Consider the following 55,411-nt stretch of genomic DNA (forward strand, 5'->3'; position numbering starts at 1 on the left):
CGCAGGTATGGACTTCAAGCCCCAATTTCCTGGAAAAGAGGTTCTTTCTATGGACATCCGGCATCAGAGATTGAGTAGCGGAATGTCTGAGCTGAAATCATGTCCATGGCTGTTCTTCTTTCCTTTACATTGATGAGGCGTTTGCTGACCTATCGGGTATTCCTGGGCTGGATGTTTTGGGTCGTCAAATCAGGGAGCGGGTGCTGCGCTGCACTGGCATTCCAGTGGGGGTTGGAATAGCAAGCACCAAGACCTTGGCCAAGCTGGCCAACCACACGGCAAAGCGATTGCAAGCTCAAACCGGTGGTGTAGTGAACATCACCGATCCGGTCAAGCGCGATTGGGTCCTGCGTAATACTGACGTCTGCGAAGTGTGGGGCGTGGGCCGCAAAATGAAACTCCACCTCGACGCCATGGGCATAAAGTCAGCGATGGACCTTGCCAAAGCAGATCCTTGGACGCTCCGTAAGAAATTCAGCGTAGTGATCGAGAAAACGGCGCGTGAACTGGCCGGCACGTCGTGCTTGGAGCTGGACGAGCCCGACCCGCCGAAGCAGGAAATCTGCTGCAGTCGGATGTTCGGCAAGCGGCTGACTGAGCTGCCGCCGATCAAGGAGGCGGTGGCCACCTACATGATGCGAGCCTCGGAAAAGCTGCGTGCGCAGAACTCGCTTTGCAAAAAGGTCCGCGTCTGCATCCGCACAGGCATGTTCAATCCGGAGGAAGCCAAGTACGCCAACGGGGTGGTGGTAGATATGCCATACCCTACCGATGACGTGCGCCTGCTCACGAAGGCGGCGGTAGACGCGCTCGATCGGATCTTCCGGCCGGGTTTCAAATACAGCAAGGCCGAGGTAATGCTGCTCAACCTGTGCCAGCCAGGCGAATACACCGATGATCTTTTTGCAATATCGCAGCCGACCGAGGCAACCCAGGTCATGACTGTCCTTGATCAGATCAATGAACGTTGGGGAAAGGGAACGCTTCGATCTGCCAGCGTACCTACCAACCCTGACTGGGGTATGCGTCGAGAGATGATGAGCCAGAGCTATACCACTAAGCTGGACCAACTCTGGACGGTGGCCTGCAAGTAATGCTCATTCCTCTGTCATAAGGACAGCCAGCGACATTTTGATGAATTCTTCATTGTGGCCGATTGTGAAAAGGGCGCCTCGCACATTGTCTGCCACCTCGGCGGAGCCACGTTGCTCAACCCAATTTGACAGCTCCAGGATTGACGCTTCGAGGGCAAGTTGGTTTTCGTAGAGTTTGGAAAGCAGGGAAGGGATTAGGTCTGAGTTCGGCATCGTTGTTCCTCCGTGGAGCGAACAGCGTAGCAGGCAAATTATTGAGTGGGGAGATCGTTCGGCAGGACGCCGGAGGAGGGGGAAATCATTTCCGCAACCCAATGCACGCCCCTTGATATATGCGGGCTGTAGGCTTGGTAAAAACTCTGAGTTGCGGAAACGATAAATAGCTAAGGTGTTGATTATTATAGTTAACTCGGCAGTCTTGAAAACCGGCGGACGTTAATAGCGTCTCCAGGGTTCGAATCCCTGGTTTCCCGCCAAGATTCATACAAAAGCCTCGCGAATGCGGGGCTTTTGTGTTTTTGGGGTTTGGGTAGATAACGCCGGTTTTGGATAGGCGTTCCGAAACTTTCGGGCAGGGGTTCCGAAACTTTGTCTATTTTGATGGCTTAGCAGTTGCGCCAATCCTCCTGTAAACCCGTTTGGTGATCTCCTGTTTGCTATGTCCCAGCAGTAGGCTTGCGTCGCCAATATCGATGATTTCCGATGCCGCCTTGGGTCGGATGTCACGAAACTGAAACCCTCCAATCTTTGCTGCGAGCATAGGGTCGCCCTGATCCAGCGCTTTCTGCTGCGCCTTCTCTCTTGCCTTGTCCCAGCGCAGGCGCAACATGCCTTTCGTCATCCTTTTTCCATACTGGTTGATTAGTAGGTACTTGGAGGGGTGATGCGCATTTCTTTCGGTTATCTCTCTAACCAATTTCCCGAGACTGTTTTCTCCGGATTCTGTCCGCATTAGAATTCTGAGTTTGTGCCCGGTTTTACCCTGGGTGACCAGGAAATAATCGCCCTCAGTATCGTCGCTACGCATGATGATCACATCGGCAGGTCTCTGGCCGGTCAGGTAGGCCAGGTCCATGGCTTCCTTGAGTTCCGGGCCCGCCATACCGTAGACGGCGTCCCAAACCACCGCATTGGCGTAGTAGTCGCGTGGCACCTCCTTATTCTTCCTGACGCCTTGGCAAGGATTCTCCCGCTCAGTGAGGCCCCACTCGCGTGCCATATTGAACACGTGAGACAGAAGGGCAATTTCCCGGTTGGCCCTAACCTTGGCCGTGCGTGCATCGCGATACCCGGCGATATTTGCCGGCGTGATTGAATCGATGGGAGCCCCATCGAATGTGGGGCGTAGCTGTTTTAGTTCGGCCAGATTGTCTTTTTGGGTACGCTCTCCTTTTTTCGGAATGACGTCGCGGGCGTACCGATCAAAGATCCCCTTCATCATCGTCAGGTCTGCGGGTTTTTCCTTGGCCTCAAGCTCTGCCCACTTCAACCTCGCTTTACTCAGATCTCCACCTAGCGGGATCTCCTTTCCTGTCGAGTCTTTGTAGTAGTAGCCGACCCACACTTTGCCATTCTTGCGAGGGCGTTTGCGCCGCACCATTCCAGGCGGCAAGTCCCTGTTTTCTGTGTTTCTAGGTCGCATCTCAGTTCACCCTGGAGAAGTCAGGCGTCCAAACGGGTCGCGCCGGCGGCGGGCTTTGTTCAATGAGTGCTGTATTGGTCATGCCAAGCTTCATGCGAGCGTACATGCGCCCAACCAGCGGACGCCCCCCACGACTCTCGACGAATACCCAATTGCGGTCAGTTAGCCACTTCCGTTGATGGGCTCGCTGCTTATAGCCAGTAAGGTCGGCCAGTTCATCGTCCGAGAAGATTTCAGCCTCTATGGCTTTGGGCTGTGAACGGTGCGTATACCCCACGACAGGCTGCGCGAGCGGGCGTTCCTGAGCGTTTAGCGTTGCATCAGCGAGCGCTGCCTCGCGCAGCTTTTCGTGGGGTATAAGTGCCTCGGCGGTGGCGCTGGGAGGAGCAATAATGCCTGCTGCTGCGCAGCAGAGACTGTTTGTTTCTAGCGTGTCGCCACTATTTGCAGCACGGAGCAAAGCGGACAAGGCGCTGGTGTTGTTCTGTTGGTTCTTCATGCCGCTTTCCTCCGGTGTTCGATAGCGAGTTGGTCCATCAGGCGCTGGTGGTAGGTGTTGCGGGCTTCTGCGACAGACCATGGGCGGATGGTTTCAACCATGGGTTCGATGCCGACCAAACAATCCCAGATAGCCGGATCGGGTGGCATGAGATCGCGGCGTTCGGTAGCTAGCGCTATCAGGTTGGCCTTGTGGACGCAGGCGGGGAGTTCTGGTGCTATGCCGAACCGATCACAGATGCGCCACCAGATACAGTCCTCGAAGTGCTCATAGACGCTGATCCATTGCTTGAGTGGCCTCGTCATGTCGCCCAGGTACGCCTCGGGTGCGTTATGAAGTAAGGCCGCGAGTTTGTATTCTTCTGGCACCAGCTCGGCGACGATGCAGCTGTGCTGGGCCACGCTGTAGAACTCGCGGGTGTGACCGTTGAATCGGCACAGATGGGCCAGTGCGTGCGAGATGTCCCGTGGGTCAATCATGTCGGCGTCGGGTTCGAGTAGGTCGAAGTGTTTGCCTGAATGGGTCAGGATCCGGTTCATGCTGCGTCTCCCAACTCGAATGGGTCCAGCAGGGCAGCCATGCTTAGTGCCTTGTCACGTAAGGCAAGTGCTTGAGTTGCCTGGCTATCAGATCTCACCGCTCGGAAGGTGTCGGCCGCTAGCTTGAGCTTTTCGGCGATGGATAGCAGGGTGAGGCGATCCAGTGGCTGATGGTCCAATATCAACTGCAGGCGCCGACAACGCTCGGAGATCTGCTCCAGTGCGGTAGAGCCCGCTGACTCTCCCTCGTCCATGCCTTCAATGAATCCTTGTGCGTGTCCTTCGTTGTAGCCCTGAGCCAGACCATCCGTTAAGCCGCCTCTGTAGCCGATCCAATAAAGGATCGCGAGCGCGATAACGATGGTGATCAGTGCGCAGATTTGAATTACGGTCATGTGGTGTGCTCCTGGTGGTTTGTTGGCTGGTGGTGGCAGCCGTTGGTGTTACTGCTCTGGCTCGGTTGAATCAGTTTGTGGTCGCGGCATGTCCTCATCCGCCCTGTAAGCGCGGATATCAATCAGTGCCGCGACATGCTTGATGTGGGCATACCTCAACGCCTTGACGCTGTGATCCAGGGTGGTCACCGGCAGCTGAATACGGCCGCTGTTGATCGCCTCAGTAAAAGTCTTTTCGTTGAGGTTCTTGAAGTAATGCACGCGCAGCTTTTCCAGGGGGATAAGCACGTCGCCGAAGAGTCGGTGCAGCATCTCGACGGTTGCGCTATCCGGCGCGGGTTGCAGTCGTAGCGGTGTTTGATTGTTGTTACTCATGGATGGCGGCCTCCTTGCGTTTGAGTCGTGATGGGTGGTTCCAGGCATTCAGGCAGTGGCGTTTGGTCAGCTCCCGCAGATGCTCCGGCACTTCGAGGAGCGCGGCATTGCGCTCCTCGCGTGTGTGCATGGCGACGATCTGGCGGGCGTACTCCCTAGGCCACGTCACGGTTGTCTGCCGGAATGGCTGGCAGTTCGAGGCCCAGCTGACTTGCCAGCCAGGGCATGCCGGCTTGCCGGACCTTCGTCGACTGGCTGTATTGCATTCCGGCCGTCTCGTGGTACCAGTTGCCGTTCTTGATCCGCAGATATTCCCGATCACGTACAGGAAACGCCGGGAGGTTGCGGTCAGAGAGCAAGCCCTTGTCACGCATCAGCGCGATCAGTTTGGGGCGGGTGAGGCCGAAGTACTTGGCGGCCTTTTCCAGGCTACGTTCCATCGCGACCTCCTAGGCTGCATGCGCGGCGGGAGTTGCCACGGCTGCCAGGTGAGTGATGGATTCGGCCACCATGGAGTAGATCTCCACGTCACTGCCGCACACCGTGAAGCACTTGCTGAATGGCTTCTTGACGCCGATGCTCATGATGGTGGTGACGCCCGTTCGGGTTTTGTTGCGATGGATTGCCAGGTTGATAGGTTGCTCAAAACCCATATCGAGGCTCAGCGCGCCGCCGGTTTGCACCAGGTCGAACACACGCTGCTTGTGTTCAATTTCGAAGACGCCGTAGCGGCGGTCAGCGTGCGGCACTGACGACGGATCGCTTGGACTGGCTGGCCCGTTGACGATCTCCTCGATGAAGTCCGCAAGCTTAAGGTGCATCTTTTTGCTGTTGGTCAGGGTCAGCGTGTGGCGTTCGCTTCCCAGCTCAACAGTGAAGTGTGTGTCGGCTTTGCGGTGCTCAACTTTCAGGCGGAAGGCTAGGGCCTCCCGGTGAACTTCGGCACGCAGTAGGTGGTTGAAGGTTTCGGTTAGGTGTACCTGGGCCTTGAGCAGGGTCAGGGTGCGATTGTCGATTTTGTACTTGCTCATGCCGCGTGCCCTCCGCCGTTCGGATCGAACGGGTAGGGCGCGTTGCGTTCTTTCGGCTTAGGTTTGGACATGATGAATTTGCAGCCGAGGTCTTGCGCCAGGCGGCGGATTTCAAAGATGCGGGAGGGGTTAGCAGCGGCCGGGTGGACGTGCAGGGTAGCTGTGGTGTGCATGGTATTGCCTCGCTCTGTGGTGGAAGAGTGAGACAAATATCAACCATTGGTTGATTTAATGTCAACCATAGGTTGCTAATATTTTGGTTAGGGGTCGTTTCATCTACTTAGTGGTAGCATAATGATACTATGCTGGGCCTCTGCTTTTTCACTGGGATTTTCAGTAGAGTTTTGATAGGGACGTGCATATAAATATGGGAGGTTATTTGGACTTCAAAGAACGATGCCACAATAAAGAATTGGATGCTTATGGGACGTCTAGAATTTTTAAAAGACGTTCGGATAAAATATCCTTCTATAGAAACATTATTACGTACCTTGGTTTCGTTGTGCCACTTGTCGTAGGTGCCGGAGCTTTAGCGTTTAGCGTTGGGTTTTTAGCGTATGTTTTTATCCCGGCGGGGATATTGATGACTATTCAGTTAGCTCTGTCTCTCTGGACGTTGGTTGCACAGTGGGATAGCAAATATGCGTATGCTATTGGCTCCATGCAAAATAATCTGAAAATGTCTGGAGCTTGGAAAACATTGGGGGAAATGCCACCTCAAAACGCTGAAGAAAGATTTAGCGAGTTGTTAGCGGAAGAGCTACGACAAGAGCAGGCTGATCTGACGCAGTCAGTCACTGACGCGGACATTCGCTACGGAATGCGCATGTCTCTCTATCAGCATAGGGAAACGTGTGTGGTTTGCGGGATCAAACCGTTGACAATGAAACCCGGTAACTGCGATACGTGTGGGAATTTCTAGGAGTTTAATTATGTACCCTAAAGTTGTGTCAGCTAAAAATGCTTATTTGCAAATGACTTCCAAAGAAAAGATGGCATTTATTAAAGAGATTTTGGAATATCATAGCGAAAGTAATAATGAAACGATTTCATTAGAAGCATTGGGCAGTGCTATCAACGAGACTATGATTAATCTAGGGCCACGCGATAGTCGTTGCGTTTTGTGTGGACGATCGTAACTAGCTGTGGTGAGTGTAGGATCATTCAGGGATGAATGATCCTACCACTTTTCCGCATATATGCGTTTCTTCAGTGATATCGATTATTGGGTATTGAGGATTGATAGGTCTTAAAAACTGACGCCCCGCGTCTTCTACAAACACCTTAAAGGTGGCCTCGTTGGTTCGAGGTACGCGTGCGATAACCCGATCACCGGTTTTTGTTTCAGCCTCAGGATCTACGAAAATTATACAACCAGTAGGGTAGCTACGACCTGGCCCAGGATTCGTCATTGAGTCCCCAAGCACTCTCAGCGCATAACCACTTTCACTTATAGGCACGGGGCAAGATAGCCACGATTCGCCGTCATGTTGCTCAAAGTTCGACTCGCACCACGCTCCTGCCTGCACCCAAGAAATCAGCGGGACCTTTCCAAACTGCCGAGTTACCTCACGGACATTACTTTCGCCCGCAGCGCCGAGCTGACGGACATTACTGTCGCCGGTTTGCTGTTTTGGCAGCACCCCATACTCCAGCCACTCCCTTCGCACCTTCAGCCATGAACACAGCACAACCATGCTGTCTGCCTCGGGAATGGATTCACCATTGAGCCACTTACTGATGGCTTGAGTGCTTTTTTCAGCCCCAACCTTCACCAAATGCTTATGAATATCCACCCCACGCCCACGGGTGCGTACACCGGCATCGTCGAGTGCTTCGTGTAGGCGCGCCGTGAAAGCTGCCCTTAACTCATTCTTATCAACCATGAGTTGATACTCTCACAGGGCTTGCGCAATAGTCAGTTGATGTTAATATCAACCGCGAGTTGATAAATGGAGGTTGCCATGTTGGACCCCGCAGATTTTCCGAACGCCATCGCGTTCGCATTTGAAGCAGTAGGCGGCATCGGAGCCGCCGCCAAGGTATGTGACAGGAGTTACCAGGCACTCAATAAATGGCGCTTGGCTGCCAGCCTTCCCCGCACCGATTACACCGGTGAAACCCGCTACGCAAAACTCTTAGCGGCCGCCGCTGAGCAAAAGGGCAACGCGTTTGATGCTGCCTGGTTGCTCAACGCATCGGCCCCGCAAAAAGCTGCAGCGTAGATAGAAAAAAGGCGACCCAAGGGCCGCCCAGTTCCTCCCGGCACACACCACCACAGTGCTGTCGGGTCGCGACGAAGGTAGGAGGGCACACCACATGCAAACCACCTCCCTTTATCGCGCTGCCAAGACACGGATGTCTTGGGTTGCTGCCTTTTCCACCACAGATTAGGCAGCTGTTGCGCCAGAGGTGAGCAACGGATTGTTCGCCTCGGCACGGTGCCGGTTTCGATCCCTAGATCTAGCCGGCGTTTGGGCCCTTTCAAGCCACGCGGCAAATGTATCACCACTACACGTCGCGGGGCACTGGCAACTTAGTAGGATTAATGCCATGAGCCGAGTAGCTTTAAGCTGTGTTGATCGAGCGCAAAAGGAAGTACTGACGCTCGAATTAGCCCTGTACCACGCCGCACGGGACTATCCCGGCGGTGCCGCAGCAATTGCCGCCACCACCGGCCGCAATGCCACCACGCTGCAACACAAGTTGTCTCCCACCCATCCCTCGCACACCGTCAACATCCAGGAGTTCGGCGAGATCCTCGAACTGACCAAGGACCGCCGCATTCTCGATGCAGTGCACGCCCTTGTTGGCGACACGATCTGGCAGGAACTGGCTGAGGCGTACACCAACGACATGCCAGAGACCCTGACTACGGGTATCGCCATGTTTTTCCGGCAGGTCGCCGATTTGTCCGAAACCTGGGCCAAGCACATTGGCGACGGCAAGGTCGATGACCGTGAGCTGGCTGAGATACGCCAGTTGGTGTTTCGTGGCATTCAGGGGTTATTGGGCATGTACAACCGCGCCCGCTACGTCAACCAGACGACTTGTGGGGTGGAACGTGGCTGATATCGCTGACTTCGCAAACGACCTGGTGCAAGAGCGCATTGATCAGGCCGTCGCTGCACGCCTGGCGCTGATGTCCAACACGGCTCAGCATTCGCTGATGTTCTGTGATGAATGTGATGGCCCCATCCCCGAGGCCCGTCGCTTGGCACAGCCCGGCTGCACGCTCTGCATTGAGTGCAAGACAGTCGATGATCAGAAGGCTGCCCGTTATGCTCGATGATGTGATCAATCAGTTCGCGGACTATGGTCTTGAGCCCGCTCAACCCTTGGTATTCGGCAAGCTCACCCGCTGCAAAACCACCCAGGACAAAGGCAAAGAAAAAAACGGCTGGTACGTCATCCACGAACACCGCACCGAAAAAAACGAAACGCTGATCTTCGGCAGCTTCGGCGACTGGCGTTCTGGCGATACCCAAAAGATCAAGGTGAAGCCCGGACGCATGAGCCCCGAGGAGCGCGAAGTCATGCGCGCTCGCCAGGAAGATGCCAAGCGTAAAGCCGCCGAGATCGCGGCCAACGCATCACGCCGAGCGGCCAACCGTGCTGCCGGCCTGTTCAAGCGCATGCCCGAAAAGGGTAAGAGCGCCTATCTGGATCGAAAGCAGATCGTTGGCTTCAAGGTTCGCTATGCGCCACGTACTGGCGCATTTTTGGTGCCCATGTGCAACGTCCGTGACCAGATCGTCGGCCTGCAGGTGATCTTCCCAGCCAAGCAAGAGGACACTGGGCGGGATAAGCAGTACTGGCCGCCCGGTATGTCAAAAGAGGGCGCTTTCCACCTGATCGGCCCCCATCCAGAGCCAGGCGAACCGGTGCTGGTGTGTGAGGGCTACGCCACGGGCGCAAGCCTGCACATGGCGACTTCGCTCACTGTTGCTATCGCCTTCGACGCGGGCAACTTACTGCCAGTCTCCAAGGCCATGCGCGAGCGCTTCCCCGGCTGCCCTCTGATCATCTGTCGCGATGACGACTGGAAAACTAAGCGTCCCAATGGCGACCCTTGGAACCCAGGCGAAGAGAAAGCGAACAACGCCGCGCTGGTTGTCGGCGGTCAAGTAGTCGCCCCGGTGTTTTCCGGTGACCGCGAGATCAAGTGGACCGACTTCAACGACCTGCACGTCGCCGAAGGGTTGGAGGCCGTCCGCCGCCAGGTGCTTGCGGTGGTCAAGCCTCCTGCAGCAGGTGGTTGGAAAGACCAACTGGCCCGCACCGAAAACGGCTCCCTGATTGCGCACATGCAAAACGTCGAGCTGATCCTGGGCAATGACGAACGCTGGGCCGGTGTCATCGGCTACAGCGTGTTCAGTTCCAAGATCGTTAAGCTGCGGTCTGCGCCCTTTGGCGGCGGTGCCGGCGACTGGGCAGACATCGACGACATGCGAGTGATGAAGTGGCTCGCGCAGCAGTACAACCTGCGGGTCAAAGCGTCCCATGTGATCGAGGCGGTCAGCGTGGTTGCCCACGACCATGCGTTTCACCCGGTGCGTGAGTACCTGGAGAAGCTGGAATGGGATCGCGTGCCACGCATTGAAACCTGGCTAACCGACGTATTGGGTGTCCAGGCCAGCGAGTACTCGGCCAAGGTCGGTAAGCGCTGGCTCATCTCGGCGGTCGCCCGTGTGATGCGCCCAGGCTGCAAGGCAGACTCGGTGATGATCCTCGAAGGCGGGCAAGGCGCCGGTAAGTCCACGGCCATGGGCGTGCTCGGTGGCGAGTGGTTCATGGATACCCCCTTTGCCCTCGGTGACAAGGACAGCTTCCAGGCGATTCGCGGCAAGTGGATCGTCGAGCTGGGCGAGCTGGACAGTTTCAACAAGGCTGAAAGCACCAAGGCCAAGCAGTTCTTCTCTGCGTCCACCGACACCTACCGAGAGAGCTACGGCCGCAGAACGAATGACGTGCCACGCCAGTGTGTTTTCGTGGGCACCACCAACCAAGAGGAGTACCTCAAGGACGCCACGGGCAACCGCCGCTACTGGCCGGTGTTCTGCAACAAGGTCGATCTGGAGCAATTACGCGAGATCCGCGATCAGCTATGGGCTGAGGCGCTGTTCTGCTTTGAAGCGGGCGATATCTGGTGGGTGAACAAGGACGAATCCAAGATGTTCGCCGAGGCTCAAGACGAGCGCTTTGTGGTGGATGAATGGGAAGGGCCGATCCTGGCCTGGATGGAAGAGTCGCAGATCGGCGAAACCGCCACCGGCAACGAGATCCTGACCCAGGCGCTGAAGCTGGACTTCGGACATTGGGGCAAGCCCGAGCAGATGCGGGTCGGGGCGATCATGCACCGGTTGGGTTGGCGCAAGCGGCGTATGCCCGCGCTGCCAAAAAGCGGCGTGCGGCCATGGGCCTATGAAAAGCCTGCGGGCTGGGGGCGTGCGTCTGCGTTGCAGCAGGCGGTGATCGAGGAGCCTTGCTTTGATTAAGCGAATCGATGAGATGCTCAAACTGTGGGCGCAGGATCTGCATTCGCCTGTGCCGGACGGTGCTGGCGGGCCGAGTGGCGGCAACATGATCGCCATGCTGATGGAGTGCAAAGGTGAGTTGATACGCGGCACGCGGGGTAGTCGGGTGCTGCTGGATGAATCGGCCGACATAGAGCTGATCGTCAGGAAACACCTGCCGCCTCGTCTTGCCCTGGTCGTGTGGGAGCACTACTGCAACCACGAAAGCTTCCTCTCGCAGAAGCTGTTGCACTGCGCCTGTAGTTCGAGGACCTATTACATGCGGTTGCATGACGCGCATGTGTTCATCCAGGGGATGCTGATGGGGAAAGCTGCATGACCCTCTGCGCCACTCCTTGTGCCACTGTCCTACTGTCCCACCTTGTCCGACTCGCATTTCGCGCAGTTGGACAGGTGCAGGCCGCGCCGTTACTGGGCTGTCCTACCGTCCAACCTTCACCCGCCCCACGCACACATGAGCATAGCGGGGACGTAGTCGCGCCCATGGCGCGCACGCGTGCTTTTAGCTTTCTCTCTATACACAAGAGAAAAGTAAAAAAGGTAGGACAGTAGGGCAGAGCCCCGAAGTCAGGGACCTGTAGCTGTCCTACTTCGATCCAAAATAGTGGGACAGGCAAGACAGTGCACCAGAAGCGATAGCCGATTGAGTGCGTTGTACCTGCGTTACACCTGCGTCATACCTGTATTGCACCCGTATTGCGCTATGGCATTAAAACCCGCTTGCTGCCAGTAAAATCCACCTGTAAAAAGTACCCATCTTCGATAGGTGCGACCGCAAGCAGCGGGACACACCACCACACTGAACCCGGCCATTGCGCCGGGTTTTTGCGTTTATGGGGTAAGGCAATGACGAACGAACAGCAAGCGCTGGCAGAGATGCCCATCTGGTTAGTGATTGTCCTGGCCCTGGTGGGCGGTGTATCTGGCGAAATGTGGCGTGCTGACAAGGAGGGGGCACGGGGCTGGGCCTTGATCCGGCGGTTGGCCCTGCGATCCGGTGCCTGTGTTGTGTGCGGGGTGTCCGCGATAATGCTGTTGTACGCGGCAGGCATGTCGATTTGGACATCTGGCGCCCTTGGGTGTCTTACCGCCATGGCGGGCGCAGACGTTGCCATCGGGCTATATGAGCGATGGACGGCTAAGCGATTGGGGCTGAGCGAGTCAGCAGCAGTCAACGGAGATGTAGGGCGGTAATCATTCGGGAGCCAATGCAATGATGCGGCTTGAGATGCGCGACAACATCGATCAGATCGTCAAAGAAATGCGCGGCATCAGCCGGTCCAAGGTGCCCACGGCAGCAGCCAAAGCGCTTACATTCACGGCTGAGCGCGTCCAGGCTGCCGAGAAAGCCGAACTGGCGCGGGTATTTGATCGCCCCACACGCTGGACACTTAACTCCATCTTCAAGCGCAGTGCCACTGTGACACGGCTGTATGCCCGTGTGTGGGTCAAGGACGAAGCCAGCTCAGGTGTGCCAGCGTCCAAGTACTTGCCTGTGCACATGGAAGGTGGCAACCGTCCGCACAAGCGCTTTGAGAAGGCGCTGATTCATTATGGTCTGATGCCAGCAGACATGTATGCAGTACCAGGTCGGCGCGCCCGAATGGATGGCAACGGGAACATCAGTCGCGGCCAGATCGTGCAGATCCTATCCGCCCTCGGTGCAGCAGAGCGGGTGTCGGGCTTCATGGCTAACCGCACGAAACGAAGCCAGCGGCGCAACCGAAATGCACCGGACTACTTCGTGGGTCGGCCTGGTAACGGCACCGGCCCTCGTGGCATTTGGCAGCGGGTAGGCAGTGGTGCCAGGCCCATCCTGATCTTCGTCAAGCGCCCGACGTATCGACGGCGCTTTGACTTCTACGGGGTCGCCAATCGCGTGGCCCAGGCCGAGTTCGAACCGCTGTTCCGGCGTGCCCTGGCTCGGGAGATGGAAAGGAGCTGACCTCCTGTTGGTTTCGTGCTTTTTTTTCAAAAAAGTGGCGATATTCCAATGACTTGGAAGGTTTTAGGCTTGACAGGGGCATGTGTGCCCCGAAATCAATGGGTCCTTCCGGGCACCGGGGCCAACGGGGTAATTCGAACCCCGACTTTTTCACAGATTCAACCTGACATAGGGGGTTCCGCTTCCATGTCGGCAATAGGACAAGACAATGCAAACCCAACGTGAAGTCGCTGATCACCTGGACATGAGCGAGCGAAATGCCCGCGATGTGCTCAAGGCGTTGGACCTGGACTGGCAGACCGCAAGCCTGGATGAGATCCGGACGGCCTACATCCGCGACCTGCGCGGAAAAGCCGCTGGGCGCGGGGGCAGCCAGCTTGAACAACTCAACAGAGCGCGGATCGATGACCTGCAGCAGAAGTCGGCCAATGGACGGTTGGCGTATCACGAAAAACTGAGATCACTGATCCCGGCAAGTGAGGCTGAGCGGGTGCTGTCCGACTGGGCCAGCTTCGCAAACCGGGAATACCTGGGCGGCCTTGAACGAATCATTCAGGAAATCGAGAACGTGCAGAAACTCACGGTAGATCGAACAGTGGTGGCCAAAGTTGCTGGACCTACAACCGAGCGAATTGCAGGCTACGCGCGAAAACTTGGCGCGGAGCTTGTCGGCAGCAGCGGGGAAATTCAATCCGCCCCGTGATATCCCGACCGCGCATTACATGAGCACCGAGTTTTACCTGCCCGCTGAGAGCGGTGTGCTGCACGGGCTTTACGACTTCCAATACACGCCATACTTTCTCGGCGTTGCCGCTGCCCTGGATGACCCTCGGGTGAGCGAAGTTGACCTGATGAAAGCGGCGCAGATCGGCTGGACGTGGTTCCTGATCGGCTACCTGTTCAAGTTCATCCACAACCTGCCGCGTCCGATCATGATCCTGTTTGCCAAGGAAAAGGACGGCAAGAACTTCCACGACGAAAAGCTGAAGTTCGGCGTCACCGCGAACACCGAGGTGGCAAAACTCATGCCGGTGGATGTCAGCCGCACATCGGGCAACCGGTGGGACCATAAGACCTTTCCAGGCGGGTTCCTCAAACTGGTCGCGTCCAACTCCCCGGGCAACGTCAAATCCACGTCTTCCGTGGGTTTATCGGTGGTAGAGGAACCGGACGATACCAGCGACGATGTGAAGGGGCAGGGCGATGCGATCGCCCTGCTGGAAGAGCGTGGCAAGCGTTATCCCGGCTCCAAGATGCTGGTAGGCGGGACGCCGGCGATCAAGGGCGCGAGCAAGACCGAGGCGCGCCTTGCACAGACCGATTGCCGGGTGCTGCCGGTTATCTGCCATTCCTGCGGCCAGGCGCATGTGCTGGACTTCGCTCATATCAAGTGGCTCGACATTGAGGAAGAAGCAACCCCTCATGAGATCTACGGCCGCGCAGATCCTGAGACTGCCGGCTACGGTTGCCCTCACTGCGGCGAGATCTGGGACGACTATCAGCGTAAAGAGAACATCCGCAACACGGTGTTCAACGCGGTAGAAGCCGGCGACCCATACTGCGGTTGGGTGCCGACCAAACCTTTTGCCGGGCGCGCTGGGTTCATTGAGTTGAATGAGCTGTACGCCTGCTTACCGGGTACCAGCCTAGCCGACATCGTGCGCGAGAAGCTCAACGCCGAACACCAGGCGTCCATGGGCAACCTGTCGCTGCTGATCAAGTTCGTCAACCAGAAACAAGGCCGTGCCTACGAGTACAAATCCGATCTGCCCGAAGCCGACAAACTGGCCGAACGCGCAGAGGACTACCCGGAGATGTACGTGCCCATGGGCGGAATCGTGGTCACTGCCGGCGTCGATGTTCAACACGATCGCCTGGCGGTGGTTATGCGGGCCTGGGGCCGGGGTGAGGAATCCTGGTTGCTTTACTGGGGCGAAATCTACGGCGAAGTGGTGCTGCCAGACCAGGGCGTCTGGTTGGATCTGGAGAAGCTGCTGTTTGCGGCGATTCCTCACGCCTGCGGCGCCAAGTTGAAAGTGTTGGCGACTTCGCTCGACACCTCCGACGGCACCATCACCCAGGACGCGGCTTATGCGTTCTGTCGTAAGCACCAACGTAGTGGTGTGATGGCGATCAAAGGCGCGAGCGAGCGTGGCAACACCCGCGACGACGAGCGCCGGGAGATCTTCAGCGCTCCTCGGCAGGGCGTCGATACCGACAAAGAGCAGAAGGCATCCAAGTATGGCCTTCGCCCCTACATCGTCGGCACGTCGCGGGCCAAGGACCTGTGGATTGAGGGCCGGTTGCCGCTGACGGGTGATGGCCCTGGTCGGATGCACTTTTACAAGACGGTGCGCCCGGACTACTTCCGGCAAATCACCGCCGAAGTGAAGGCTCCCAGCCGTCGACACCACTACCGCAAGGTGTGGCAGAAGAAGGCCGGCGAGCCGAACGAAGGCACCGACTGTGAAACCTACGCGCTGCACGCAGCCCGCTCCCTGAAAACGCATCTGCTGCAGGAGCAGGACTGGGCGGCGCTCGATGCCCAGATCCGCCAGGGCGGTTTGTTTGACCAGCCCGAACCAGTTAGGCCTGAGGCCGAGGCCAATCCCGAAACCCAAGGGGCGACCCCTGAATCACCTCCACCCGTTGAACCCCCCGATCTCCCGCCTGCTGGCGGGAGAGTTGTTTCTGGGCGCCGCAGTGCAATGCGTGTGCTCTCCCAACGCAGGAATTAATCATGGCTATCACCCTGGAACAAGCGCAGGGCCAGCTCCAAGCCTGGCTCGATGCGAGCATGAAGGTCAGCCAGAAGCAAAGCTACCGGATCGGCACTCGCCAGCTGGAGTACGCTGACCTTGCCGAGATCACCAAAACGATCGATTACTGGCAGAAGCAAGTTGATGGCCTGGAAAGCGGCCGGCCACGGGGGATTGTTCTGCGTGGGATCACGCCGCGATGAGCCAGGCACCGAAAGCCCCAGAACCAACGCTGCTCGACAAGGCCATCACCTGGTTGAGCCCTGAACGCGGCGCCAAGCGCATGCATGCCCGGCTCACCATGACCGCGCTGGGCGGTTACAGCGGCGCGTCGAAGGCCAAGCGCTCGTTGAGTGCCTGGAACCCCGCCGCCGGCAGTGCAGCGGCTGACTTGCTGCCCGACTTGCCCACGCTTCGCGAGCGTTGCCGTGACCTTGAGCGCAACAACCCCATCGGCGGTGGTGCGATCAACACGGTGACGACTAAAACAGTCGGTACCGGCTTGGCGCTCAAGTCCGTGGTAAATCGCCAGATCCTTGGCTGGGATGAAGATCAGGCCAGCGAGTGGCAGCGCAAGACTGAATCGCTCTTCAAGTCCTGGGCGGAAACCACCTGCTGCGACATCACCCGTGAGCAAAACTTCTATGGCTTGCAGGATCTGACGTGGCGTTCGGTACTGAGCAGCGGTGATGTGTTTCCGCTGTTGACCCACAAGGAGCGCCCCGGCCATCACTACTCGGCGTGTATCCAGCTCATTGAAGCCGACCGGATCTGCAACCCGTCGGGCAAGGCTGATACGGAAACCCTCACCGCCGGTATCGAACGTGATGCCGACGGCGCGCCGATCAAGGCTCACATCCTGCGCAGCCACCCTGGTGCGCTGGGCGTTAAAGAGCGGGAATGGGATGAGCGCCCGTTCTTCAACGAGCGTGGGGGGCGGGTGTTGTTGCATGTGTACCGCCGCCGCCGGGTAGGTCAGCCGCGGGGCGTGCCATATCTGGCGCCGGTGATCGAAAAGCTCAAGCAGTTAGACCGCTACACCGATGCCGAGCTGGAAGCAGCGGTGGTGTCGGCGTTCTTCGCTGTGTTCATCAAACCGGGGACTGGCGGCAGCCTGAGCCCATTGGCATCTGCTGCCACCGGCAACACGCCAGTCGGTGGTGACCGGCCTGCAGGACGGGAGCAGGGTGGCTGGGACGGTTCACTTAGTGGCGGCATTGTCGCCGAGCTGGACGACGGTGCGTCCATCGACACTGCGGCCCCAGGCCGGCCAAACATGGCGTTTGACCCGTTCGTGCTAGCGATGCTGCGCCAGATCGGCATGGCTCTGGAATTGCCCTATGAGGTGCTGATCAAGCACTTCACTGCCAGCTATACCGCCGCGCGTGCAGCCGTCATGGAAGCGTGGCAGTTCGTTCGCGGTTGCCGCGACTTCCTGGGCTCACACTTCTGCCAGCCGGTGTACGAGCATTGGCTTGAAGAGGCCATTGCGCAGGGTGATATCGAAGCCCCTGGGTTTTTCGATCACCCGCTACTCCGTTATGCCTACTGCGGTTCGCTGTGGGTGGGTGATGGTCCTGGCACCGTAGACCCTTTGAAGGATATCAACGCCGCCGAGAAGCGGATCGATATCGGCGTCAGCACTCTGGCGAAGGAATCCATGCTCTACGACGGCAGCGACTGGGAGGAAAACCACGAACAGCGCGCCCTGGAAGTGAAGCGCCGGCGCGATGACGGGCTTTCAGCTTCACCGACGGCGCGCCCGGACAATGAGCCGCCGGCCAATCCCGACTTACCTGAACGGACTTAACTATGAGCGACAACCCAACCGATGCACCCGTGCACCGGGTGACGGCGTTCGACCTGGTGTCACGCGAGCCCTGGGCCATTACCCCGGACATGCTGCAGACCATCACCGCCATTGCCCGTCGGGAGCATGAAGGCCCAGAAGCGCTGGAAGCCAGGCAGGGCAAGCCCCTACAAAACAGTCGGGCGGTGACTCAACGTGGCAACGTTGCCTTGTTGCCAGTCACTGGCCCGGTGTTTCGCTATGCCAACTTGTTTACGGCGTTGTCCGGTGCAACCTCACTGGATGTTCTGGCGAAAGAGTTCACCGCCGCCGTTGATGATCCGCGAACAGACACCATCATCCTGGTGATGGATACACCTGGCGGCATTGCCAGCGGCATCGCTGAGTTTGCTCAGATGATCCGCGCGTCTCCCAAGCGGGTGGTGGCCTATGTGTCCGGCAACGCGGCCAGTGCCGGTTACTGGATGGCGGCAGCGGCCCATGAAATTGTCATGAGCCGTACCGGCGCCGTGGGATCCATCGGCACCGTGTTGACGGTGCGCAAGAGCGGCGACGACGGCAGCTTCGAAATCGTCAGCAGCCAAAGCCCGAAAAAGCGGCCGGACTTCGGTACCGAATCAGGCCGCGCTGTCGCACAGGCCCACGTCGACCGCCTGACCGACATCTTCGTCGAGGACGTCGCTAATTATCGCGGCCTCAGTGTTGAAACCGTCCTGGCTGACTTCGGCCAGGGCGACATGCGGATTGGCTCGGATGCCGTGGAACTGGGCATGGCCGACCGTGAATCCACCCTTGAAAACCTTATCGCCGAATTCAACGGCAGTCCCTCTGGAGATCGATCCATGTCCGCACCAAACAGCAGCACCGTAACAGCTCCAACCACCGACAAGCCGGCCATCACCCGTGAATATTTGGCCGCGAATCACGCGGAATTGCTGGCCAGCCTGGAGCATGACGCACATGCAGCTGGCGCTCGCGCCGAGTGCGATCGCATCAAGGCAGTCGAGGCGGCGGCTTTGCCCGGGCATGAAGAGCTGATCACCAGCCTCAAGTTCGATGGCAAAACCAGCGGCGCCGAGGCGGCTGCACAGGTGATTGGTGCCGAAAAGTCCAAGCGCGCCACTGCTCTTGCCGACATTCGCAGCCAGGTCCCTGCGGCGGTACCCAACGCACTCACGCCACCGGCTGCACCAGCTGCCGCCGAAGAGGATCCAGAGGCGCCCCTGGAAGAGCGCGCCAAAGCGACCTGGGACGGCGATAAGGAACTGCGCGCCGAGTTTGGCACCTTCGAGGCCTACCACGGTTATCGCAAGGCCACCGACCGTGGTTTGGTCAAGGTTCTGAAAAAGTAAGCACCTGGTAAGTCCCTCAAATCCTGGCTCTGGAGAATCCCATGCCTCTTACACTCGATACACCCCGCGCTTACGAGATCGGCACCATCAACGACTTGTCCGTTGCCGCCGGTGTGCAGATCTTCGAAGGGTCGGCCGTTGGCATCATTGCTGCCAGTGGGCTGGCGCGCCCTTTGGCGGCGGGTGACCTTTTTGTCGGTTTCGCTGATCGCGGCGTCGACAACCGCACCGGCGCCGCTGCGGCCGTGCGCGTCCGTCTTCGCGAAGAAGGCAAGATTGAACTGCCCGTGGCTGCCCTGGCGCTTGCTGATATCGGCAAGCAGGTTTACGCCAGCGACAGCGGCGCATTCCTGCTGACCGCAGCAGGGAACAGCCTGGTCGGCCATGTTCACCGTTTTGTCCGCTCTGGCGTCGGCATCGTCAAGTTCGCCGCCCAGGCAGTGCCTGTCGCGCCTTAACGCAACACCCAAACCCTTTCTTTTTTGACCGTATCCTTCTTCAGGAGAATCACCCATGGGTGCTGAAGTACTTTCCAGCCGTGCCGTCATCGGCATGTTTTACGAAATGCTCGAACAGAATGTGGGGTCGAACTGGATCGACGCCGTGTCCAACCTGTTCGATTCCGACCAGGCCAAAGAGACCTACCCGTGGATCGGTATGGTACCTACGCTGCGTGAGTGGATCGGCGGCCGTCATGCCAAGGGCTTCATCGGTGCTGAACTCGAAATCGAAAACCTGCACTTCGAAGCAACCATTGAGGTTCTGGTCAAAGAGCTGCGCCGCGACAAGACCGGGCAACTGCGCATCCGCCTCGGCGAGCTGGCCGACCGCACGAATGCACACTGGGCCAGGCTGCTTTCGGTACTGTTACTCAATGGCGAAACCCAGGTCTGCTACGACGGCCAGTACTTCTTCGACGTTGACCACGAAGAAGGCCAGAGCGGGGTGCAGTCGAACAAAATCACCACCAAACTTTCCGAGCTGGCGGCGGCTGTTCATGGCACACCAACCCGACCGAGTGTCGAGGAATTCCAACAGGCAGTTGCCCGGTCTGTGACCCAGCTCACCAGCCTCAAGGATGATCAGGGCGAACCCATCAACGAACTGGCTCGCGAGTTCCTGGTGATGGTGCCGTTCAACCTGTTGAGCGTTGCTCAGTCCGCGCTGAGCGTTCCGCGCGGCACCAACATCAACGAGATTGTCATGCCCGACAACGTGGTGGTCCGCGTGGTCGGTAACGTGCGCCTCAATGCCTGGCAGGACAAGTTCGTGACCCTGCGTACCGATGGCCGTTTGAAAGCGTTCATCCGTCAGCAGGAAACCGACGTCGCAATGAAAGCGAAGGCGGAAGGCTCGGAATACGAGTTTGACAACGACGCGCATCAGTATGGTGTCGACACCTGGCGCAACGTCGGTTTTGGCCGCTGGCAGTACGCCGTCCTTAACCAGTTGGTGGCATAAGCCGGTCGGCCCGCCACCTCACCGAGGACACTGATATGCCGAAATACCGCGTGACAGAGACCATCACCCTTTACGGTGGTGAGTTGATCCTGACAGACGCCCAGGCCAGCGCCCGAAAGCACTGCCTTGAGCCGGTCGAAAAGAAAAAGGGGCGCTACTCCATTCTGGAGCCCGTCCAGTTCAAAGTCGGGGAGGTGATCGTGATCCCCGGTGAGCCGGACAAGGCGCTGGATCAGCGGCTCGTGAAGGTGGACAAAGCTGGAGGGACCGGCGATGCCGAATAAAACATATACCGTCCTGTCAGGTTCGTTCCGCCGGCCAGACAACAGCCTGGTCGGCCAAGGTGGCTTAGTAGAGCTGCCGGACGACGTGGCAGATCGCTTTCGTCACCAGTTGGAAGTCGTGGTGTCCGGGCCATCGCCGGCACCGGTGGGTGAAGGTGGACGCAAGCAAAAGGTGAGCCCCGATGCTTGACGAAGACCTCAGGGGTTTCCTTGAGGACTTTGACGTTGGCGGAGCCGTCGATGGTGAGCCGTTTCTGGCGGCACGCGACATGCCAGATGAGATCCATGGCATGGGCGGCACCAATAGCCAGTCCACCGGCTACGAGATCCTTGTCATTACCTCCGACGCTGAACGCCTCGGTATCAGAAATCCCAAGCTGATCACCGTAGGTGGCGTGGCCTTTCGGGTCCGTGACTGCCGGATGATCGATGACGGCGCCTTCAGCCTGGCCTCACTCACCAAGGTTTAATCCATGCCTTCGATCCAAGAACGCATCGTCGCAAAGGCGCAGGCGCTGATCCTGGCTGCCGATACGCCGGCGGCTGACCGCGTGTTTCGCAGCCGTACCGAGGCGATCACACGCGACATGACTCCGGCGCTAGTGCTGCGGCCCAGCCTTGAAACTACTGAGCGGGAAAGCTTTTCCGTGGACCGCAACCAGTTCGAACTGACGGTAGAAATTATCGCTCGGGAAGACACTGTTACAGGGGCCGCCTGGGACCAGGTGGCTGACCTGGTGAAGGTAGCCGTACATGCGGTGCTGGCAACAGAGGATGCGTTTCCGGAAGCGGACCGGGTCCAGCGGTTTTACATCGACTGGATTGAGGACGAAGGGGACAACACCGCCGGCAACTGCCTGGTCCGCTATCGCTTCACCTACTTGTGCAACACCGGCGACTTGACCACCGGCCCCACCTTTTACTGAGGAATAAATTATGCAAATTGCATTCGGCAGTGGGTTGTTTTACGCAACCCCGCTGATGGACGCCTATGGCAACGCCCTAGCGTCACCCACCCCGATCCTACTGGGCATCATGCAGGAAGCATCGGTTGATCTGTCGTACGACTCCAAGGAGCTGTTCGGTAGCGAGCAATTCGCCGTGGATGCGGCGCGCGGTCAAGGCAAGCTATCGGGCAAGGCCAAGGCGGCGCAGATCAGCCTGTCGCAAATGAATGCCCTGGTGTTCGGGCAAACCCTCCAGCCCGGCCAGGTGCTTGTGCACCACGCAACCACTCCCCAGGATATTCCTGCCGGCGGCAAGATCATCGTCACCCCGCCAGGTGCTGGCCTCTTGGCCGGTGACTTGGGTGTTCGCGGCGGCGGTGCAGCCCCGTTCACCCGTGTACTGGCAGCGCCGGCCAAGGGGGAATACACCTATGACTCAGGTACCGGTGAATACGCTTTCGCCGCTGCGGACGAAGGCGTGCCGGTATTTATCGATTACCGCTACTCGGTCGCCACCGGCAAGAGCCTTTCCGTGCGCAACTTGCCGATGGGCGATATGCCGGTGTTCCAGGGTGAGCTGTATCTGAAATACAAAGGCAAGTCGATTTACGTCCGCGTGCCCAACTTCGTCAGCAACAAGTTGAGTCTTTCGACCAAGCAGGACGATTACACCATTCCTGACTTTGAATTCACCGGCTACGCGGATGAGTTCGGCGAAGTCGCTTACTGGAGTTCTAGCGAATGACCGTCAATATCCCCGGTGTGGACTTCCAGTTTCCTGGTAAGACACTGACTATTCCGCCATTGGCGTTGGGCGATCTGGAGCAGTTGCTGGAGCGGATCAACCGCGTCATGGCCGGAAACATGGATAAGGATGCGATTGCCACGGTGATCGATGCCACGCACGCCGCGCTCCGTCGAAATTACCCTGACATGGATCGCCAGGAAGTATCAGGGCTGCTTGACCTGCGCAATTTCCGCGACGCACTCGAAGCCGTTATGGGCGCTTCTGGGTTGGAAGTGACGGAGCCTGCGCCGGGGGAAGGCCAGGCCCCTTCGACTGGGGCCAGCTCTACGCTCACTTGATCGCCAGCACAGGCCAAAGCCCGGTCACGCTGCGGCGTGACTGGGACATGGTGATGGTGGGGCATATGACGGACTACTGGCGGCATCATCCACCCGTGCACGTGCTCGTGGCTGGTTACATGGGATACAAGCCGACTGAAGGCGTTACGGATGCGCCTGACCTGGCTAGCAACTTGGCGGCAATGGCGACAGATATGCGCGCGGATCTGCCTGAGCATCTGCGTGGGGCGTTGGATGCATTTGTCCCGCCCGCATGACCCTTATCTGGCATTTTTCGCCATCACCCACTAACTCCGCCTCGGCGGAGTTTTTACGTCTGCAATGTGAGGTTTCGGCATGGATAGAAATATCGCGTACCAGTTCACTGCCGGCACCCAAGGCTTTGACCGTGCAATCGAAAGCATTGAGCGGAACATGCGTGATGCTCGAACGACTTTCAGTCGCGAGCTGAGGTCTATCAATACCGAAATGGTGGGCAGCCAAACGCAACTAAGCCGTTTTGGTCCGGCGGTCAATGATGCGTTGGGCGGCGTCAGCACCATCATGCGCTCTGGGCTTTCAAGTGTTGCCGCTGGCCTGATCGGTGTTTTTGCACTCGGTGCGTTCAAGGTCAAGCAGTTGGTTGTTGACAGCAAGGATGCGGCAATTCAGCAGCAGGCAGCTTATCGGGGTTTAGAGGCGGTCGCCAATCACGCAGGTGTTGGTATTGGCCGCGCCATGGATGAGGCAAACAAACTTGCTGCTGACGGCCTGATCAGTGTCGGAGATTCGGCAAAAGCACTTCAAAATCTGCTGAGCCGGGGCTACAACGTTGACCAGGCAGTGAGCGTCATTACGCGCTTGAAAGATGCTGCTGCCTTTAACCGGCAGGCGAACCTTAGTCTTTCGGAAGCCGTAGTGTCGGCTACCGAAGGTTTGAAGAATGAAAACTCAGTGTTGGTCGACAACGCCGGTGTAACGAAAAACGTTGCAAAGATGTGGGAGGAATATGCCAAGAGTATTGGTACCACGCGCGACAAGTTGACCGATTCACAGAAGATCACAGCTGAATACAACGGGGTAATGAAAGAAACTGAAGCCCAGGTCGGCAACGCAGCGAAAGCGGCTGACGGCTTGACAGGTAGCCAGGCCGAACTTGATTCAAAAAGCAACGAGCTGCAGGTCACTATTGGCACGATTCTGGAGCCTGTTTTTGTCAGCCTGAACAAGCGACTGGCTGAGACGGCCAGTTGGTTCAATAGTCTGTTGAAAGGAATGACAGGCGTTGGGGTAACAGTCGACGAAGTTGCAGCGAACGTTGCTCGCTATGAAGCCATCCTCAAGGACTTCAAGCCTGGTCCGCGTGGTAATGGTAGTAAGGCTCCCCTCGAAGCGGCATTGGTGGAGGAGCGTCTGCTGTTGGAGAACATGCAACTTGTCTCCAACAAGGTAGACGAGGTGGACGCCGGTATGCGCTCCCGTGTTGCACGCATTGAAGAGCAGCGCCGGAAGGTGGCTGACATGGCGGCAACGGGCGACACCGCGATGACTAAAGCGCCTCAGCAGGGCCGGACAGCACCAACAGCTTACGGTATCGAAGTCGCTCGGCTGACGAAGCTTGAAGCCGGTTATGCCGCCGCAATTGAGCATCGAAAAAAGGTTGAGGAGGCGACAACGCCACCGAAGAAAACTGAGACCCCTGCAACAGCACCCGGCAAAGCAACCTCGCGAGTCAGCGAATGGTCCGAAGCGCTGGATGCGCAAAAGGTCGCGCACGCCCAGCAGCAGGCCGAGCAGGGCACGTTTCTCCAGTTCTCGCAGCAACAGGAAGCGGACTACTGGCAAGGGATCCTCAAGCGCACCGACTTGACGGCCAAGGAACGGCTGGGCGTGCAGCGCAATTACTTGACCGCATTGGGATCGTTGCGCCGCCAGGATGAAGGCCAGGCATTCGCAGACCTTCAGGCTCAGGCGCAGCAATACCGCAACAACATGGACGCACGGTTGAATATCGCTCAGCAAACGTTGGAGCGCAGCCGGCAGCTTTATGGCCAGGACAGCCAGGAATACCGAAAGGCAGCTGCCGAAGTGGTCGCCGTCGAGCGGGAGAAACAGCAACAAATCACCAATATGAAGCAGCAGGAATATGCTGCTGATAAACAGGCCCGGTTGACCGATGTTGCCCATGCCGAACAGATGGCCCAGTTGGACCTGCAGGCCAACCTGATCACTCAGGGTCAATTGCTGCAATCTCAGGCCGAGTTCGAAAAACAGCGGTACGCGATCGAGGCTGAAGCCTTGGCGCAACGCAAGGCGCTATTGGACCAGGATCCCGACCGCAACCCGGTCGCCCTGCAGCAGGTCCAGCAGCAGATCCTCGCCCTGGAGCAGACTCACCGAAACAGCATGGCTGTGATCGGCCGGCAGCAAACCATGGAATCCCAGAGTAATTGGACCGGGATGATGGGGAGTTTGCAGTCCAGCTGGAGTAGCGGGCTAAACGGCATCCTCACCGGGACGATGAGCACTCAGGGGCTGCTGAAAGGAATTTTTGGCAGCATCGGTACCGCGTTTGTCGAAAACATGGTCACCAAACCTTTGATGGCTTGGGTATTCGGTGAAACGGCAAAAACCGGGGCGACCGTAACCGGCGTCGGGTTGCGAACAGCGGCCGAGATCGGTGGCGCCGCGATGTCCGTCGCGGTCTGGGGTGCTGCCACCATCAGCAACATCATTTCCAGCGCTTACCAGGCGATCGCGGGTGCGTTTGCAGCAATGTCTGCAATCCCGATCATCGGGCCAGCTTTGGGCGTTGCTGCCGGTGTTGCCGCTGGTGCGTTCGTATTCGGCCTGATCAAGAACGTGGCCTCTGCTGAGGGTGGTTATGACATCCCGGCTGGGGTGAACCCGATGACCCAGCTCCATGAACAGGAAATGGTTCTGCCCAAGCAGTACGCCAACGTGATCCGCCAGGCCGCGAACGGTGATGGTCAGTTGGGCGGCGGTGGCGTTGGTGGCTATCACTATCACGACAGCAGCGGCCGGCTGACGCCGGCGGATATCCGGCGCAACGCCAGGGTATTTGCTCTTGAAATGCAGAAGCTGCAGCGCAACGGTGCCCTCAAGGCATAAAGGAGTTTTCATGCTGCTCGGGCCTTTTTTTCCAGCGCGTTGGATTGCCGGTTTACCGGATCGCGGTGTTATGGCGGACGATGTTTTGCCCTATATGCCAGGGCAAACGTTCCTTGCCAAAAAATCTCCTGCATGGAGCACGGGAGTGCAAAAGTCAGCTAGTGGACGGCGTCGTACCACGGCGTATTACCCAGCGCCGTTTTGGACGTTTCAGATCAACTACAACGCGGTACGCAAACGTCCCGGCCTGGATGAATGGTCGCGGCTGGTCGCGTTCTTCAATCAGCGCAAAGGGCAGTTCGGGGACTTCCTGTATTTCGATAGGACCGATCACCAAGTGACCAAGCATCGCTTCGGCTTTGGCGACGGGGTTACCCGAACGTTTCAGCTGTCGCGGGCCATCGAGGGGTGGGTAGAACCCGTTTATGGCGTGGTCAACATAGACCTGTTGACGGTCGCTGGGGTGCCCGTGACTGCTTACAGCGTCGATGCTCTTGGCAAAATCACCTTTGCTAAGGCCCCTGCCATGGGCTTGGCGCTTGAATGGACCGGCGCGTTCTTTTTTCGCTGTGCATACGATTCAGATTCGCTGGACGGCGCGCAGCCGTTCGGCCGGATTTGGGAGATGAAAAACGTTTCTTTTACGAGCATCAAACCATGATCGATGTCAGTCCCGAGTTGAGGCAGTTTCTGGCCACGGCCCGAAGCTTTGTGATGGCCGATCTATACACCATCACCCTGGCGAGTGGGCAGGTGCTGCGATACACCGATGCCGGGGTGCAGTTATTCGCTGATGGTGCGAATTACTCGGCGTCAGGGCCACTACTAAAGCGTACCGGGATCCGGACGGTGCGAGGGGTAGAGGTCGATACCCTGAGCGTTACCCTTTACGCCGGAATCGAGGATACGCTGCTGGGTGAGCCTATTCTGGCATTCATCGCCGGAGGGGGCTTTGATGGCGCTTCCTTGTCGCTATCCCGGGCGTTCATGCCCGATTGGACTGCGCCTGTGATCGGCACTGTATTGCGCTTTATTGGGCGAGTGGCCGAGGTAGATCCTGCCGACCGCGAGCAGGCGACGTTTTCGGTCAAGTCGCCGATGGAGCTGCTTGATACCAAGGTGCCTAAAGGGGTCTATCAGCCAGGATGCCTGCGTACTGTTTATAGCGACGATTGCGGTGTGAATCGCTCGTTGTTCGAAACTGCGGGTTCGGTGCTGGAGTCCACGAGCGGCCTTCGTATTCGCACCAACATCGGCGCGCAAAATGGGTGGTTTGATCAGGGTGTGATTCGCTTTGTGAACGGCGGGAATGCTGGTGTTTCGCGCACTGTTCGTCGCCAAACGGCCGACGGTGCCGTCACTCTGATACTCGGGCTACCGGCAGAGCTGCAAGTGGGTGATCAGTTCCTTATTTACCCCGGCTGCCCGCGCACACTCGACGCCTGCACCAACAAGTTTGGCAACCGCGGACGTTATCGCGGCATGCCCTTTATCCCCGTAGCTGAGACTTCTGTATGAGCGATCTTGAGCTGCAGCAGCGCGAAGCGGTGATTGCCGAGGCCCGACGTTGGCTCAAGACACCCTACGAGCACCGTCAGCATCTGCTGGGCGTGGGCGTGGACTGTGCCTGGTTGCTTATTGAGGTTTACCACTCGGTTGGTCTCTTGCCTTGGATCGATCCCGGTGCCTACGCGCAGGATTGGCATCTGCACCGCAGCAAGGAGCTTTACCTGTCCTGGCTTGAAGAGTACGGGCACCAGGTCGAATCCCCGCAACCCGGAGATGTCGCCATCTGGCAGTTCGGCCGCACCTATAGCCATGGCGCTGTGGTCATCGATGAGCACCGGGTCATTCATTCGTTTCTAGCTATCGGCGTCGAAGTCGCCGATATGCGCGAAGAGCGCCTGGCCAGTAGACCAGTGCGTTATTACACACTCGACAGTTTTGGAGGCAGTGATGGGGGGAGGTGGCGGTAGTTCAATTTCCAACAGCGCGACTCGTATTAACGCGCTGCAGATCCAGAGCAGTGCCAGCGGCAAACCCATCGCCTGGATTGCCGGTCGTAACCGAATCAGTCCCAACCTGATCTATTACACCGATTTCGAAGCGGTTGCCAAAACCACCACGACCAAAACCGGTGGCAAGGGCGGCGGTGGCGCAACGCAGAAAGACACGACCTATACCTACTACGCCGCGATCATCCTCGGTATTGGCCGGGGAAAGCTCAGCGCGGTGCGTCGGATTTTTCGTGACAAAGAAGTCTTTGCCGACAAGGTAGTCGATGGCGTTACGCAGTCGGCGTTGGCACAGATCGGTTTCAGCTTCATGCCGGGCACCGCGGATCAGCCGGTTTGGGGATACCTTGAGACAAAGCACCCGACCGAGGCGATCGCTTATTCGGACACGTCGTACGTTTACGCTGCCCGCTATTTGCTCAACGACAATGCCGGCGTGCAGAACCACACCTTTGAGGTCGACGGTCCCTACCAGGTGCCCGGCTTGCCCGACGCCAACCCCGGGCTCTTTCTGCCCGGGCTACTGCTGGATCCGCTGGACGGCATAGGCTTTGATCCGCGCTGGATTGATGACCTGAGCAACTATCGCGATTACTGCCTGGCGGAAAACCTTTTGCTCAGTCCTGTGCTGGATGAGCAGGCCCCCTGCAGCGAAGCCATTACGCGCTGGTTGCAATTGACTAACAGCGAGGTGATCTGGTCTGCCGGCAAGATGAAGGTGATTCCATTTGGTGATCAGGTCGTCACGGGAAACGGTGTTACCTGGTATCCGAATGTCACGCCCGTAGCGCACCTCACAGATGACGACTTTTTAGCGGAAGAGGGCGAACCGCCGATTCAGCTGAAGATCAAGAGCCAGGCCGACAGCTACAACGAGGTGTCGCTGGAGATTCTTGATCGCGATCATGAGTACAACACGGACGTGGTGCGCGCACCGGATCAGGCAGCCATCGAGCAATTCGGGTCCAAGCCGATGGACACCATCAAGGCGTACGAGATCTGCGATACGGCCATTGCGTCGCACTCGGCGCAGCTGTTGGTGCAGCGCAAGCTGTACATCCGTAACGAATACCATTTTTCCCTCGGCTGGCAGCATGTGCTACTTGAGCCGATGGATCTAATCACGATCACGGAACCGGCGTTGAAGCTTGATCGACGCTTGGTCCGCTTGATATCGGTCGAGGAAGATGAAGACGGCAAGCTCGCGGTTGTGGCCGAGGATGCGTTGCTGGGGACGGGCAGCGCACCAAATTATCCAGTGCAGAGCAAGACCGGTTACCAAGGCAATCAGAATGCTGCACCAGGGCCAGTGCTGCCGCCGATTATCTTCAATCCACCAGAAAGCCTGCTGTTGCCCGGTGAAACGCAGATCTGGGGCGCGGTCGCCGGGGCCGATGAGGCGTGGGGCGGCTGTGATATCTGGATCAGCGCCGACGGTGATAGCTATCGAATGGTTGAGACCGTCTATGGTCGCTCGCGCATTGGCAGGCTCACGGCGCCGTTGCCGGCGGGAGGTGATCCGGATATCACCAACACCTTGTCGGTAAAGCTTTCAGTTGCCGATCAACTTACTGCCGCGACCACTGCCGAGGCGGATAGTGGTGCCACATTGTGTTGGATTGATGGTGAGTTGATCAGCTATCGAGATGCTTCCCTCACCGGGCCGGGCGCCTACAATTTGCAGTACCTGCGTCGTGGGCGCCTGGGGTCGTCGGTTTCCAGCCACCCTGTGGACGCTCAGTTTGTGCGGCTTGATGACGCGATCTGGAAGTACAGCTATACCACCGACCAAATCGGCAAAACGGTGTGGGTGAAGTTCCGCTCGTTCAACGTGTTTGGCCGGGCGTCGGAGGACTTGGCTGATGTGACGCCCTACAGCATCACATTGTCGCCAGTGCGAGTTGTACCAGGCGCTGCCCAGGGATTGCAGCTAGTGGGCGCGTTCGAGGCACCTTACTTCACCGTTGGTTGGGCAGCTGGGGCACACGCCGCAGATCGGCTGGTCAGAATCCGCAACGCAGCCACGAACGCCTTGTTGCGTGAAGTTGCCACCACCGCCACCACGTTCACTTACCAGTTGGCAGATGCCCTGGTCGATGGACCGCTGGTACGCAGCTACCGGATTGAAATCATTGAGCGAAACGCAGCGGGTAACGCCCCTGTTTCCGCTCTGGTGGTGGTGAACACCGCGCCGCCGGCCGTCAGCGGCACAGCGGCGACTGTGAGCGGGACCACCGCGAATGTCAGTTGTAACACTAGTGCCGCAGCTGACAAGGCTGGCTACATGTTCGTGTATGCAACCACGGCCGGGTTCGATCCCACGGTCACGGGCACGATTGGTTATCAGGGCGCCTCGCAGGCTGGTCAGATCACTGGGTTGGCGCCAGGAACAACTTATTACTTACGGGCTGCGGCATTTGATACCTGGAGCAGCGTTCGCTCACAGCTCAACTTTGCCCCAGTAATCACTTTTAAAACCTAAAGCTCTATTAGCTAAGTAGCCTGTTTAATTCATTTGCATTGCTGGTGAGGAAATTCTTGCTGGCTGAGAAAATTGATTAGCAGCTACTTTAGTTGATGCGCTAGATGGTTTTTTTCTTGAAGTTTTCTTAAATACTCCTCCGAGAATAACTATGCAGCCTATTCAGTTCTTTGCCGCGCGGGCCGAAGATGGTGCTCTATTGCCTAATGCATCTGTGGATGTGTTCGCCCACGGCTCGCAGGAACGAGCCATCTTGTTTTCGGATTCGGCCGGCACCGTGCCCCTCGAAAACCCATTCCTTGCCGACGCAAATGCTCGCGTTTTCTTTTACTCAACTACAGATCGTATCGATATTCGAATCAGTCGATATGGATATGTTGCCCCCATGTTGCTTGATATTTCGACGCTGGATGTAGCAACAGCAGTCGAACAGGTGCGACATGAAATCGATCAGGTGCTTATTGAAGCCAAGCTGAAATTTGACCAGCTACTCATGAATTCGGGTTATGAAAGTGAATTTCTAGCCTACGCCGCTGGCGCCGTAATTCAGCGGCCCAGGCAGTTGGTGCAGCGTTCCGGCGAACTCTACAGCATTATTAATCAGGAAGACTTGCCTCTGACTCTGACGGGGACGTGGGCTACTGATTCGCCAAAGCTGAGAGCGGTGGGTGATATGGCTCTCCGGCAGGAGCTAGCCAATCCCGTTGATTCGCGAAAAGGCTCTGCCGGGGTAGGGCGTGTCTATCGTCAAGTTGACACCATGGCCGAACTCAAGACTTTGTCGAAGTTTGGATCACCCTATGCAGAAGTGTTGGAATACAGCTCGGGCGCTGGCGTGATCAATAGTCGTTATCACCTCGACAGGGCGGACACGACGACAGCGGGCAACGACTTCACCGTTGTGGTCGCCGATGACGGTGGCCGCTGGAGGTTAAAACATGCAGGTGCCTACACACTGAAGATGGCCGGCGGAAAGGAGGACGGCGTAACCGATGATGCCGACGCTTGGGATCGTTTGCTGGCCGTATCGCAAGGTAAGCAAGTGGTTTGGGACGCTCGAAGTATGTCAAGTAGACCAATCGTCATACCTGTCAACATACTCAGGTTGGAGGCAAGAACTCCCGAAGCCGCCATCATGGCAATGGATGGGACCAACTTTGAATACACTCTTTCTGCGGTAGGAAAGTCTCGGCTTGAATTTAAAGGATTTACCGTAGATTCGAATAAAGCCGGTCGCGAATCTAGCCTCACAGTTCGGACTGTCAGCGTTAGTCTTGTGGACTGTACGGACTGCCACCTTACACTGGTTCGCGGGGTGGGGGCGCTTGGCTTCGGAGCGGTTCCAGGTATTGGCATTTCTACTGCTGGTGACGGATTACGTGTTCACACTACAAATTGCACGGCTCTGGATTGCGGGGTGACTGGCAAGGCGGCTGATGGTTTCTTCTGTAGCGCGAGCCACTCGGTAAATACCGGTAACGTTGCGATAAACTGCCTAGATACAGGTCATGTGCTGGAGAGCTGTTCCTATAGCGGCATCGTGGGCTGCGTTTCCATTCGATGCGGCGTGATCGGTGCAATCGCCAACGCGACAGGTGATAACAAATACGGAAACTATATCAACGGATTGACTGGCGAGGATTGGACATCCGAAGTAACGGGTGGAGTGCAAATTGGTGTATTTGGCGCTGGCGATCTAATTGACACCACCGTTGGCGCCTTGACCATGATTGGTCTAACCAGTTTCGTCGGCCCTGGCGTAAGTGTTCGAAGGACCGGTACCGGGCGAGTCGATGGGCTTGATATAGATTGCTCTGTTCGAAATTCATCGGCACAGGGGGTACTGGTGGACAGCGCCAGAAGAGTCAGTGTCAAAGCGAGAGTTTCAAATCCGACCAATGCATGTATTCAGTTTCAGGGAGATTGTACGGGCTGCCAGGTTTTGCCGGGTACTAACTTGTCAGGTGGTACGTTTGGGGTGATTGCCTTGGGCACATCTGAGGTTTTCATACACGGTATTCGTGCGATATATACAGGAAGCTTCGGAATTTATGCGTTCGAGAATTCTTCTGTGACAAGCATGATGAATCATGTAACAGAAACAAGTTCGGGCCGGGAGGGGAAAGACGCCGGAGCGACTCTTAATAGAATTTCGCTAGTTGATGGCTTCCTATCTCTCGATAGCATAACGCCGGGTGCACCGCTCAGCGGCGTATCGAGTAAGCTAACAATTGTTAACCGTGCCGGTAACACGGCCGGCGTTATTGGGGTAAGCGCCAGCTGATGGTAGTTGGGCTTGAGTGCCTTAAGTAAATATTCCGAGGTCTGAGTTCGTGGGCGCGATCCCTTACATTATGAGGTTTCTCGTAATTATCGATGCCTTGCATTTTGGGGAGTGGAATGTAACTTGTTCGGTTGTATTTTGCGGCGTTTACGATACTCATCAACAAGTAATTAAATCAGCCAGCACTGGTTAATATTCCTTCTGGAGACAGCTATGTCCATAACTACGCAGCTACTGCTGCAGATACTTCCGAACGCCGGCCGCCAAGCCGGTGTTTTTGTTCCTGTACTGAATACTGCGATGAATAAGTACGGCATCGTCACGCCCAAACGGATCGCGGCTTTCATTGCCCAAGTGGGGCATGAGTCCTGCCATTTGACGCGCCTGGTCGAAAGCCTGAACTACACGCAGGAGAGAATCATTGCTTTAGGTAATGCCGCTCGCCCGGGTTCCCGCTGGCGGTCCCTGGTGCCGCGTGCCGCCGAGTTGGCGGGAAGTTCGGAGCGCATGGGGAATGCCGTCTATGGCGGTCGTATGGGCAACGGCCCTGAGACAACGGGTGAAGGTTATGACTACCGAGGGCGCGGCCTGATCCAGATCACTGGCAAGGACAACCATCGTGCTTGCGGTGAAGCTCTGGGTGTCGACTTGATCAATCACCCTGATCTGCTGGCGCAGCCGCAATACGCGGCGCTGTCGGCGGCCTGGTATTGGTACGTAAACGGGCTGAACCCGCTGGCCGATGCTGGCGACATCCAGAATATCGGTAGCATTATTAACACGGGCAGCAAGGGCAAGATGCCGAATGGTGCAGCCGATCGAATGGCCCTGTATCAAGTGGCATTGAGGGTTCTGGCATGACTTCGATGCAGAAGCTAGTTGGCCTAGGTCTAGCAGCCATCCTTGTGTCATTGCTAGGCGTCGGCGGAGGTGTGTGGCTGAGCGCTCGACATTATAGGCCGCTGCTCGATGTTTCGAATGCAAGCCTGGTCAAGGCGGCTTTGGCCCGTGACAACCTGGAAGCGCTAGCAGTGGAGCAGGGCAGGAAACTTGGTGATCTGGTACAGGCGGGGCACTTGCGGGAGCGGAATGCCGCACTGGCCCAGGAGAAGGCGAGACAAGAATCTCAGCCAGATTATGCCGCTGCGAATAAGTTGCTGCGGGAGCGAACAGGCGGCGATCCCGCCGAAGCGGCGGGGGAAATTATCGATGTGGAGCTGGGGCTATGAAGTTGTTACTGGCCGCTTGTGTGTTGGTGCTGCTGATGGGGTGTGCGGCCAAGGAGTCAGAAGTGCGCACCGTGAGAGTGGAGGTGCCGGTACTGGTGCCCTGCAATACGAAAGTAGTGGCGGCTCCGCCTTGGGCCACCACTGCCTTGAAGAAGACTGACGGTCTGGAGCTGAAAGTGCGCGCGTTGCTGGCAGAGCGTCGACAACGGATCGCTTACGAAGCAGAGCTTGTTGCTATGGTCGGCTCGTGCCGATAGAAATGTATCTGAATGATAGCAATTGTATGGCCGAATACCATCATCATGGTAATATCGCCAGACCCTGTGTTTAAAAGGGCTATGGCGGACATGGAGGTCAAGCAATATGACTCATTTTCGCGAAAAAAAACTTCATGTGTCTACTTTGACGCAATTTCATGAGTATTTATGAGCGAGAAGAAGCAGTTGTTTTTTGCGCCTCTAGAGTCGGCGCGTGGCTTGGCAGCAATACTAGTCGCTGCATTCCATGTAGGACAATCAATGTACCTAACCAGGTACGGTGTTCGAGATCAGCTAATAAGCTCAACTGATCAATCCTCAGGGTTAGATTATTGGTTGTCTTATATATATAGTATTTTTGCAGCTGGAGGGCCCATATCGCCCCCGGTACTTTTTTTCTTTGTGCTAAGTGGGTTTGTCCTTAGCTACTCTCTTCAAAGAAGCGGTGTTACGACAAAGCTTTCGTTAGAATTTGTTGTTAGAAGGGTGTTCAGGATATACCCGGCGGCAATTGCTACTGTTCTTTTGTTTTGGTTTCTGAACTCAGTTTTCGGATTGCGACTATCTGGTGATTTTACTGTTAACGATGTTTTTCATAATGCCCTATTGCTTGATGTTTCTATCAATGGGGTAATGTGGACTCTGCAAACAGAACTGATTGGTAGCGTTGTTATTCTATTGGCTATGTCAGTAGTGTCCATTGCTGGTCGGCGAAGCATGCTGGCGATGTGTGGATTGCTAGCGATGCTGTCACTATTTAAGTTTTGGTATGAGTACGATCCGTTCGGAACGACCTGGTCAAGGACGGCCTACCTGCACGCATTTCTTTTCGGATCGCTTGCTTTTCTTTATGGTAAGGATGTTGTGGATTTTGTGAAGTGGCGGGGTGCACTTCTTCTAATTGGTATCGCGGTTTTCTTTTTTGCTGTGCCTGTTATCGTCGGAACGCAAAATCCAATTCCGTACAGAAGTACCGTTATTTCGGTCGCTATCATTGTTCAGTCTGCTGCTGCGGCTATCATTGTTGCAGTTCTTGCATTTGGCAGTGTTCGCTCTGCGAACTTTCTTAACTCAAACATATTAACGTTTTTTGGTAGGATTTCATTTAGTCTATATTTGCTTCATCCGATCACACTCATGTTTATGTGGTCTCAGCAAGATTCCACAGGCATCGCACCAATAGTGATTGGATACCTTGTCGGTTGGGGGATTCCAAACGCGCTAGTTGCTGTAATTTTGACTATTGTTAGCATCTTGTTTATAACTCCCTTGGCGTATGTGTTTTGGCGCTTTATAGAAATGCCCGTTAGCGATCTCTGCAAGAGGTTTTTCGATGGCAGTGAGCGCAAGGTTATAGGCCAGAAGGTGAAAAAGCAGCATGATGTGCCAGGTTATATTTTTGCCAGTTCTTTCTTGGTTTTTTTAGTTGGCGTAGGGTCTGCATTGTACGTGTTTACTTATGACGTCAAGCTGCCCGCAAGCTGTGCAAATAATTTCTCATCTGCAACAGTCATCAGCGGGGGTGGCGGAAAGGTTTTGGGTAGTAATAAAGGTGCATCTAACCAATTGGGTGAGTTAGGGCACATACCGTTTTCTAAACCTTATAATTCGGTCTGGTGTAGGTGGACAGCACCAGAAAGCGGAACGTACGCTTTCGAGACGACTGGCTCAGATTTCGACACTGTTTTGGCCGTATACGCAAGCACTAGTATGGACTCAATGCCAGTTGCAGCATCGAATAACGACAAATCCGACTTTGAAATTACAAGCTATGGCGAGTTTAAAGCAGAGAAGGGTTTCACTTACTCAATTGCGATCGATGGAAATGAAGGGAGTGTTGGCAACTATATTTTGAAATGGTCGAAGATAGAGGGCTGACTTTCCAAGCTTCATGTTAGGCCCTGCTCACGATGTGAGTGGGGCCTTTTTTTAGTTTCTAAAGGATGTTATTTTTTTGTGATTTTCTTGTTGGTTTGTTAGTTTTGTTTTGATATATTTCCTCTGTAATCTTACTGTAATAGAGGAAAAAATGAGTATCTATCCAAGCACCCCTTACGTTATTACCCCTGATCCTGAATCCGATAATGGTCCAGCAATCATTGATGCTCTAGCACAAGGAAACCGATGGATTCAGATTGATGGTACTTCATGCCCTATTGGAACGCGTGTGGATCTTAACGATACCGCAGGCCAGCCATATCATGGAGTTATCATTGAACCTGCACCAGGCATATCTAAGGTTACCATCGACTCCAGCGGCGTAGGCAGAAGCCCAACCGATCCGACGAACCCGAGTTTCGCAGCAATCGATTACGAAGGTTGGGTTCGCCCTGCAAGCTACATGACGGTCGCGGCAGCTGCTGGGGCTAATATGATCGAAGTTGCAGATATCACAAAATACTCTAACGGGCAGTGGATTGTAATTTCTAGCAACAATACGAACTTCCCAGTGCAACCACTTCCTACTGATGGACCGATGGAAGTTCGTCAGATCATCGCTCGTCGTGGAAGCACATTAACGCTCGATCGTGTTCTGAAACGTGACGCTCCTTTGGGGTCTGTAGTTGCGACTGTTCGTCCGATTCAGAACGTATATATTCGGGATCTTGAATTTACCGGTAATAGCACTATTGGCTTGCACATGCACTACGCGCAGCACTGCACCGTAGAGCGGATTACGTCGTCGGACTGGAGCGGTCGATGCATGCTGCTTATCGATAATGGTGGGTCATTCAACACTGTCATCGATAGCTATTGCACCGGTATTGAGCCAGGGATTGGCCCAACTCAGAATACTTGGGGTGTAGTTGTTGAAGGCCAAGACTCTACTAGAATTATTAATTCTGGTGGTGAGTTTTGCGGCGAGGGGATGGGCATGAACTACTGCATCGATACAGTTTCTATCGATGCGCGGGGCTCGCGGAATACAGTAAACGTCGGCGTTCACACCGCATCAATTCGCTCTGGATTCTTGCGACCAAAAGCAAGTCGTCCTGTGATCGCAAATACCGTGATAACCGCAGATTGCGTAGATTGCTATATGGTTGACGTTCAGCCGTGGACTGCGTGATCGTCGCCCTCAACGTCTGGTAAGTTTTGACTACCTAACTCGCCGGTGCGCACTGGCGAGTTAGGCTAATGGCTGTTTGTAAACGCTAAGCTCGACCAGTAGACGCTGATTCTCCCTGAGCAAATGGTCGCGCTGCCCGGTAATAATCTTCACGCTTTGCACAGAGGCAAACGAGTACTGCTGTTCCAGCATGCCGATCTTTTCCTCAGCTGCTGCAAGCCTTTCTTCTGCATCCGCCTTGCCAGCCATCAGCAGGTCATTCATCTGCACAAGGCCAGCGATATTCGCCCGCGCTCGACGCAGCATGCGCTCTGTCTCCACCAGCTCATCTACGAGGATTGAGCATTGGTGCTGGTACATCTCAAGTGGAGTGGGGCAACCGAGCCAATCATCGGTGTCCATGTCTACGTTCATAGCTTGAATCTCAAGTACTGTATGTACAAACAGTAATCGAGGTTGGCCGTTTGTGGAATTTAAGGCGACGAACTGCAGGCGGCTAGGGCATAATTAGGGCATAAACGGGGCCGCTGGGGGCCGCCTCACGCCAAGTGAGGGAGGGGATATCCTCGTTTTTGCTGGCCTTAAGCGGCCTATAGGCGGTTAGGAAGGGGTTCGAATCCCTATCTTTATATAGACTACCCAGCGGCCGCATCAGAATGTGGCGCAGTGCAACTACTGGTATGAACCAAAGCAACGGTATCCCTTGCACGGACTGAAGCATCATTGTCGTCTCTAGCTAGGTGTAGACTTGGTTTTCTTATTTAAAGCTAAGTTGTCATCTAGAAACTCTAAAATTAATTCAGGAAAGCAAAGGTCAATATACTTTTGAGTCAGGTATATTTCTGGCCACCGCCCATCACCCTTTTCCCCGCTGAATAGTGACGTCCAATGGGTTGGGTAGTAACGACTAAGCATGCCAAGAAAATAGGATAGCATGTATGTAATGGCGATTTGAGAATAGCGAGAGCCGCTTTTTAATGGTTTTGTGATATGTAAAACCGGTATGGTTTTAAACATTTTATTGATGTATGAATGAAAAAACTGAGGAGGGTTTTCTTGAAAGTTTTTGGCGTCGCAACTTAAGTTATAAGAGGGGGTGTCTTGCGTGTCTTGTGTGACTTGGTAGCCATGTGATCGGTAGATATCAATAAACTCTAGAAAATTATCAGATGTTACCTGTGCCTTGAATCCGTTATCAAGATCATAGCTTAATGATCCGGCTGAAGCATATAGAGCTGTCTGTGAAGAACGTTTATGTTCTGAGTTAAGGTCCGGTAGGCGTAGCATTAAGTCGTCAAAGGTCAGTTCGTCGCCGGGTTCGGGAGAGTGATATGGTATCCGCCATTCAACTGCAGAGGAATTTATGTGTATGCATATGGTGTTGTCTGTCTGTTTGATAATGTCTGAAAATAAGCCTTTGCAAGTTTTTATCTTCAGCTCTCCAAGTGCGGCAAGTCCTGCGGAAATCTCACCCGATAATGTCTTTGGCCATTCTACAGTCGTAATGCCGTGTCCTTGAGTTAAGCCGGATTCCCCGCCTTTAGGATTGAGGAGAAGTGCGACAGACCTGCTAAGGCTCGCCACTCCGTAAAATGTTAGTAGTGGTTTAACTGAAACATTTGATTCCGCAGAGTTCCTAAAAAACTCCCGTGCTTGTCTTGCGGCTGATGTTATTTCTTTTGCACGACGGGCGTTCAAGGTTCGAGAAAATGCCTGTTGGTGCCAAGCTATCACAGAGTCGTGACTCTCTAAAAAAAGAAGCTTCTGCCATGTCGAGCTTTGCATCGTTGAACTCATAAATTACCCACTAAATTTTAACCAGTCGTATAGGTCCGCATTTGCATATTAATGTCAGTCAACTTCGGCCCGGTCCCTGTATTCGTGATAGGTCCAGTTCCTTCAACCAGCGCTGATGCTCAATTTCTGCACTGCCCCGCAAGCTCTGCAGCTGCCCGCGCCGCAATGATGCTTGCCAACATGCTCAAGCGCGCTAATGAGTCGGGGTATGAACCGGTTACGAACCCTTTGCTCGAAGCTTAGCCAAGCCCTGTTTGATGTGGCCAGCATTTTCACCAAGTGTGTCCAGCGCCCCGCGGACATTTTCGCCCACCTCTGGCGAGCCCTGCTGTTCTATCCGTAGCGTCAGCTCCATCAAGGCTGCCTCAAGGGCCAACTGGTTGTGGTAGATCCTCTCCAGCACATCTGAAAGTGAATAATCACCAGCCATAGCGTCGACTCCTTTCGATCAAAAGGACAAGCATAGTACCGGTAGTGCCCCTGTCAGGCAGTAATTGCGGCTTGCTTAGAAATTGCTACAAAGCGATGAGATTTCGGCGGATTAGCCTGCCTGACTGGGATGCTTGGACTACTGCGCCCAATCCATCATCGGACGGATGGTTTAACTGGGTTTCCTGCGGTCGTATGCGATCCTACGCTGCCTTCCGCGAAGGGGCGCAGTCGGCCGATTGTGTTGAAAAAGGCGCTCCCTCAAACTGCCCGGATATTGACCGGGGAAAATGCAACTTTTGCACGTTGCTACGTGAAATTTGAGCCCAGAAGCCTCAGCCAAAAGTAAAGATTTCAATCTCAGACGCGTACTTTTCTGCCGTGGAAACCACGGCCGACTTTTTCAACAGAATCGGCCAATAGCTGCCATTTGACGTCTACGAAATCATGAGCGATTCAGTTTTCCATTCAGCAGGCTATCTGTATCAAGCTGCTATCACTCATCATCCACTGATATCGTTGCGATATGCTCCTGAATTTTTTTGAGCTAAAGGTGCAGAGAAGGTACCAGTCGCATCAAACTCCCTCCTGGGCACCCCAATTTTTCCGCATAGCCAACCTTAAGGACCACGAAATGGAATTCTCAAGCGATGTCTTCGGCTTCGACCAATACCGAGCCTCAATGTCCGAGACGGAACGAAACATCACCGACGCGCTACCAGAGGCGGTTACGCATTTAAAGAAATGCGACCATCTGATTCTCTCAACCTTGGAAGGCTTGGGTTGCACCGAGTCACGAGCAGCGGCGGCTCACGCCCACTCGCTCTACTTGGCCGCCTGTAACCTAGCTCTCGGAGCACACCTGTCTGCAATATTCCCTCTTCTCAGAACAGCGATGGAGTCTGCTGTCTACGGCTACCTCTTCAATAGAGAGCCTGGCCTATCACAATCTTGGCTGAGCAGGCATGATGACGAAGAGGGTTTTCAACAGAACAAAAGGTCGTTCACACCTGCAGTTAAGCGATTTCGCAAGTATCTTAAGGAGCATGATGAGCAGTCGAAGGGAACACCTTACGAGAAGCACATCATGGGGTTCTTCGATGCCGCTATTGACTTTGGTGCACATCCGAATCCAATCGCCCTGAGTAATGCAACGACCGTCGAGCGACATGACAATTTCGAAAGGTTCAAATATGACTACCTACGTGTCGATTACCCTAGTGTTATTCAGGGTTTGGTAGCCACCTATGAATTTGCCCAAGCAATCGCAATGATCAACCACTTTTCCCGCATGTGCATAACTCCAGGAATTAAGGGCCTAGATGAAATGTTCTTAGGGTTTGTGGAAGAAACGAATGGGATCTGCGACAAACTTAATGGTAGCCCTATTGGCGTCGATTCAAGGTACTACACGCAAATTAATAACTTAGTTAAACGTTCGTGGAACAAGAAATGAAATACCTCTAGTTTCGTAGACCCCGGCGAATGCCTACTTTTGGCCGCTGCCTGCCTTCCATGACCGGCTCAAACCGACCCAAAACGGTCGGTCTGACGGTTCGATACTCATTGCTGAGTGCTTCGTAGAGGTACTTGTATGAGTGGGCTTAAAGGAACCGTATGCACATATTTATCGATGAATCTGGAAGCTTTGTTTACACGAAAGAACAGGCCGGATGGAGTTCCATCTGCGCGATCGCGATTCCTGACAGTGCTCTTGGCGAAGCTGAAAGCGCCCTTCAAGATTTTAAGGCTGAAAATGGATGCGCCTCCACCGACGAATTTAAACTCGGGAAGATGGAAGATGAAATGAGCTACTTCCGTCTTCTAGGTAGACTGGAGAGAGCGAACTGTACATTGTACGGAATAGCAACAGACGCACATCTCAATACTCCAGATGCAGTGGATGCTCATAAAGAGACTACCGCCCAGGGCATATTGGAGAACCTAGAAAAAATGCGTCATGAGGCTGGACGTAAGAGTGTTCAGTATGCGGCAGATCAGGTACGTCGGCTTTCTGCCCAGCTTCACATTCAGTTCATTTGTCAAATCAGACTTATGTATTACGTGGTATCGCAAGCAGTCACCTACTACGCACAACACGATCCAGCGTCTCTATCCAGTTTCGTTTGGCGCGTAGATCAGAAAGCCGTCGAAAAGAAGACCGAATACGAAGAGGCTTTTGAGAAGCTCAGCCCGGCATTCTTACAAATGATGTCCCTCTCAGATCCTATGATGATGGTGACTGACTTCGACTATAGTCACTTAGCGGCATATGAGTTTCCTCAGGGAGAAGTTCCAACGTACCTTAGGGATGACTATAACGTGGATAAAGATTTAACCGGGTCGCTAAATATTCAGAAAATAGTACGAGGCGATATCCAATTTATCGACTCCCAAGGGAGTTTCGGGATACAGCTTGCTGATCTATTGAGCGCAGGCTTGAGAAGGTGCTTGCGGTCTGGATTTAAAGACAGTCTCAGGGCCGCCGCATTTTTAGGGCGACTGATGATTCAGCGCATGGACAATGAGTATCCATTGCTGCTGTCATCACTAGGTAGGGAATCAGTAGTGGACGAGCCTACAGCCGAACTGATTAAAATGATGCGTCGTCAACAAAGACCAATGCTCAAACGGTGAAGGGACCAAGAGTGAATCACCCCGGCTTTCAGGGCGTGTTCATCTGTCCGCTCAGGCCGAAGGCCGTCACGATGTATTTCGTAAATCTTTCGCATTTCTGCGGTTTGCGTTCATTCGGCAGGACGCCTAGGAGGGTAAAAACAGTTCCCAAACTCAAAACGCACCTCCTGTAGAACGCGGCCTGTAGCTTGATCGGTAGCCATGAGTAATGGAACGCCGAGGGCCTTCAGGACGTCGGCCCGTGTGAGTTTGCATAGCGGTCTTGAAAACCGGCGGACGTTAATAGCGTCTCCAGGGTTCGAATCCCTGGTTTCCCGCCAAGATTTACACGAAAGCCTCGCGAAAGCGGGGCTTTTGCGTTTCTGGGGTTTGGGTGTGCTGATAATCAAATAAACGCTGTTTTTCGCATTCATACCTTTCAAAGACGAACCACCATTCGTCTAACATCCGGCACTCTCCATCCGTTGCTTCCTCTCAATCTTAAGCACGGATATCCCGAGCGATACACGGAGAGCCAGCATGGAAATCAACGAGAAAGCCCAAGGCAACATTTCCCAGCAAGCGGTTACTCGTAACACCGATAATGAGACGGGGCATGACCCGAGGCGCGATGAGGACGATATCCCGCTACCCCCGGATGACGAGGCCCCGATCGAGGAGGACATGTCGGATGTAGACGCGGCGGATTCCGTAGCAAGTGAGCACCCCGCTACCTGAAGACCTCCCGATCAATGAAACCCGGCCCAGCGCCGGGTTTTTATTGCGGCTTTCGGCTCATTTAAATAACCGTAATCCTTAAGTATTGGCATCGCATAATTGTGAATGGCTTCACGATGCCTCTATGATCAGCACGCGCTGTATTGGATCACTGAGTCTCAACCCTTTGAAGGACATGAGCATGGACAAGCACTTCGGTAATTCGGGCCTTTTCAAGAACCTTTCGTATCAAGGCAACGACGCTCACGACGGCTGCAGCACTGCCGACTGGGAGCTGAAAAACAGTGCGCTGAATACGAAGGAGTTTTTGATATGTCCAAAGAATTACTCGGAGTTTTTGCTCTAGGGTTGATGGTGGTCGGTGAGTTTTGTGCAATCTACAGTGAGGTGGTGACCGCCAAGTTGGCCCAGACCGGCAGTGGTTCCTGGGAGGCCTTTGTACTTCCTGTGGTCTTGATGTGTTTTGCCGGGCTGTGCCTGCTGGGTGCCTATTGGCTGGGGTATGTGGTTGTCGGTGATATCTGGATCGTCACGGTCGTCTCGGTCACGTCGTTATTGCTGCTGGAGCCTGTGGTGGTCTGGGCGCTGTTTCATGAAGCTCCAGGGCGCGGCGCGTTGATCGGGTTCTGCCTGGGCGCCTTGGGGATGCTTGCGACGGTAGTGCTCTAGCACCCCGGGGAATCAAGTGCCGGGTCAGATCAGCATCTGTAGTCCGACGCTGATCCGACCCGCACCGCTGCACTTTTTTGCATTTTGCTGATCTACCCCTGTCCCAGCCACCCGACTCCTGCGCGTGGCCCACAGATCAGACCCGGTGCCGATGGATCGAACGTCAACTGTTTCCACCTCCCGATGGCCGCTGCTGCTGGCTGCGATATTAACGCTGTGTGGCGCAGGCTGCAGCCAACAACAGGGCCGCGATATCGCCAGGCAGTTCAGCGATGGCAAGCCCGATGAGTTCTTCCAGACCAGCGTCGACCGCATGGCCACCCTGGGGATGCGTGACAACCTGCAAAGCCTCTACTTGCTGATGAGCAAGCTCTACCTGCGCAACCCCAACCAGTGGCGTCAATCGGGCTATCCGGATGCGGTGACCGCCGCCCGGCAAATCCGTCAGGCCATCGAAAATCGCCGTCCCTTGCCCGCACTGGGAGATCGTAGTGACCTGGCTGCCCTGAGTTATTCCTTGAGCCCTGACTTTCGCGGCGACCGCGTCGGCGCGTTCATCTACGCGATTGGCAGCATGCTCGTGACCGCTCACGGCGGGCGTACGCAGTTTTATGTGACTGACTCGATCAATCCGCAGTTTGTCAGCAATGCGGCGCGCAATATCGAAAAGGCCACCTGGTTGCTCAGCCAGCGTCAGGATGCCAACGGCGTGCTGCTGTTGTTTTCCAACGAGATATCAGAGGAGGGCAGTAACCTCAGTTTTGCCGTTGAGTTCGGCAAGATCGTCGCGCGTTTGGACCTGCTGACCCAAATCCTTGATGAGCGCTACCGGCGCATTGGCCTAAATTACGCACAAAGTCTGTTGCTGATGAACTTCCTACCGGTGCAGTAAGGCCATCGCATCGACCAATTGGTGCGGTGTTTCCCTTTCGGCTGTAGGAAGCGGCCTATCTTGCCTCCGGCGGCTTGAAAGGCTTGCCTGCGGGCAATAGCCTCGGATTTTTCTTAAACACGAGGCCCTCCCTTGGGTAAACGAAAAACGGTTTGGCCCACGGATCGCGAAATACGCTTGCGGTTTATCCTCTATGCGGTGATCGATGCCGCGACCGCCCAGGGCGTGTCTGCCGAGTTATTGCTGCCGGCGCATAAGTTATTGCGTGACTCGCCCACGGAGGTCCAGTTGCGCGACACCTTGGGGGAGATTCTCGCCACTGACGAAATGTATGGCTTCCGCTTTCCGCCGGGGTCGGATGCCGATGACCTGATGCGGGCATTGGCAACGCCTGACGGGCAAATCTGATCCATCCTGTTTTTAAAACGCCCCTGTCCGTCATCAAGGAGTGACCTGACGGGCATGCCTGCCTTCCCATCACTGTTCGCGTGGTGGGTTTGGCCCGGCACGTTCCCGGATTCCAAGGACCTGCCCCAATGCTGCTGCGCCACCCCCCGTTTATTTTTGCCGCCTTGACCCTCAGTTCGCTGGTACAGGCTGAAAGCCTGCAATTGGCGCCGGTTGAAGTCACCACGGATGAGGCCAGCACCGCAGAAATCGCCCAGGCACAGCTCAAAAGCGTGCCCGGTGGCACCAATTACATCGATATGGACAGCGTGCAACAGGGACGGGTCAGCACCAACGAGGATGTCTTCAAGTACCAAGCCGGTGTGTACGCGAAGGCGGCCAATAACGAAGGGGTGAAGGTGTCCATTCGTGGCTCGGGCCTGAACCGCGCCCCCGGTGCCCATGCCTCCGGCCTGTATGAAATGTTCGACGGCCTGCCGCTTACCGGCCCAGGCGGCACGCCCTATGAGCTCAAGGACCCGCTGTGGCAAAGCCGGGTAGAGGTGCTGCGTGGCGCCAACGGGTTCGATCAGGGTGCATTGGCCTTGGGCGGTGCGGTCAACTACGTCACCCGCACCGGCTTGGACGCGCCCAAGCTACAGGTACGCTATGAGGTCGGCAGTCGCGGCTATGCCCAGCGTGAAGTCAGTTCCGGGCAAGTGCTGGGGGACGCCGACTATTACATCAGCCTCACCGATTCGGAGTCCGACGGTTATCAGCACCAAAGCGCTGGTACCGGCAAGGGCATCGCCGCCAACTTCGGCTACCGCTTTAACCCGGACCTGGAAACGCGCTTCTACTTGCGTTACCGCGAAACCACCAACGATTCACCCGGCAGGCTCACGCGTGACCAGATCAGCCATGATCCGCGTGCCGCCAACAGCCTCAATGCCGCCCGCGATTCAAAGCGCCTGCAACCGGGCTCCACCTGGATTGCCAACAAGACCACCTTGCGGTTGGACGATAACGCTCGGGTCGAGGTCGGGCTGGCCTATCACGATTACCCCATGGACCTGCGCGAAGGCACCAATCGCCTCAAAGTTGCCTACACCGATATCAGCGGCACCCTGAATTACATCCGCCAGGACAGCCTGTTCGGCCATGCCAGCACCACCACTCTCGGCCTGCGTACTACCCAGGCGATGCCGAACAATGGCGCGTCGGAATACGTGCGCATCCCTGCGGGCAATACTGCCATTTATGCCCCCGGCACCAAGACCCGCGACTACAGCTACCTGGGCTCCGATACCGTGCTGCATGTAGGCAACGAGCTGGAACTGGTGGAGGATCTGTGGCTGACCACCGGCCTTGCCGCCATCTATACGCGCCGCGAAACCCAGGTCACTTACCCCGACGGCCAGGCGCCGCTAAGTCAGCATGATTGGGACTACGCGCCGCGCATTGGCCTGCGTTACGACTTCACCCCGCAGCTGCAGATTTACGGCAACCTGAGCCGCTCGGTAGAGCCACCGCACGCGTGGTCGATGATCTGGGGCTCGAACAAATACTTTGGCCGGGGCAGTGGGGCAGCCACGGGGTTGCAGCGCGAAGGCGTGAAGCTGCGTAATCAGACCGCCACCACCCTGGAAGTCGGCGGGCGCGGTGAAGCCTGGCTCGGCCAATGGGACCTGGCGCTCTATCGCTCGGAAGTTCGCCACGAGCTGCTTTCTGTAGAGACCCAGGCCCAGACTGCCACCAGCAACGCCATCATCGCCGAATCCAACGCCAGCCCCACCGTGCACCAGGGCGTGGAACTGAGCCTGCTCAGCCCGCTGTGGGACGGCGGCGGCAGCGGTAAGCTCGAGCTGCGCCAGGCCTACACCTTCAGCGACTTCCACTACCGCGACGACGAGCGTTTCGGCGACAACACCTTGCCCGGCATTCCCAAGCACTACTACCAGGCGCAACTGCGCTACAGCCACCCGACGGGTTTCTACACCAGCCTCAATACCGAACATGCATCACGGGTAGCGGTGGACTACGCCAATTCCTACTACGCTGCGGCCTACACCACCCTCGGCGCCACCTTCGGCTACGACGCGCCCAAGCAGGACTGGCAAGCCTGGGTCGACCTGCGCAACCTCACCAACCGCCGTTACGCCAACACCGTCACGCCGGGCTACGACGACAAAGGCATGGACGCTGCACGCTCCACCCCCGCTGATGGGCGGGGTATCTACACCGGCGTTTCCTGGAGCTGGCGTTAAATCAACCTTCGTGTTGGCGCAGGCGCTTGTACAGGGTGTTGCGACTCACCCCCAGCTCTCGCGCCAGGTGGGAAATATTCCCGCCCACGGCTTCCAGGCGCTGGCTCAGGTCGAGACTTTCATCCAGGTGTTCAGGTTTAGACAGCGGCACTGTCGCCTGCAAATCCACAAAAAAATCATCGGGCAGGTGCTCTGCGCGGATCGGCTGCTCCTCGGCCATCGCCAGCGCCACCTGCAACACGCTGCTCACCTGGCGTAAATTCCCCGGCCACGGGTGTTGCTCGAATAGCCTTAGCACCTCGGCGCTCAGCCCGGCCCATTGCGTCGGCTCGCGGTGTTGCTGCCACAGTTGCTGGAACAGCGCCTGCTTGTCGGTACGCTCGCGCAACGGCGGCAATTCAAGGGTCAGGCCGCCGATGCGGTAGTACAAGTCCTCGCGAAAGCGCCCGGCCTGCACCAGCTCGCGCAGTGCGCGGTTGGTCGCCGAGATGATGCGCAAGTCCACCGGGAATACCTCGCTACTGCCCACCGGCTGCACACAGCGCTCCTGCAATACCCGTAACAGGCGGGCCTGGGTGGGCAGCGGCATATCGCCGATTTCGTCGAGAAACAGCGTGCCCTTGTCGGCCTTGCGGATCAGACCGATGCTGCCTTTTTGGTTGGCGCCGGTGAAGGCGCCTTTTTCGTAGCCGAACAGTTCCGATTCCACCAGTTCTGCGGGAATCGCCGCACAGTTCACTGCGATTAACGCCTGCCGGCTGCGGGAACTGGCCTGGTGCAGGGCTTTGACGAACACCTCTTTGCCCACGCCGGTCTCGCCGTGAATCAACAACGGAATGTCCTTTTCCAGCAGGCGCTCGGCCTGGCGCACGGCTTTTTCCACGCGCACATCGCCAAAATGCAGGGTCTGGAGGTTGATCGAGGTCGGTGCTGGCGGCTGCGGTTGGCTGAACACCCGGGCCTGCACCGGCATCTGCCTGGGGCGCTTCAACAGGCACTGGAACCGATTGCGTCCCGCCGCTTGCAACGCAAAGGGCAGCCCTTCCGGCTGGTTGAGCAACTCCAGCAGCGACACCTTGAATAGACTGTCGATCATCACCCGCGAGAGGCTGATGCCCAGCAAGTTATCCGCACGCCGATTGGCCGAGAGCACCTGGCCGCTTTCGTCAAAGATCAGCAGGCCGGCCCATTGGCTGTCGAGGTTGCTCAGGCCGGTGTTGAAGGTCAGTTGGAAATGTTCGCCGCGAAACAGGTTGAGGATCAGCCGGTTTTCCACGGTCTGGCTCATCATCTTGACCATGCCCAGGGTGTGGGAGGGCGGCAGGTAACTGTCGCTGGACACGTCCAGCACCGCGATGATTTCGCGCTGGGCGTCGAAAATCGGTGCCGCGGAACCGGTCATGAAGCGGTTGGCCTTGAGGAAGTGTTCATCGTGCTCAATATGCACGGCCTGGGCGCAGGCCAGTGCGGTGCCGATGGCGTTGGTGCCACTGGCGCGTTCCATCCAACTGGCGCCGGGGCTGAAGCCACGGGCCAGCGTGGGTTCGATAAACCGCTGGGTGCCCCAGGAGGTCAGCACCTGGCCCTGATTGTCGGCCAGCATGATGAGGCAGTTGGAATTACTGAGGATGTTCTCGTAGTAGGGCAACACTTCCTGGTGGGTGGTCTGCACCAGGGAATGCTGGCTTTCCAGAAGCTGGCGAATGCCTTCGGCGGGCAGTTGGTCAAAGCTGGGGGCGCTCTGGTGGTCCAGGCCGTAGGCGCGGCAACGGCGCCAGGATTCCTGGATAAGGGTGTCGTGGGTCAAGGGTTCGGCCATCGTGCGACCTTCTTTATTATTGTTGTCGGGTCTTGCGCCATCTAATGTCGGACATCGAACAATGTGGGAGCGGGCTTGCCCGCGATGGCAGAGGGTCAGGCACAGCATCTACAAACTGATGCACCGCCATCGCGGGCAAGCCCGCTCCCACATTTGATCTTCGTCGCGCATAAAGTGTTGTTCACAACTGTTCATTGTCAACCCCGGCAGTGTTCAGTTGTTCAGCCGGATTGTTCACGCCTGAACATCATGATTCACCCATCTCCTTACACATCAAGCGCTTGCGGTTTTGGCACGAAACTCGCTCTGACAACGCACCAGATTCATTCCAATAATAAAAAAGGTCGTGTCATGTCATTGACCCTGGAACATGTCTCCCGCGTTGTCGACGGCCAAACCTGGATCGACGACGCCAACCTGCGGTTCGAAGCCGGTTCTTTCAACGTCCTGCTCGGTCGCACCCTGTCGGGCAAGACCAGCCTGATGCGCCTGATGGCCGGCCTGGACAAGCCCGACAGCGGTCGCATCCTGATGAACGGTGTGGATGTCACGCAAAAGCCTGTACGCCTGCGCAATGTGTCGATGGTCTACCAGCAGTTCATCAACTACCCGACCATGACCGTGTTCGAGAACATCGCCTCGCCGTTGCGTCAGGCCGGTGTGTCCCAGGAGGTGATCCAGAGCAAGGTGCTGGAAACCGCCAAGATGCTGCGCATCGAGAAATTCCTGCAGCGCCACCCTCTGGAATTGTCCGGTGGCCAGCAACAACGCACCGCCATGGCCCGCGCCCTGGTGAAAGATGCCGAACTGATTCTGTTCGATGAGCCGCTGGTCAACCTGGACTACAAACTGCGCGAAGAGCTGCGCCAGGAAATGCGCGAACTGTTCAAGGCGCGCCACACCATCGCGATATATGCCACCACCGAGCCCAACGAAGCCCTGGCCTTGGGTGGCACCACCACCATTCTTCACGAGGGGCGGGTGATCCAGAGCGGCAAGGCCGCCGAGGTCTATCACCAGCCGCAAACCGTCCTCGCCGCAGAGCTGTTCTCCGAGCCGCCGATCAACCTGATGCCGGGGCGTATCAGTGGCAATGAAGTGAGTTTCGCCAACTTTGTGCATTTCCCACTCAATGTTGACCTGCGTCCTATCGGCGAAGGCGAATTCCGCTTTGGCGTGCGCCCCAGCCATATCAGCCTGGTGCCCAGCAACGATGATGACCTGGAGCTGGCGGTGACCGTGGAAGTCGCCGAAATCAGCGGCTCGGAAACCTTCCTGCATGTGCGCAGTGAGCATTTCCTGCTGGTGCTGCACCTGCCGGGGGTGCATGAATACGATGTCGACGCGCCGATCCGCGTGTATATCCCCACCCATAAACTGTTTGTGTTCGATGGTCAGGGCCGCTTGGTCCAGGCCCCCGGACGCCGTGTCGCGAGGGTTGCCTGATGGCCGAGATCCATTTGCGCAACCTGGCCCATAGCTACAGCCCTACGCCTACAGGGCCAGAAGACTACGCCATTCGGGAAATGAACCATGTGTGGGAGCAGGGCGGTGCCTACGCCTTGCTCGGGCCGTCAGGCTGCGGCAAGTCCACGCTGCTCAATATCATTTCCGGCCTGCTCAGCCCGTCCGAAGGCCAGGTGCTGTTTGATACCCAAGTGGTCAACGACTTGACCCCGGAAAAGCGCAACATCGCCCAGGTGTTCCAGTTCCCGGTGGTGTACGACACCATGACGGTGTTCGACAACCTGGCGTTCCCACTGCGCAACCAAGGCATGGCCGAAGCGAGAATTCACAGCAAGGTGCAGGAGATCGCCGAAGTCCTCGACCTGCAAAACCTGCTGAGCAAAAAAGCCCGCAACCTCACCGCCGACGAAAAACAGAAAGTCTCCATGGGCCGTGGCCTGGTGCGCGATGACGTGTCGGCCATTCTGTTCGATGAGCCGCTGACGGTGATCGACCCGCACCTGAAGTGGAAACTGCGGCGCAAGCTCAAGCAGATTCACGAGCAGTTCAATATCACCATGGTCTACGTCACCCACGATCAGCTGGAAGCCTCCACGTTCGCCGACAAGATCGCGGTGATGTACGGCGGGCAGATCGTGCAGTTCGGTACGCCGCGTGAATTGTTCGAGCGGCCCAGCCACACCTTTGTCGGTTACTTCATCGGTAGCCCTGGGATGAATCTGATCGAGGTGCAGGCCAAGGCTGGCGGTGTAGGGTTCGCCAATACCCTGTTGCCGCTGTCCGAAGCGATGCAGCAACGTCTCAACACCACCGACTACAAAAAGCTCCAGGTCGGCATTCGTCCGGAATTTATCCACGTATGGGACGAGTACAACCCTGACGCCCTGCAAGCCGACGTCGTACATGTGGAAGACCTCGGCACCTACAAGATCATGACCCTCAACCTCGATGGCGCCACCCTCAAGGTGCGCCTGGCCGAGGACAAACCGGTGCCGGAAGGCAAGGCCTCCGTCAGCTTCCCCGCGCAATGGCTGATGCTCTACGCCGACGATTATTTGCTGGAGGTGGCGCCATGAACAAGGTGCAGAACAACAAGGCCTGGTGGCTGGTGCTGCCGGTGTTCCTGCTGGTGGCGTTCAGTGCAGTGATCCCGATGATGACCGTGGTCAACTATTCGGTGCAGGACATTTTCGACCAATCCAGCCGCTATTTCGTCGGGGCCGACTGGTACAAGCAGGTGCTGCTCGACCCACGCCTGCACGACTCGCTGCTGCGCCAGTTCATCTACTCGGCCTGCGTGCTGTTGATCGAGATCCCGCTGGGCATCGCCATCGCCCTGACCATGCCCACCAAGGGCCGCTGGTCCTCGCTGGTGCTGATCATCCTTGCAATTCCCTTGCTGATTCCGTGGAACGTGGTCGGCACTATCTGGCAGATTTTTGGCCGTGCCGACATCGGCCTGCTGGGCTCGACCCTCAACGCCCTGGGCATCAGCTACAACTATGCGGCCAACACCATGGACGCCTGGGTCACCGTGCTGGTGATGGACGTGTGGCACTGGACCTCACTGGTGGCGCTGCTGTGCTACTCAGGTTTAAGGGCCATTCCGGACGTGTACTACCAAGCCGCGCGGATTGATCGTGCATCGGCCTGGGCGGTGTTCCGACATATCCAGTTGCCGAAGATGAAAAGCGTGCTGCTGATCGCGGTGATGTTGCGCTTCATGGACAGCTTCATGATCTACACCGAACCCTTCGTGCTCACCGGCGGCGGGCCGGGTAATGCCACCACCTTCCTGAGTCAGACGCTTACCCAGATGGCCGTCGGCCAATTCGACCTGGGCCCGGCGGCGGCGTTTTCCCTGGTGTACTTCCTGATCATCCTGTTGGTGTCCTGGCTGTTCTACACCGCCATGACCCATTCCGACGCCAACCGCTGAGGCCGCCAACATGAGCAAGCGCAAGCTTATTCCATTACTGATCTACATCCTGTTCCTGCTGGTACCGATCTACTGGCTGCTGAACATGTCCTTCAAGAGCAACACCGAAATCCTCGGCGGCCTGACTCTGTTTCCGCAGGATTTCACCCTGGCCAACTACAAGGTGATCTTCACCGACCCGAGCTGGTACACCGGCTACCTCAACTCGCTGTACTACGTGAGCCTGAACACGGTGATCTCCCTGAGCGTGGCGCTGCCGGCGGCCTATGCGTTCTCGCGCTACCGCTTCCTGGGTGACAAGCACCTGTTCTTCTGGCTGCTCACCAACCGTATGGCGCCCCCGGCAGTGTTCCTGCTGCCGTTCTTCCAGCTGTATTCATCCATTGGCCTGTTCGACACGCACATCGCCGTGGCGCTGGCCCATTGCCTCTTCAACGTGCCGTTGGCGGTATGGATCCTTGAAGGCTTCATGTCCGGCGTACCCAAGGAAATCGACGAAACCGCCTACATCGACGGCTATAGTTTTCCCAAGTTCTTCGTGAAGATTTTTATCCCGCTGATCGGCTCCGGTATCGGCGTCACGGCGTTTTTCTGTTTCATGTTTTCCTGGGTAGAACTGCTGCTGGCGCGCACGCTCACCTCGGTCAACGCCAAACCCATCGCAGCGGTAATGACCCGTACGGTGTCGGCTTCCGGCATTGATTGGGGCGTGCTGGCAGCGGCGGGGGTGTTGACCATCCTGCCGGGCATGCTGGTGATCTGGTTTGTTCGCAACCACGTGGCCAAGGGCTTTGCCTTGGGCCGGGTCTAGAGGAGTCGATGATGGAATGGATGGCCTGGACCACCCCCACTGCGCTGTTCTTTGGCGGCATTGCCCTGATTCTGGCGGGCATGACCACTTGGGAATTACGTTCGCCGAGTATCCCGCGGCGCGGTTTGCTGCCGATCAGCACCACCCGTGGCGATCGCTTGTTTATCGGTCTTCTCGGCAGCGCCTACCTGCATTTGCTGGTCATTGGCGTTACCGACTGGAGCATCTGGGTGGCGTCCGCGCTCTCCCTTGTTTGGCTGTTGAGTGTGATGCGTTGGGGCTAGCTGTGCACGGGCTTGTGTGGCGAGGGAGCTTGCTCCCGCTGGAGTGCGCAGCACTCCCAAACCGATAACCGACTCGGATATCTATTTTGGGGCCGCTTCGCAGCCCAGCGGGAGCAAGCTCCCTCGCCACAGCAAGCTCGCTCCTACAAGCCCCGTTTGAAATTAACCTGGAGGTCTCTATGTTGAATAAAAACAATAAGCTGCGACATAGCATTTCATTGGCCGCCGTACTGGCCCTCAGTGGTTTGAGCGCTTCGGCCTGGGCCGATGCGTATGAAGATGCCGCGAAAAAATGGATCGGCAGCGAGTTCAAACCCTCGACCCTTACCGAAGCCCAGCAGCTTGAAGAGTTGAAGTGGTTTATCAAGGCGTCGGAGCCGTTCCGTGGGATGAAGATCAACGTGGTGTCGGAAACCCTCACCACCCACGAGTACGAATCCAAGGTGCTGGCCAAGGCCTTCAGTGAAATCACCGGCATCAAGCTGACCCACGACCTGCTGCAGGAAGGCGACGTGGTGGAGAAGCTGCAAACCCAGATGCAGTCCGACAAGAACATCTATGACGGCTGGGTCAACGATTCCGACTTGATCGGTACGCACTTTCGCTACGGCAAGACCGAATCCATCACCGACCTGATGGCCAACGAAGGCAAGGATTTCACCTCGCCCACCCTGGACCTCAAGGACTTTATCGGCCTGTCTTTCACCACCGCGCCGGACGGCAAGATCTACCAGTTGCCCGACCAGCAGTTCGCCAACCTCTATTGGTTCCGTGCCGACTGGTTCGAGCGGCCGGAGCTGAAGGCCAAGTTCAAGGAGAAATACGGCTACGACCTGGGCGTGCCGGTGAACTGGTCGGCTTATGAAGACATCGCCAAGTTCTTCAGCGAAGACGTCAAGGAAATCGACGGCAAGCGCATTTATGGGCACATGGACTACGGCAAGAAAGACCCGTCCCTGGGCTGGCGTTTCACCGATGCCTGGTTCTCCATGGCCGGCGGTGGCGACAAAGGCTTGCCCAACGGTTTGCCGGTGGACGAGTGGGGCATCCGTGTAGAGGATTGCCACCCGGTGGGCTCCAGTGTCACCCGCGGCGGCGATACCAACGGCCCGGCGGCGGTGTTCGCCACGCAAAAATATGTGGACTGGATGAAAGCCTACGCGCCACCGGAAGCGGCGGGCATGACCTTCTCCGAGTCCGGCCCGGTTCCGTCCCAGGGCAACATCGCCCAGCAGATCTTCTGGTACACCGCGTTTACCGCCGACATGGTCAAGCCGGGCCTGCCGGTGGTGAATGCCGACGGTACGCCGAAATGGCGCATGGCACCGTCGCCGGTCGGGCCGTATTGGGAAAAGGGCATGAAGAAGGGTTATCAGGACGTAGGTTCCTGGACCTTCCTCAAGTCCACCCCCGAGAAGCAGAAACTCGCGGCCTGGCTCTACGCGCAATTCGTGACCTCAAAAACGGTGTCGCTGAAGAAAACCATCGTTGGCCTGACGCCGATTCGTGAGTCCGATATCAGCTCCCAGGCCATGACCGACATGGCGCCCAAACTCGGGGGGCTGGTGGAGTTCTACCGCAGCCCGGCCCGCACCGAGTGGTCCCCGACGGGCACCAACGTGCCGGACTACCCGCGCCTGGCGCAACTGTGGTGGAGCAATATCGCCGCAGCGGCCAGCGGCGAGAAAACCCCGCAACAGGCGCTGGACAACCTGGCCAAGGAGCAGGATGCGATCATGACGCGCCTGGAACGCTCCAAGGTGCAACCGGTGTGCGGCCCGAAAATGAACCCCGAGCGTGACGCGCAATACTGGTTCGACCAGCCGGGTGCACCGAAGCCGAAACTGGCCAACGAGAAGCCCAAGGGCGAAACCGTGAACTACAACGACCTGCTCAAGCAGTGGGAGGCGGCGCGTAAGTAACAGCGCCATCTCAACCCCTGTAGGAGCGAGCTTGCTCGCGAAGAACTCACCGACGCCGCGTTTATTCAGGAAGCACGCGTTATCGTTGACGTTTTTCGCGAGCAAGCTCGCTCCTACAGGCATTTTTTGGTTTTGTGAGCCCTGACAAACGACCGCTTATCCCTCCCAAC

61 protein-coding genes and 1 pseudogene are annotated in these 55,411 nt (G+C 56.5%); 47 read left to right on the forward strand and 15 right to left on the reverse strand.

Going from position 1 to position 55,411, the window contains the following annotated elements; genetic code table 11:
- Positions 1–128: 128 nt before the first annotated feature.
- Positions 129–1,094: pseudogene (locus HBO10_RS24990) on the forward strand (DUF4113 domain-containing protein); the annotation flags it as partial.
- Positions 1,095–1,097: 3 nt separating this feature from the next.
- On the opposite strand, the gene HBO10_RS24995 reads toward HBO10_RS24990, so the two are convergent.
- The 10 genes from HBO10_RS24995 to HBO10_RS25045 form a co-directional block, all read right to left on the reverse strand.
- A complete protein-coding gene (locus tag HBO10_RS24995; protein WP_034135893.1) occupies positions 1,098–1,307 on the reverse strand; it encodes a hypothetical protein in 210 nt (69 codons plus the stop codon).
- A 379-nt stretch (positions 1,308–1,686) separates the two neighbouring features.
- Positions 1,687–2,736, reverse strand: coding sequence for a tyrosine-type recombinase/integrase (locus HBO10_RS25000; protein WP_034127803.1), 1,050 nt, complete (start codon positions 2,734–2,736; stop codon positions 1,687–1,689).
- Position 2,737: 1 nt separating this feature from the next.
- Positions 2,738–2,980: a DUF4224 domain-containing protein gene (locus HBO10_RS31490; protein WP_034128135.1), complete on the reverse strand. Its 243-nt coding sequence runs from the start codon at positions 2,978–2,980 to the stop codon at positions 2,738–2,740.
- A 251-nt stretch (positions 2,981–3,231) separates the two neighbouring features.
- Complete coding sequence (locus HBO10_RS25015) at positions 3,232–3,774, reverse strand: phosphohydrolase (protein WP_034127802.1); 543 nt, start codon at positions 3,772–3,774, stop codon at positions 3,232–3,234.
- Positions 3,771–4,169, reverse strand: a complete 399-nt coding sequence (locus HBO10_RS25020) for a hypothetical protein (protein ID WP_034127801.1) — start codon at positions 4,167–4,169, stop codon at positions 3,771–3,773. Before HBO10_RS25020 ends, HBO10_RS25015 begins: the two co-directional genes overlap by 4 nt.
- Positions 4,170–4,217: 48 nt before the next feature.
- A complete protein-coding gene (locus tag HBO10_RS25025; RefSeq protein WP_034127800.1) occupies positions 4,218–4,544 on the reverse strand; it encodes a pyocin activator PrtN family protein in 327 nt (108 codons plus the stop codon).
- Positions 4,537–4,713 carry a hypothetical protein gene (locus HBO10_RS25030; protein ID WP_153475270.1) on the reverse strand — a complete coding sequence of 59 codons (177 nt, stop codon included), beginning with the start codon at positions 4,711–4,713 and terminating at the stop codon, positions 4,537–4,539. The genes HBO10_RS25025 and HBO10_RS25030 overlap by 8 nt, the downstream gene beginning before the upstream one ends.
- Positions 4,700–4,984 (reverse strand): phage antirepressor KilAC domain-containing protein, encoded by a 285-nt coding sequence (locus HBO10_RS25035; RefSeq protein WP_034127799.1) that lies wholly within the window; start codon positions 4,982–4,984, stop codon positions 4,700–4,702. The genes HBO10_RS25030 and HBO10_RS25035 overlap by 14 nt, the downstream gene beginning before the upstream one ends.
- Positions 4,985–4,993: 9 nt before the next feature.
- Positions 4,994–5,575, reverse strand: a complete 582-nt coding sequence (locus HBO10_RS25040; RefSeq protein WP_034127798.1) for a hypothetical protein — start codon at positions 5,573–5,575, stop codon at positions 4,994–4,996.
- Positions 5,572–5,748, reverse strand: coding sequence for a hypothetical protein (locus HBO10_RS25045; protein ID WP_169922148.1), 177 nt, complete (start codon positions 5,746–5,748; stop codon positions 5,572–5,574). Before HBO10_RS25045 ends, HBO10_RS25040 begins: the two co-directional genes overlap by 4 nt.
- Positions 5,749–5,954: 206 nt before the next feature.
- On the opposite strand from HBO10_RS25045, the gene HBO10_RS25050 reads away from it, so the two are divergent.
- Positions 5,955–6,497 (forward strand): mobilome CxxCx(11)CxxC protein, encoded by a 543-nt coding sequence (locus HBO10_RS25050; protein ID WP_161793212.1) that lies wholly within the window; start codon positions 5,955–5,957, stop codon positions 6,495–6,497.
- Between the two features lie 10 nt (positions 6,498–6,507).
- Positions 6,508–6,714 (forward strand): hypothetical protein, encoded by a 207-nt coding sequence (locus tag HBO10_RS25055; RefSeq protein WP_152612709.1) that lies wholly within the window; start codon positions 6,508–6,510, stop codon positions 6,712–6,714.
- Positions 6,715–6,735: 21 nt separating this feature from the next.
- Here the strand turns inward: HBO10_RS25055 and HBO10_RS25060 are convergent, their stop codons facing one another.
- On the reverse strand, positions 6,736–7,461 hold the full coding sequence (locus tag HBO10_RS25060; protein WP_034127796.1) for a S24 family peptidase: 726 nt from the start codon (positions 7,459–7,461) through the stop codon (positions 6,736–6,738).
- 78 nt (positions 7,462–7,539) lie between these two features.
- Here HBO10_RS25060 and HBO10_RS25065 point away from each other — a divergent pair, with 78 nt between their 5' ends.
- The 31 genes from HBO10_RS25065 to HBO10_RS25215 all read left to right on the forward strand — a co-directional run bounded on the left by HBO10_RS25065 (position 7,540) and on the right by HBO10_RS25215 (position 37,204).
- Complete coding sequence (locus HBO10_RS25065) at positions 7,540–7,800, forward strand: hypothetical protein (protein WP_034127795.1); 261 nt, start codon at positions 7,540–7,542, stop codon at positions 7,798–7,800.
- 328 nt (positions 7,801–8,128) lie between these two features.
- Positions 8,129–8,647 carry a phage regulatory CII family protein gene (locus HBO10_RS25070; protein WP_034127794.1) on the forward strand — a complete coding sequence of 173 codons (519 nt, stop codon included), beginning with the start codon at positions 8,129–8,131 and terminating at the stop codon, positions 8,645–8,647.
- Positions 8,640–8,867 (forward strand): TraR/DksA family transcriptional regulator, encoded by a 228-nt coding sequence (locus tag HBO10_RS25075; RefSeq protein ID WP_034127793.1) that lies wholly within the window; start codon positions 8,640–8,642, stop codon positions 8,865–8,867. Before HBO10_RS25070 ends, HBO10_RS25075 begins: the two co-directional genes overlap by 8 nt.
- Entirely contained in the window at positions 8,857–11,073 is a 2,217-nt protein-coding gene (locus HBO10_RS25080) for a VapE domain-containing protein (RefSeq protein WP_034127792.1), read from the forward strand. The genes HBO10_RS25075 and HBO10_RS25080 overlap by 11 nt, the downstream gene beginning before the upstream one ends.
- The gene (locus tag HBO10_RS25085; protein ID WP_034127791.1) at positions 11,066–11,431 is read left to right on the forward strand and encodes a hypothetical protein; all 366 of its coding nucleotides are present in this window, start codon (positions 11,066–11,068) and stop codon (positions 11,429–11,431) included. The genes HBO10_RS25080 and HBO10_RS25085 overlap by 8 nt, the downstream gene beginning before the upstream one ends.
- 527 nt (positions 11,432–11,958) lie before the next feature.
- On the forward strand, positions 11,959–12,306 hold the full coding sequence (locus HBO10_RS25090; RefSeq protein ID WP_034127790.1) for a phage holin family protein: 348 nt from the start codon (positions 11,959–11,961) through the stop codon (positions 12,304–12,306).
- A gap of 19 nt (positions 12,307–12,325) precedes the next feature.
- Positions 12,326–13,057 (forward strand): hypothetical protein, encoded by a 732-nt coding sequence (locus tag HBO10_RS25095; protein WP_034127789.1) that lies wholly within the window; start codon positions 12,326–12,328, stop codon positions 13,055–13,057.
- Positions 13,058–13,265: 208 nt separating this feature from the next.
- Positions 13,266–13,760 carry a hypothetical protein gene (locus tag HBO10_RS25100; RefSeq protein ID WP_034127788.1) on the forward strand — a complete coding sequence of 165 codons (495 nt, stop codon included), beginning with the start codon at positions 13,266–13,268 and terminating at the stop codon, positions 13,758–13,760.
- A 19-nt stretch (positions 13,761–13,779) separates the two neighbouring features.
- Positions 13,780–15,795 carry a terminase gpA endonuclease subunit gene (locus HBO10_RS25105; RefSeq protein WP_052199980.1) on the forward strand — a complete coding sequence of 672 codons (2,016 nt, stop codon included), beginning with the start codon at positions 13,780–13,782 and terminating at the stop codon, positions 15,793–15,795.
- 2 nt (positions 15,796–15,797) lie between these two features.
- Positions 15,798–16,019, forward strand: coding sequence for a DUF6148 family protein (locus HBO10_RS25110; RefSeq protein ID WP_032892955.1), 222 nt, complete (start codon positions 15,798–15,800; stop codon positions 16,017–16,019).
- Positions 16,016–17,626 (forward strand): phage portal protein, encoded by a 1,611-nt coding sequence (locus tag HBO10_RS25115; RefSeq protein ID WP_034127787.1) that lies wholly within the window; start codon positions 16,016–16,018, stop codon positions 17,624–17,626. Before HBO10_RS25110 ends, HBO10_RS25115 begins: the two co-directional genes overlap by 4 nt.
- A 2-nt stretch (positions 17,627–17,628) precedes the next feature.
- Positions 17,629–18,978, forward strand: coding sequence for a S49 family peptidase (locus HBO10_RS25120; RefSeq protein ID WP_169922149.1), 1,350 nt, complete (start codon positions 17,629–17,631; stop codon positions 18,976–18,978).
- Positions 18,979–19,019: 41 nt separating this feature from the next.
- Positions 19,020–19,436, forward strand: coding sequence for a hypothetical protein (locus HBO10_RS25125; RefSeq protein ID WP_034127786.1), 417 nt, complete (start codon positions 19,020–19,022; stop codon positions 19,434–19,436).
- 55 nt (positions 19,437–19,491) lie between these two features.
- Positions 19,492–20,439 carry a Mu-like prophage major head subunit gpT family protein gene (locus tag HBO10_RS25130; protein ID WP_034127785.1) on the forward strand — a complete coding sequence of 316 codons (948 nt, stop codon included), beginning with the start codon at positions 19,492–19,494 and terminating at the stop codon, positions 20,437–20,439.
- Between the two features lie 35 nt (positions 20,440–20,474).
- Complete coding sequence (locus HBO10_RS25135; RefSeq protein WP_034127784.1) at positions 20,475–20,723, forward strand: hypothetical protein; 249 nt, start codon at positions 20,475–20,477, stop codon at positions 20,721–20,723.
- On the forward strand, positions 20,713–20,913 hold the full coding sequence (locus HBO10_RS25140; RefSeq protein ID WP_034127783.1) for a hypothetical protein: 201 nt from the start codon (positions 20,713–20,715) through the stop codon (positions 20,911–20,913). Before HBO10_RS25135 ends, HBO10_RS25140 begins: the two co-directional genes overlap by 11 nt.
- Positions 20,906–21,193: a hypothetical protein gene (locus HBO10_RS25145; RefSeq protein WP_034127782.1), complete on the forward strand. Its 288-nt coding sequence runs from the start codon at positions 20,906–20,908 to the stop codon at positions 21,191–21,193. Before HBO10_RS25140 ends, HBO10_RS25145 begins: the two co-directional genes overlap by 8 nt.
- 3 nt (positions 21,194–21,196) lie before the next feature.
- Entirely contained in the window at positions 21,197–21,649 is a 453-nt protein-coding gene (locus HBO10_RS25150) for a hypothetical protein (RefSeq protein WP_034127781.1), read from the forward strand.
- Positions 21,650–21,659: 10 nt separating this feature from the next.
- Positions 21,660–22,415, forward strand: coding sequence for a hypothetical protein (locus tag HBO10_RS25155; RefSeq protein ID WP_052199978.1), 756 nt, complete (start codon positions 21,660–21,662; stop codon positions 22,413–22,415).
- On the forward strand, positions 22,412–22,756 hold the full coding sequence (locus HBO10_RS25160; protein WP_052199977.1) for a hypothetical protein: 345 nt from the start codon (positions 22,412–22,414) through the stop codon (positions 22,754–22,756). Before HBO10_RS25155 ends, HBO10_RS25160 begins: the two co-directional genes overlap by 4 nt.
- Before the next feature lie 336 nt (positions 22,757–23,092).
- The gene (locus tag HBO10_RS25165; RefSeq protein WP_034127778.1) at positions 23,093–25,867 is read left to right on the forward strand and encodes a hypothetical protein; all 2,775 of its coding nucleotides are present in this window, start codon (positions 23,093–23,095) and stop codon (positions 25,865–25,867) included.
- 10 nt (positions 25,868–25,877) lie between these two features.
- Complete coding sequence (locus HBO10_RS25170; protein ID WP_034127777.1) at positions 25,878–26,528, forward strand: DUF2460 domain-containing protein; 651 nt, start codon at positions 25,878–25,880, stop codon at positions 26,526–26,528.
- Positions 26,525–27,385, forward strand: a complete 861-nt coding sequence (locus HBO10_RS25175; protein ID WP_034127776.1) for a DUF2163 domain-containing protein — start codon at positions 26,525–26,527, stop codon at positions 27,383–27,385. Before HBO10_RS25170 ends, HBO10_RS25175 begins: the two co-directional genes overlap by 4 nt.
- Positions 27,382–27,843, forward strand: coding sequence for an NlpC/P60 family protein (locus tag HBO10_RS25180; RefSeq protein ID WP_034127775.1), 462 nt, complete (start codon positions 27,382–27,384; stop codon positions 27,841–27,843). Before HBO10_RS25175 ends, HBO10_RS25180 begins: the two co-directional genes overlap by 4 nt.
- Positions 27,824–30,364, forward strand: coding sequence for a phage tail protein (locus tag HBO10_RS25185; RefSeq protein ID WP_034127774.1), 2,541 nt, complete (start codon positions 27,824–27,826; stop codon positions 30,362–30,364). Before HBO10_RS25180 ends, HBO10_RS25185 begins: the two co-directional genes overlap by 20 nt.
- Before the next feature lie 151 nt (positions 30,365–30,515).
- Positions 30,516–32,648, forward strand: a complete 2,133-nt coding sequence (locus tag HBO10_RS25190) for a hypothetical protein (RefSeq protein ID WP_169922150.1) — start codon at positions 30,516–30,518, stop codon at positions 32,646–32,648.
- A 213-nt stretch (positions 32,649–32,861) separates the two neighbouring features.
- Positions 32,862–33,509, forward strand: a complete 648-nt coding sequence (locus tag HBO10_RS25195) for a glycoside hydrolase family 19 protein (protein WP_034127772.1) — start codon at positions 32,862–32,864, stop codon at positions 33,507–33,509.
- Positions 33,506–33,877 (forward strand): hypothetical protein, encoded by a 372-nt coding sequence (locus HBO10_RS25200; RefSeq protein ID WP_034127771.1) that lies wholly within the window; start codon positions 33,506–33,508, stop codon positions 33,875–33,877. The genes HBO10_RS25195 and HBO10_RS25200 overlap by 4 nt, the downstream gene beginning before the upstream one ends.
- Positions 33,874–34,134, forward strand: coding sequence for a hypothetical protein (locus HBO10_RS25205; RefSeq protein WP_034127770.1), 261 nt, complete (start codon positions 33,874–33,876; stop codon positions 34,132–34,134). Before HBO10_RS25200 ends, HBO10_RS25205 begins: the two co-directional genes overlap by 4 nt.
- A gap of 168 nt (positions 34,135–34,302) precedes the next feature.
- On the forward strand, positions 34,303–36,012 hold the full coding sequence (locus HBO10_RS25210; RefSeq protein WP_034127769.1) for an acyltransferase: 1,710 nt from the start codon (positions 34,303–34,305) through the stop codon (positions 36,010–36,012).
- 151 nt (positions 36,013–36,163) lie between these two features.
- Positions 36,164–37,204, forward strand: a complete 1,041-nt coding sequence (locus HBO10_RS25215; protein ID WP_080757668.1) for a hypothetical protein — start codon at positions 36,164–36,166, stop codon at positions 37,202–37,204.
- A 60-nt stretch (positions 37,205–37,264) separates the two neighbouring features.
- Here the strand turns inward: HBO10_RS25215 and HBO10_RS25220 are convergent, their stop codons facing one another.
- The 3 genes from HBO10_RS25220 to HBO10_RS25230 form a co-directional block, all read right to left on the reverse strand.
- The gene (locus HBO10_RS25220) at positions 37,265–37,618 is read right to left on the reverse strand and encodes a hypothetical protein (RefSeq protein ID WP_034127768.1); all 354 of its coding nucleotides are present in this window, start codon (positions 37,616–37,618) and stop codon (positions 37,265–37,267) included.
- 318 nt (positions 37,619–37,936) lie between these two features.
- A complete protein-coding gene (locus tag HBO10_RS25225) occupies positions 37,937–38,989 on the reverse strand; it encodes a YaaC family protein (protein WP_161793211.1) in 1,053 nt (350 codons plus the stop codon).
- Positions 38,990–39,218: 229 nt separating this feature from the next.
- Positions 39,219–39,431, reverse strand: coding sequence for a hypothetical protein (locus tag HBO10_RS25230; protein ID WP_034127766.1), 213 nt, complete (start codon positions 39,429–39,431; stop codon positions 39,219–39,221).
- A gap of 633 nt (positions 39,432–40,064) precedes the next feature.
- Here HBO10_RS25230 and HBO10_RS25235 point away from each other — a divergent pair.
- From HBO10_RS25235 to HBO10_RS25265, 7 genes are all read left to right on the forward strand, one after another.
- The gene (locus tag HBO10_RS25235; RefSeq protein WP_152612707.1) at positions 40,065–40,886 is read left to right on the forward strand and encodes a hypothetical protein; all 822 of its coding nucleotides are present in this window, start codon (positions 40,065–40,067) and stop codon (positions 40,884–40,886) included.
- A gap of 161 nt (positions 40,887–41,047) precedes the next feature.
- Positions 41,048–42,067, forward strand: coding sequence for a DUF3800 domain-containing protein (locus HBO10_RS25240; RefSeq protein ID WP_034127764.1), 1,020 nt, complete (start codon positions 41,048–41,050; stop codon positions 42,065–42,067).
- A 519-nt stretch (positions 42,068–42,586) separates the two neighbouring features.
- Positions 42,587–42,784: a hypothetical protein gene (locus tag HBO10_RS25245; RefSeq protein ID WP_034127763.1), complete on the forward strand. Its 198-nt coding sequence runs from the start codon at positions 42,587–42,589 to the stop codon at positions 42,782–42,784.
- 351 nt (positions 42,785–43,135) lie between these two features.
- Positions 43,136–43,453, forward strand: coding sequence for a hypothetical protein (locus tag HBO10_RS25250; RefSeq protein ID WP_034127762.1), 318 nt, complete (start codon positions 43,136–43,138; stop codon positions 43,451–43,453).
- Between the two features lie 151 nt (positions 43,454–43,604).
- Positions 43,605–44,345 carry a hypothetical protein gene (locus HBO10_RS25255; protein ID WP_034127761.1) on the forward strand — a complete coding sequence of 247 codons (741 nt, stop codon included), beginning with the start codon at positions 43,605–43,607 and terminating at the stop codon, positions 44,343–44,345.
- Positions 44,346–44,477: 132 nt separating this feature from the next.
- On the forward strand, positions 44,478–44,753 hold the full coding sequence (locus HBO10_RS25260) for a hypothetical protein (RefSeq protein ID WP_034127760.1): 276 nt from the start codon (positions 44,478–44,480) through the stop codon (positions 44,751–44,753).
- A gap of 128 nt (positions 44,754–44,881) precedes the next feature.
- Positions 44,882–46,999 (forward strand): TonB-dependent receptor, encoded by a 2,118-nt coding sequence (locus HBO10_RS25265; RefSeq protein WP_034127759.1) that lies wholly within the window; start codon positions 44,882–44,884, stop codon positions 46,997–46,999.
- A gap of 1 nt (position 47,000) precedes the next feature.
- Here HBO10_RS25265 and HBO10_RS25270 read toward each other — a convergent pair whose 3' ends face one another.
- Positions 47,001–48,818 carry a sigma-54-dependent Fis family transcriptional regulator gene (locus HBO10_RS25270; RefSeq protein WP_060764788.1) on the reverse strand — a complete coding sequence of 606 codons (1,818 nt, stop codon included), beginning with the start codon at positions 48,816–48,818 and terminating at the stop codon, positions 47,001–47,003.
- 351 nt (positions 48,819–49,169) lie between these two features.
- On the opposite strand from HBO10_RS25270, the gene HBO10_RS25275 reads away from it, so the two are divergent.
- From HBO10_RS25275 to HBO10_RS25300, 6 genes are all read left to right on the forward strand, one after another.
- Positions 49,170–50,264 carry an ABC transporter ATP-binding protein gene (locus HBO10_RS25275; RefSeq protein ID WP_014718865.1) on the forward strand — a complete coding sequence of 365 codons (1,095 nt, stop codon included), beginning with the start codon at positions 49,170–49,172 and terminating at the stop codon, positions 50,262–50,264.
- On the forward strand, positions 50,264–51,361 hold the full coding sequence (locus tag HBO10_RS25280; RefSeq protein ID WP_034127757.1) for an ABC transporter ATP-binding protein: 1,098 nt from the start codon (positions 50,264–50,266) through the stop codon (positions 51,359–51,361). The genes HBO10_RS25275 and HBO10_RS25280 overlap by 1 nt, the downstream gene beginning before the upstream one ends.
- The gene (locus HBO10_RS25285; protein ID WP_003192014.1) at positions 51,358–52,224 is read left to right on the forward strand and encodes a sugar ABC transporter permease; all 867 of its coding nucleotides are present in this window, start codon (positions 51,358–51,360) and stop codon (positions 52,222–52,224) included. Before HBO10_RS25280 ends, HBO10_RS25285 begins: the two co-directional genes overlap by 4 nt.
- A gap of 10 nt (positions 52,225–52,234) precedes the next feature.
- The gene (locus HBO10_RS25290; protein WP_003232361.1) at positions 52,235–53,035 is read left to right on the forward strand and encodes a carbohydrate ABC transporter permease; all 801 of its coding nucleotides are present in this window, start codon (positions 52,235–52,237) and stop codon (positions 53,033–53,035) included.
- A gap of 11 nt (positions 53,036–53,046) precedes the next feature.
- Complete coding sequence (locus tag HBO10_RS25295; RefSeq protein WP_014718862.1) at positions 53,047–53,319, forward strand: DUF2160 domain-containing protein; 273 nt, start codon at positions 53,047–53,049, stop codon at positions 53,317–53,319.
- 179 nt (positions 53,320–53,498) lie between these two features.
- Positions 53,499–55,241, forward strand: coding sequence for an ABC transporter substrate-binding protein (locus HBO10_RS25300; protein ID WP_034127756.1), 1,743 nt, complete (start codon positions 53,499–53,501; stop codon positions 55,239–55,241).
- Positions 55,242–55,411: the final 170 nt, after the last annotated feature.

Origin of the sequence: Pseudomonas sp. WS 5503 (genome assembly GCF_012985385.1) — a bacterium.
Taxonomy (GTDB): domain Bacteria; phylum Pseudomonadota; class Gammaproteobacteria; order Pseudomonadales; family Pseudomonadaceae; genus Aquipseudomonas; species Aquipseudomonas paracarnis.

What these genes read in the sequence shown, in the direction of transcription:
- HBO10_RS24995 (WP_034135893.1), bottom strand. Translation starts at nt 1,307, where the DNA reads ATGCCGAACTCAGACCTAATCCCTTCCCTGCTTTCCAAACTCTACGAA.
- HBO10_RS25000 (WP_034127803.1), bottom strand. Translation starts at nt 2,736, where the DNA reads ATGCGACCTAGAAACACAGAAAACAGGGACTTGCCGCCTGGAATGGTG.
- HBO10_RS25015 (WP_034127802.1), bottom strand. Translation starts at nt 3,774, where the DNA reads ATGAACCGGATCCTGACCCATTCAGGCAAACACTTCGACCTACTCGAA.
- HBO10_RS25020 (WP_034127801.1), bottom strand. Translation starts at nt 4,169, where the DNA reads ATGACCGTAATTCAAATCTGCGCACTGATCACCATCGTTATCGCGCTC.
- HBO10_RS25025 (WP_034127800.1), bottom strand. Translation starts at nt 4,544, where the DNA reads ATGAGTAACAACAATCAAACACCGCTACGACTGCAACCCGCGCCGGAT.
- HBO10_RS25035 (WP_034127799.1), bottom strand. Translation starts at nt 4,984, where the DNA reads ATGGAACGTAGCCTGGAAAAGGCCGCCAAGTACTTCGGCCTCACCCGC.
- HBO10_RS25040 (WP_034127798.1), bottom strand. Translation starts at nt 5,575, where the DNA reads ATGAGCAAGTACAAAATCGACAATCGCACCCTGACCCTGCTCAAGGCC.
- HBO10_RS25045 (WP_169922148.1), bottom strand. Translation starts at nt 5,748, where the DNA reads ATGCACACCACAGCTACCCTGCACGTCCACCCGGCCGCTGCTAACCCC.
- HBO10_RS25055 (WP_152612709.1), top strand. Translation starts at nt 6,508, where the DNA reads ATGTACCCTAAAGTTGTGTCAGCTAAAAATGCTTATTTGCAAATGACT.
- HBO10_RS25060 (WP_034127796.1), bottom strand. Translation starts at nt 7,461, where the DNA reads ATGGTTGATAAGAATGAGTTAAGGGCAGCTTTCACGGCGCGCCTACAC.
- HBO10_RS25065 (WP_034127795.1), top strand. Translation starts at nt 7,540, where the DNA reads ATGTTGGACCCCGCAGATTTTCCGAACGCCATCGCGTTCGCATTTGAA.
- HBO10_RS25070 (WP_034127794.1), top strand. Translation starts at nt 8,129, where the DNA reads ATGAGCCGAGTAGCTTTAAGCTGTGTTGATCGAGCGCAAAAGGAAGTA.
- HBO10_RS25080 (WP_034127792.1), top strand. Translation starts at nt 8,857, where the DNA reads ATGCTCGATGATGTGATCAATCAGTTCGCGGACTATGGTCTTGAGCCC.
- HBO10_RS25090 (WP_034127790.1), top strand. Translation starts at nt 11,959, where the DNA reads ATGACGAACGAACAGCAAGCGCTGGCAGAGATGCCCATCTGGTTAGTG.
- HBO10_RS25095 (WP_034127789.1), top strand. Translation starts at nt 12,326, where the DNA reads ATGATGCGGCTTGAGATGCGCGACAACATCGATCAGATCGTCAAAGAA.
- HBO10_RS25100 (WP_034127788.1), top strand. Translation starts at nt 13,266, where the DNA reads ATGCAAACCCAACGTGAAGTCGCTGATCACCTGGACATGAGCGAGCGA.
- HBO10_RS25105 (WP_052199980.1), top strand. Translation starts at nt 13,780, where the DNA reads ATGAGCACCGAGTTTTACCTGCCCGCTGAGAGCGGTGTGCTGCACGGG.
- HBO10_RS25110 (WP_032892955.1), top strand. Translation starts at nt 15,798, where the DNA reads ATGGCTATCACCCTGGAACAAGCGCAGGGCCAGCTCCAAGCCTGGCTC.
- HBO10_RS25115 (WP_034127787.1), top strand. Translation starts at nt 16,016, where the DNA reads ATGAGCCAGGCACCGAAAGCCCCAGAACCAACGCTGCTCGACAAGGCC.
- HBO10_RS25120 (WP_169922149.1), top strand. Translation starts at nt 17,629, where the DNA reads ATGAGCGACAACCCAACCGATGCACCCGTGCACCGGGTGACGGCGTTC.
- HBO10_RS25125 (WP_034127786.1), top strand. Translation starts at nt 19,020, where the DNA reads ATGCCTCTTACACTCGATACACCCCGCGCTTACGAGATCGGCACCATC.
- HBO10_RS25130 (WP_034127785.1), top strand. Translation starts at nt 19,492, where the DNA reads ATGGGTGCTGAAGTACTTTCCAGCCGTGCCGTCATCGGCATGTTTTAC.
- HBO10_RS25135 (WP_034127784.1), top strand. Translation starts at nt 20,475, where the DNA reads ATGCCGAAATACCGCGTGACAGAGACCATCACCCTTTACGGTGGTGAG.
- HBO10_RS25140 (WP_034127783.1), top strand. Translation starts at nt 20,713, where the DNA reads ATGCCGAATAAAACATATACCGTCCTGTCAGGTTCGTTCCGCCGGCCA.
- HBO10_RS25145 (WP_034127782.1), top strand. Translation starts at nt 20,906, where the DNA reads ATGCTTGACGAAGACCTCAGGGGTTTCCTTGAGGACTTTGACGTTGGC.
- HBO10_RS25150 (WP_034127781.1), top strand. Translation starts at nt 21,197, where the DNA reads ATGCCTTCGATCCAAGAACGCATCGTCGCAAAGGCGCAGGCGCTGATC.
- HBO10_RS25155 (WP_052199978.1), top strand. Translation starts at nt 21,660, where the DNA reads ATGCAAATTGCATTCGGCAGTGGGTTGTTTTACGCAACCCCGCTGATG.
- HBO10_RS25160 (WP_052199977.1), top strand. Translation starts at nt 22,412, where the DNA reads ATGACCGTCAATATCCCCGGTGTGGACTTCCAGTTTCCTGGTAAGACA.
- HBO10_RS25165 (WP_034127778.1), top strand. Translation starts at nt 23,093, where the DNA reads ATGGATAGAAATATCGCGTACCAGTTCACTGCCGGCACCCAAGGCTTT.
- HBO10_RS25170 (WP_034127777.1), top strand. Translation starts at nt 25,878, where the DNA reads ATGCTGCTCGGGCCTTTTTTTCCAGCGCGTTGGATTGCCGGTTTACCG.
- HBO10_RS25175 (WP_034127776.1), top strand. Translation starts at nt 26,525, where the DNA reads ATGATCGATGTCAGTCCCGAGTTGAGGCAGTTTCTGGCCACGGCCCGA.
- HBO10_RS25180 (WP_034127775.1), top strand. Translation starts at nt 27,382, where the DNA reads ATGAGCGATCTTGAGCTGCAGCAGCGCGAAGCGGTGATTGCCGAGGCC.
- HBO10_RS25185 (WP_034127774.1), top strand. Translation starts at nt 27,824, where the DNA reads ATGGGGGGAGGTGGCGGTAGTTCAATTTCCAACAGCGCGACTCGTATT.
- HBO10_RS25190 (WP_169922150.1), top strand. Translation starts at nt 30,516, where the DNA reads ATGCAGCCTATTCAGTTCTTTGCCGCGCGGGCCGAAGATGGTGCTCTA.
- HBO10_RS25195 (WP_034127772.1), top strand. Translation starts at nt 32,862, where the DNA reads ATGTCCATAACTACGCAGCTACTGCTGCAGATACTTCCGAACGCCGGC.
- HBO10_RS25200 (WP_034127771.1), top strand. Translation starts at nt 33,506, where the DNA reads ATGACTTCGATGCAGAAGCTAGTTGGCCTAGGTCTAGCAGCCATCCTT.
- HBO10_RS25205 (WP_034127770.1), top strand. Translation starts at nt 33,874, where the DNA reads ATGAAGTTGTTACTGGCCGCTTGTGTGTTGGTGCTGCTGATGGGGTGT.
- HBO10_RS25210 (WP_034127769.1), top strand. Translation starts at nt 34,303, where the DNA reads ATGAGCGAGAAGAAGCAGTTGTTTTTTGCGCCTCTAGAGTCGGCGCGT.
- HBO10_RS25215 (WP_080757668.1), top strand. Translation starts at nt 36,164, where the DNA reads ATGAGTATCTATCCAAGCACCCCTTACGTTATTACCCCTGATCCTGAA.
- HBO10_RS25220 (WP_034127768.1), bottom strand. Translation starts at nt 37,618, where the DNA reads ATGAACGTAGACATGGACACCGATGATTGGCTCGGTTGCCCCACTCCA.
- HBO10_RS25225 (WP_161793211.1), bottom strand. Translation starts at nt 38,989, where the DNA reads ATGCAAAGCTCGACATGGCAGAAGCTTCTTTTTTTAGAGAGTCACGAC.
- HBO10_RS25230 (WP_034127766.1), bottom strand. Translation starts at nt 39,431, where the DNA reads ATGGCTGGTGATTATTCACTTTCAGATGTGCTGGAGAGGATCTACCAC.
- HBO10_RS25235 (WP_152612707.1), top strand. Translation starts at nt 40,065, where the DNA reads ATGGAATTCTCAAGCGATGTCTTCGGCTTCGACCAATACCGAGCCTCA.
- HBO10_RS25240 (WP_034127764.1), top strand. Translation starts at nt 41,048, where the DNA reads ATGCACATATTTATCGATGAATCTGGAAGCTTTGTTTACACGAAAGAA.
- HBO10_RS25245 (WP_034127763.1), top strand. Translation starts at nt 42,587, where the DNA reads ATGGAAATCAACGAGAAAGCCCAAGGCAACATTTCCCAGCAAGCGGTT.
- HBO10_RS25250 (WP_034127762.1), top strand. Translation starts at nt 43,136, where the DNA reads ATGGTGGTCGGTGAGTTTTGTGCAATCTACAGTGAGGTGGTGACCGCC.
- HBO10_RS25255 (WP_034127761.1), top strand. Translation starts at nt 43,605, where the DNA reads ATGGATCGAACGTCAACTGTTTCCACCTCCCGATGGCCGCTGCTGCTG.
- HBO10_RS25265 (WP_034127759.1), top strand. Translation starts at nt 44,882, where the DNA reads ATGCTGCTGCGCCACCCCCCGTTTATTTTTGCCGCCTTGACCCTCAGT.
- HBO10_RS25270 (WP_060764788.1), bottom strand. Translation starts at nt 48,818, where the DNA reads ATGGCCGAACCCTTGACCCACGACACCCTTATCCAGGAATCCTGGCGC.
- HBO10_RS25275 (WP_014718865.1), top strand. Translation starts at nt 49,170, where the DNA reads ATGTCATTGACCCTGGAACATGTCTCCCGCGTTGTCGACGGCCAAACC.
- HBO10_RS25280 (WP_034127757.1), top strand. Translation starts at nt 50,264, where the DNA reads ATGGCCGAGATCCATTTGCGCAACCTGGCCCATAGCTACAGCCCTACG.
- HBO10_RS25285 (WP_003192014.1), top strand. Translation starts at nt 51,358, where the DNA reads ATGAACAAGGTGCAGAACAACAAGGCCTGGTGGCTGGTGCTGCCGGTG.
- HBO10_RS25290 (WP_003232361.1), top strand. Translation starts at nt 52,235, where the DNA reads ATGAGCAAGCGCAAGCTTATTCCATTACTGATCTACATCCTGTTCCTG.
- HBO10_RS25295 (WP_014718862.1), top strand. Translation starts at nt 53,047, where the DNA reads ATGGAATGGATGGCCTGGACCACCCCCACTGCGCTGTTCTTTGGCGGC.
- HBO10_RS25300 (WP_034127756.1), top strand. Translation starts at nt 53,499, where the DNA reads ATGTTGAATAAAAACAATAAGCTGCGACATAGCATTTCATTGGCCGCC.